This window comes from Pontibacillus salicampi (genome assembly GCF_042434395.1).
Taxonomy (GTDB): Bacteria; Bacillota; Bacilli; order Bacillales; family BH030062; genus Pontibacillus; species Pontibacillus salicampi.
Genome location: NZ_JBHLTP010000013.1, coordinates 576713 through 634383 on the forward strand (window position 1 = coordinate 576713; position 57671 = coordinate 634383).

At 39.9% G+C, this 57671-nt stretch carries 59 protein-coding genes, 1 other RNA gene, 1 pseudogene and 2 riboswitches (1 of these 63 cut by a window edge); of the genes and pseudogenes, 40 read left to right on the top strand and 21 right to left on the bottom strand.

All coding sequences use genetic code 11. The annotated features are described in order from the left end of the window. The first annotated feature begins 1217 nt into the window (after positions 1–1217). Positions 1218–2303, top strand: a complete 1086-nt coding sequence (locus tag ACFFGV_RS18280) for an AI-2E family transporter (RefSeq protein WP_377350944.1) — start codon at positions 1218–1220, stop codon at positions 2301–2303. A gap of 775 nt (positions 2304–3078) precedes the next feature. After that, positions 3079–3819 (top strand): alpha/beta hydrolase, encoded by a 741-nt coding sequence (locus ACFFGV_RS18285; protein WP_377350946.1) that lies wholly within the window; start codon positions 3079–3081, stop codon positions 3817–3819. A gap of 41 nt (positions 3820–3860) precedes the next feature. On the opposite strand, the gene ACFFGV_RS18290 is transcribed toward ACFFGV_RS18285, so the two are convergent. After that, on the bottom strand, positions 3861–4103 hold the full coding sequence (locus ACFFGV_RS18290) for a hypothetical protein (protein ID WP_377350948.1): 243 nt from the start codon (positions 4101–4103) through the stop codon (positions 3861–3863). A 423-nt stretch (positions 4104–4526) separates the two neighbouring features. Here ACFFGV_RS18290 and ACFFGV_RS18295 point away from each other — a divergent pair, with 423 nt between their 5' ends. Continuing rightward, complete coding sequence (locus tag ACFFGV_RS18295) at positions 4527–5144, top strand: NUDIX hydrolase (protein WP_377350950.1); 618 nt, start codon at positions 4527–4529, stop codon at positions 5142–5144. A gap of 207 nt (positions 5145–5351) precedes the next feature. Here ACFFGV_RS18295 and ACFFGV_RS18300 read toward each other — a convergent pair whose 3' ends face one another. After that, positions 5352–5864, bottom strand: a complete 513-nt coding sequence (locus tag ACFFGV_RS18300) for a hypothetical protein (RefSeq protein WP_377350952.1) — start codon at positions 5862–5864, stop codon at positions 5352–5354. 189 nt (positions 5865–6053) lie between these two features. Then, a riboswitch (cyclic di-GMP riboswitch) is annotated at positions 6054–6141 on the bottom strand. Between the two features lie 218 nt (positions 6142–6359). Then, a complete protein-coding gene (locus ACFFGV_RS18305; RefSeq protein ID WP_377350954.1) occupies positions 6360–7742 on the bottom strand; it encodes a YjiH family protein in 1383 nt (460 codons plus the stop codon). Between the two features lie 191 nt (positions 7743–7933). Here ACFFGV_RS18305 and ACFFGV_RS18310 point away from each other — a divergent pair, with 191 nt between their 5' ends. The 11 genes and pseudogenes from ACFFGV_RS18310 (at position 7934) to ACFFGV_RS18360 (ending at position 19345) form a co-directional block, all read left to right on the top strand. Next, on the top strand, positions 7934–8515 hold the full coding sequence (locus ACFFGV_RS18310; protein WP_377351130.1) for a YdcF family protein: 582 nt from the start codon (positions 7934–7936) through the stop codon (positions 8513–8515). Between the two features lie 401 nt (positions 8516–8916). Continuing rightward, on the top strand, positions 8917–10848 hold the full coding sequence (locus ACFFGV_RS18315) for an endonuclease MutS2 (RefSeq protein ID WP_377350956.1): 1932 nt from the start codon (positions 8917–8919) through the stop codon (positions 10846–10848). 121 nt (positions 10849–10969) lie between these two features. Further along, positions 10970–11722, top strand: a complete 753-nt coding sequence (locus ACFFGV_RS18320) for a (S)-benzoin forming benzil reductase (protein WP_377350958.1) — start codon at positions 10970–10972, stop codon at positions 11720–11722. A gap of 10 nt (positions 11723–11732) precedes the next feature. Next, positions 11733–12290 (top strand): thioredoxin family protein, encoded by a 558-nt coding sequence (locus ACFFGV_RS18325; protein WP_377350960.1) that lies wholly within the window; start codon positions 11733–11735, stop codon positions 12288–12290. Positions 12291–12640: 350 nt separating this feature from the next. Further along, the gene (locus tag ACFFGV_RS18330; protein ID WP_377350962.1) at positions 12641–13246 is read left to right on the top strand and encodes a glycerol-3-phosphate responsive antiterminator; all 606 of its coding nucleotides are present in this window, start codon (positions 12641–12643) and stop codon (positions 13244–13246) included. Then, complete coding sequence (locus ACFFGV_RS18335; protein WP_377350963.1) at positions 13243–14370, top strand: ABC transporter ATP-binding protein; 1128 nt, start codon at positions 13243–13245, stop codon at positions 14368–14370. The genes ACFFGV_RS18330 and ACFFGV_RS18335 overlap by 4 nt, the downstream gene beginning before the upstream one ends. Positions 14371–14468: 98 nt before the next feature. Further along, positions 14469–15314 (top strand): annotated as a pseudogene (locus tag ACFFGV_RS18340) (carbohydrate ABC transporter permease); the annotation flags it as partial. Next, complete coding sequence (locus ACFFGV_RS18345; protein ID WP_377350965.1) at positions 15311–16123, top strand: carbohydrate ABC transporter permease; 813 nt, start codon at positions 15311–15313, stop codon at positions 16121–16123. The pseudogene ACFFGV_RS18340 and the gene ACFFGV_RS18345, both read left to right, overlap by 4 nt. 44 nt (positions 16124–16167) lie before the next feature. Further along, complete coding sequence (locus ACFFGV_RS18350) at positions 16168–17568, top strand: ABC transporter substrate-binding protein (protein ID WP_377350967.1); 1401 nt, start codon at positions 16168–16170, stop codon at positions 17566–17568. 171 nt (positions 17569–17739) lie between these two features. Continuing rightward, complete coding sequence (locus tag ACFFGV_RS18355; RefSeq protein WP_377350969.1) at positions 17740–18474, top strand: glycerophosphodiester phosphodiesterase; 735 nt, start codon at positions 17740–17742, stop codon at positions 18472–18474. Between the two features lie 106 nt (positions 18475–18580). Next, on the top strand, positions 18581–19345 hold the full coding sequence (locus ACFFGV_RS18360) for a GNAT family N-acetyltransferase (protein ID WP_377350972.1): 765 nt from the start codon (positions 18581–18583) through the stop codon (positions 19343–19345). Between the two features lie 52 nt (positions 19346–19397). Here the strand turns inward: ACFFGV_RS18360 and glnA are convergent, their stop codons facing one another. After that, a complete protein-coding gene (gene glnA / locus ACFFGV_RS18365) occupies positions 19398–20708 on the bottom strand; it encodes a type I glutamate--ammonia ligase (RefSeq protein WP_377350974.1) in 1311 nt (436 codons plus the stop codon). Positions 20709–21018: 310 nt separating this feature from the next. On the opposite strand from glnA, the gene ACFFGV_RS18370 reads away from it, so the two are divergent. Together ACFFGV_RS18370 and ACFFGV_RS18375 are read left to right on the top strand one after the other, a co-directional pair. Continuing rightward, on the top strand, positions 21019–21156 hold the full coding sequence (locus tag ACFFGV_RS18370) for a hypothetical protein (RefSeq protein ID WP_377350976.1): 138 nt from the start codon (positions 21019–21021) through the stop codon (positions 21154–21156). A gap of 168 nt (positions 21157–21324) precedes the next feature. Continuing rightward, positions 21325–21951 carry an FMN-dependent NADH-azoreductase gene (locus ACFFGV_RS18375; protein WP_377350978.1) on the top strand — a complete coding sequence of 209 codons (627 nt, stop codon included), beginning with the start codon at positions 21325–21327 and terminating at the stop codon, positions 21949–21951. A gap of 78 nt (positions 21952–22029) precedes the next feature. Here ACFFGV_RS18375 and ACFFGV_RS18380 read toward each other — a convergent pair whose 3' ends face one another. Continuing rightward, the gene (locus ACFFGV_RS18380; RefSeq protein ID WP_377350981.1) at positions 22030–22674 is read right to left on the bottom strand and encodes a peroxiredoxin-like family protein; all 645 of its coding nucleotides are present in this window, start codon (positions 22672–22674) and stop codon (positions 22030–22032) included. 279 nt (positions 22675–22953) lie between these two features. On the opposite strand from ACFFGV_RS18380, the gene ACFFGV_RS18385 reads away from it, so the two are divergent. After that, positions 22954–24078, top strand: a complete 1125-nt coding sequence (locus ACFFGV_RS18385; RefSeq protein ID WP_377350982.1) for an endonuclease — start codon at positions 22954–22956, stop codon at positions 24076–24078. Positions 24079–24260: 182 nt separating this feature from the next. On the opposite strand, the gene ACFFGV_RS18390 is transcribed toward ACFFGV_RS18385, so the two are convergent. Continuing rightward, positions 24261–25157, bottom strand: a complete 897-nt coding sequence (locus ACFFGV_RS18390; protein WP_377350984.1) for a vanadium-dependent haloperoxidase — start codon at positions 25155–25157, stop codon at positions 24261–24263. A 185-nt stretch (positions 25158–25342) separates the two neighbouring features. On the opposite strand from ACFFGV_RS18390, the gene ACFFGV_RS18395 reads away from it, so the two are divergent. Beyond that, on the top strand, positions 25343–25993 hold the full coding sequence (locus tag ACFFGV_RS18395) for a deaminase (protein ID WP_377350986.1): 651 nt from the start codon (positions 25343–25345) through the stop codon (positions 25991–25993). Between the two features lie 248 nt (positions 25994–26241). Here the strand turns inward: ACFFGV_RS18395 and ACFFGV_RS18400 are convergent, their stop codons facing one another. The 3 genes from ACFFGV_RS18400 to ACFFGV_RS18410 are packed head-to-tail and all read right to left on the bottom strand — an operon-like array spanning position 26242 to position 27961. Further along, the gene (locus tag ACFFGV_RS18400) at positions 26242–27090 is read right to left on the bottom strand and encodes a DUF4097 family beta strand repeat-containing protein (RefSeq protein ID WP_377350988.1); all 849 of its coding nucleotides are present in this window, start codon (positions 27088–27090) and stop codon (positions 26242–26244) included. Then, positions 27087–27644, bottom strand: a complete 558-nt coding sequence (locus tag ACFFGV_RS18405) for an HAAS signaling domain-containing protein (protein WP_377350990.1) — start codon at positions 27642–27644, stop codon at positions 27087–27089. The genes ACFFGV_RS18400 and ACFFGV_RS18405 overlap by 4 nt, the downstream gene beginning before the upstream one ends. Next, the gene (locus ACFFGV_RS18410) at positions 27644–27961 is read right to left on the bottom strand and encodes a PadR family transcriptional regulator (RefSeq protein ID WP_377350992.1); all 318 of its coding nucleotides are present in this window, start codon (positions 27959–27961) and stop codon (positions 27644–27646) included. Before ACFFGV_RS18410 ends, ACFFGV_RS18405 begins: the two co-directional genes overlap by 1 nt. Before the next feature lie 220 nt (positions 27962–28181). On the opposite strand from ACFFGV_RS18410, the gene ACFFGV_RS18415 reads away from it, so the two are divergent. Continuing rightward, a complete protein-coding gene (locus ACFFGV_RS18415; RefSeq protein ID WP_377350994.1) occupies positions 28182–29336 on the top strand; it encodes an FtsW/RodA/SpoVE family cell cycle protein in 1155 nt (384 codons plus the stop codon). A gap of 94 nt (positions 29337–29430) precedes the next feature. Here ACFFGV_RS18415 and ACFFGV_RS18420 read toward each other — a convergent pair whose 3' ends face one another. Next, positions 29431–29748 carry a DUF2187 family protein gene (locus tag ACFFGV_RS18420; protein ID WP_377350996.1) on the bottom strand — a complete coding sequence of 106 codons (318 nt, stop codon included), beginning with the start codon at positions 29746–29748 and terminating at the stop codon, positions 29431–29433. 253 nt (positions 29749–30001) lie between these two features. Continuing rightward, positions 30002–30046: riboswitch (PreQ1 riboswitch) on the top strand. Between the two features lie 152 nt (positions 30047–30198). Here ACFFGV_RS18420 and queC point away from each other — a divergent pair. From queC to queE, 3 genes are read left to right on the top strand one after another with little or no spacing between them, the layout of a single operon-like run. Continuing rightward, positions 30199–30870: a 7-cyano-7-deazaguanine synthase QueC gene (gene queC / locus ACFFGV_RS18425; protein WP_377350998.1), complete on the top strand. Its 672-nt coding sequence runs from the start codon at positions 30199–30201 to the stop codon at positions 30868–30870. Further along, positions 30867–31349: a 6-carboxytetrahydropterin synthase QueD gene (gene queD / locus ACFFGV_RS18430; protein ID WP_377351000.1), complete on the top strand. Its 483-nt coding sequence runs from the start codon at positions 30867–30869 to the stop codon at positions 31347–31349. The genes queC and queD overlap by 4 nt, the downstream gene beginning before the upstream one ends. Next, on the top strand, positions 31342–32070 hold the full coding sequence (gene queE, locus ACFFGV_RS18435; RefSeq protein WP_377351002.1) for a 7-carboxy-7-deazaguanine synthase QueE: 729 nt from the start codon (positions 31342–31344) through the stop codon (positions 32068–32070). Before queD ends, queE begins: the two co-directional genes overlap by 8 nt. Before the next feature lie 79 nt (positions 32071–32149). On the opposite strand, the gene ACFFGV_RS18440 is transcribed toward queE, so the two are convergent. Then, entirely contained in the window at positions 32150–33091 is a 942-nt protein-coding gene (locus ACFFGV_RS18440) for a YndJ family protein (protein WP_377351004.1), read from the bottom strand. A 68-nt stretch (positions 33092–33159) separates the two neighbouring features. Here ACFFGV_RS18440 and ACFFGV_RS18445 point away from each other — a divergent pair, with 68 nt between their 5' ends. Both ACFFGV_RS18445 and coaA read left to right on the top strand, forming a co-directional pair. Next, positions 33160–34071, top strand: a complete 912-nt coding sequence (locus tag ACFFGV_RS18445) for a TIGR01777 family oxidoreductase (protein WP_377351006.1) — start codon at positions 33160–33162, stop codon at positions 34069–34071. Between the two features lie 234 nt (positions 34072–34305). Then, a complete protein-coding gene (gene coaA, locus ACFFGV_RS18450; RefSeq protein ID WP_377351008.1) occupies positions 34306–35244 on the top strand; it encodes a type I pantothenate kinase in 939 nt (312 codons plus the stop codon). Positions 35245–35572: 328 nt separating this feature from the next. On the opposite strand, the gene ptsP is transcribed toward coaA, so the two are convergent. The 5 genes from ptsP to ACFFGV_RS18475 are packed head-to-tail and all read right to left on the bottom strand — an operon-like array spanning position 35573 to position 41214. Further along, a complete protein-coding gene (ptsP, locus tag ACFFGV_RS18455; protein WP_377351010.1) occupies positions 35573–37291 on the bottom strand; it encodes a phosphoenolpyruvate--protein phosphotransferase in 1719 nt (572 codons plus the stop codon). A gap of 3 nt (positions 37292–37294) precedes the next feature. Next, positions 37295–37561 (bottom strand): phosphocarrier protein HPr, encoded by a 267-nt coding sequence (locus ACFFGV_RS18460; protein ID WP_377351012.1) that lies wholly within the window; start codon positions 37559–37561, stop codon positions 37295–37297. A 52-nt stretch (positions 37562–37613) separates the two neighbouring features. Next, positions 37614–39533, bottom strand: coding sequence for a PTS fructose transporter subunit IIABC (locus ACFFGV_RS18465; RefSeq protein ID WP_377351014.1), 1920 nt, complete (start codon positions 39531–39533; stop codon positions 37614–37616). A 17-nt stretch (positions 39534–39550) separates the two neighbouring features. Further along, positions 39551–40465 (bottom strand): 1-phosphofructokinase, encoded by a 915-nt coding sequence (pfkB, locus tag ACFFGV_RS18470; RefSeq protein ID WP_377351016.1) that lies wholly within the window; start codon positions 40463–40465, stop codon positions 39551–39553. After that, a complete protein-coding gene (locus tag ACFFGV_RS18475) occupies positions 40462–41214 on the bottom strand; it encodes a DeoR/GlpR family DNA-binding transcription regulator (RefSeq protein ID WP_377351018.1) in 753 nt (250 codons plus the stop codon). Before ACFFGV_RS18475 ends, pfkB begins: the two co-directional genes overlap by 4 nt. 271 nt (positions 41215–41485) lie before the next feature. Here ACFFGV_RS18475 and secG point away from each other — a divergent pair, with 271 nt between their 5' ends. The 4 genes from secG to rnr all read left to right on the top strand — a co-directional run bounded on the left by secG (position 41486) and on the right by rnr (position 45445). Then, a complete protein-coding gene (gene secG, locus ACFFGV_RS18480; RefSeq protein WP_377351020.1) occupies positions 41486–41719 on the top strand; it encodes a preprotein translocase subunit SecG in 234 nt (77 codons plus the stop codon). A gap of 440 nt (positions 41720–42159) precedes the next feature. Next, a complete protein-coding gene (locus ACFFGV_RS18485) occupies positions 42160–42300 on the top strand; it encodes a hypothetical protein (protein WP_377351022.1) in 141 nt (46 codons plus the stop codon). A 56-nt stretch (positions 42301–42356) separates the two neighbouring features. Further along, the gene (locus tag ACFFGV_RS18490; protein ID WP_377351025.1) at positions 42357–43106 is read left to right on the top strand and encodes an alpha/beta hydrolase; all 750 of its coding nucleotides are present in this window, start codon (positions 42357–42359) and stop codon (positions 43104–43106) included. Between the two features lie 41 nt (positions 43107–43147). Continuing rightward, positions 43148–45445 (top strand): ribonuclease R, encoded by a 2298-nt coding sequence (rnr, locus tag ACFFGV_RS18495; protein WP_377351027.1) that lies wholly within the window; start codon positions 43148–43150, stop codon positions 45443–45445. Positions 45446–45498: 53 nt separating this feature from the next. Here the strand turns inward: rnr and ACFFGV_RS18500 are convergent, their stop codons facing one another. After that, positions 45499–46347, bottom strand: a complete 849-nt coding sequence (locus ACFFGV_RS18500) for a GNAT family N-acetyltransferase (protein WP_377351029.1) — start codon at positions 46345–46347, stop codon at positions 45499–45501. Between the two features lie 208 nt (positions 46348–46555). On the opposite strand from ACFFGV_RS18500, the gene smpB reads away from it, so the two are divergent. The 7 genes from smpB (at position 46556) to ACFFGV_RS18535 (ending at position 50685) form a co-directional block, all read left to right on the top strand. Beyond that, positions 46556–47020 carry an SsrA-binding protein SmpB gene (gene smpB / locus ACFFGV_RS18505; protein WP_377351031.1) on the top strand — a complete coding sequence of 155 codons (465 nt, stop codon included), beginning with the start codon at positions 46556–46558 and terminating at the stop codon, positions 47018–47020. A gap of 147 nt (positions 47021–47167) precedes the next feature. Further along, positions 47168–47527, top strand: a transfer-messenger RNA (tmRNA) gene (ssrA, locus tag ACFFGV_RS18510). A gap of 482 nt (positions 47528–48009) precedes the next feature. Then, positions 48010–48360: a VOC family protein gene (locus tag ACFFGV_RS18515; RefSeq protein WP_377351034.1), complete on the top strand. Its 351-nt coding sequence runs from the start codon at positions 48010–48012 to the stop codon at positions 48358–48360. A gap of 174 nt (positions 48361–48534) precedes the next feature. Then, entirely contained in the window at positions 48535–49017 is a 483-nt protein-coding gene (locus ACFFGV_RS18520) for a VOC family protein (protein WP_377351036.1), read from the top strand. Between the two features lie 347 nt (positions 49018–49364). Continuing rightward, positions 49365–49730 carry a hypothetical protein gene (locus ACFFGV_RS18525; protein ID WP_377351039.1) on the top strand — a complete coding sequence of 122 codons (366 nt, stop codon included), beginning with the start codon at positions 49365–49367 and terminating at the stop codon, positions 49728–49730. A gap of 177 nt (positions 49731–49907) precedes the next feature. Further along, entirely contained in the window at positions 49908–50105 is a 198-nt protein-coding gene (locus ACFFGV_RS18530; RefSeq protein WP_377351041.1) for a hypothetical protein, read from the top strand. Between the two features lie 430 nt (positions 50106–50535). Continuing rightward, a complete protein-coding gene (locus tag ACFFGV_RS18535) occupies positions 50536–50685 on the top strand; it encodes a hypothetical protein (protein ID WP_377351044.1) in 150 nt (49 codons plus the stop codon). A gap of 910 nt (positions 50686–51595) precedes the next feature. On the opposite strand, the gene ACFFGV_RS18540 is transcribed toward ACFFGV_RS18535, so the two are convergent. Continuing rightward, on the bottom strand, positions 51596–51898 hold the full coding sequence (locus ACFFGV_RS18540) for an LPD1 domain-containing protein (RefSeq protein ID WP_377351133.1): 303 nt from the start codon (positions 51896–51898) through the stop codon (positions 51596–51598). Between the two features lie 129 nt (positions 51899–52027). On the opposite strand from ACFFGV_RS18540, the gene ACFFGV_RS18545 reads away from it, so the two are divergent. The 3 genes from ACFFGV_RS18545 to bshB2 all read left to right on the top strand — a co-directional run bounded on the left by ACFFGV_RS18545 (position 52028) and on the right by bshB2 (position 55272). After that, positions 52028–52567 carry a DUF5412 family protein gene (locus ACFFGV_RS18545; RefSeq protein WP_377351046.1) on the top strand — a complete coding sequence of 180 codons (540 nt, stop codon included), beginning with the start codon at positions 52028–52030 and terminating at the stop codon, positions 52565–52567. A gap of 564 nt (positions 52568–53131) precedes the next feature. Next, positions 53132–54280 carry an AI-2E family transporter gene (locus ACFFGV_RS18550; protein WP_377351049.1) on the top strand — a complete coding sequence of 383 codons (1149 nt, stop codon included), beginning with the start codon at positions 53132–53134 and terminating at the stop codon, positions 54278–54280. Between the two features lie 305 nt (positions 54281–54585). Next, the gene (gene bshB2 / locus ACFFGV_RS18555) at positions 54586–55272 is read left to right on the top strand and encodes a bacillithiol biosynthesis deacetylase BshB2 (protein WP_377351052.1); all 687 of its coding nucleotides are present in this window, start codon (positions 54586–54588) and stop codon (positions 55270–55272) included. A gap of 207 nt (positions 55273–55479) precedes the next feature. Here bshB2 and ACFFGV_RS18560 read toward each other — a convergent pair whose 3' ends face one another. The 3 genes from ACFFGV_RS18560 to ACFFGV_RS18570 all read right to left on the bottom strand — a co-directional run bounded on the left by ACFFGV_RS18560 (position 55480) and on the right by ACFFGV_RS18570 (position 56810). Continuing rightward, positions 55480–55887 (bottom strand): VOC family protein, encoded by a 408-nt coding sequence (locus tag ACFFGV_RS18560; protein WP_377351054.1) that lies wholly within the window; start codon positions 55885–55887, stop codon positions 55480–55482. Positions 55888–55912: 25 nt separating this feature from the next. Beyond that, positions 55913–56383, bottom strand: coding sequence for a DinB family protein (locus tag ACFFGV_RS18565; RefSeq protein WP_377351057.1), 471 nt, complete (start codon positions 56381–56383; stop codon positions 55913–55915). Positions 56384–56546: 163 nt separating this feature from the next. Then, entirely contained in the window at positions 56547–56810 is a 264-nt protein-coding gene (locus tag ACFFGV_RS18570) for a hypothetical protein (protein WP_377351059.1), read from the bottom strand. Positions 56811–56975: 165 nt separating this feature from the next. On the opposite strand from ACFFGV_RS18570, the gene ACFFGV_RS18575 reads away from it, so the two are divergent. Both ACFFGV_RS18575 and ACFFGV_RS18580 read left to right on the top strand, forming a co-directional pair. Then, positions 56976–57551: a TetR/AcrR family transcriptional regulator gene (locus ACFFGV_RS18575; protein WP_377351061.1), complete on the top strand. Its 576-nt coding sequence runs from the start codon at positions 56976–56978 to the stop codon at positions 57549–57551. Positions 57552–57557: 6 nt separating this feature from the next. Next, a protein-coding gene (locus ACFFGV_RS18580; protein WP_377351063.1) for an OsmC family protein crosses the window boundary here: on the top strand, positions 57558–57671 show its beginning. Its footprint extends 324 nt past the window's final position; 114 of the gene's 438 nt are visible here — the first part of the coding sequence; the start codon lies at positions 57558–57560; its stop codon lies off the right edge, out of view.

Below are 57671 nucleotides of genomic sequence, written 5' to 3' on the forward strand. Positions count from 1 at the left end.
GAATATCCTGTAGGTCTATCTCAAAGGTGTGAAGAAAATAGAAAACAAAGCTGAAACAATGACAAAGAATGGGGGCTTATGCACTTCTGACCAACTGTGAGCGTTGACTGACGGCCTTCAAAATAAAAAGCTTGTCCTGCGGAGTTAGCATGTTCCAGCTTGCTACTTTAATCTTCACGATATAACTCCCTCCCTTCCAATGGAATATGTCTGTCCCTTATAGTTGTTTATACCGTCATTTTCTCTAAATTAAACAACAAAAAAATCTACAATATTCTCACCTGGGTCGTACACATGTTGTAAGTATCTTTAGAAAGCTGCTGAAAAAGCATGGATAGAGGGGGATTTACAGTATAAAAACAGAAATTCTGTCGAGGAATGGGGGTGAGTTAAAAGGACGATGTCTAGCATAAAGTGTATATGGCATTTATACTTTGTAGGTTTTGGCAACATGATTATTAGACAAAGTGTATAAATAAACGTGTTATAAAGTGCATTAACGTGTATTATCATTCAATGTTTGGCAATTATCTTGAAACTGAGTCTTTAAGTAAAGGGCAGATTTCTGGAAGACTCCGTTTCGAGACTTTTCGGGGTTCGTTGCTGGTTTGAGAGTAAGGGGTGGTTGGGAAGCCGCTCGCTTTCCTGCGGGGATGACGGCAAGCCTCCTCGAGCTAAAGCTCTGCGGGGTCTCGCCAGCCAATCCATTCCCACGGGAGTCTCGCAGCTTCCCAACCACCCCTTCGATTATGTGAGAAACGAACCCCTATACCAGGAAGGTGTATCTTCCACCATCACTACCTATAGCAAGAAAGAGCTCTATTACGAGCGGTTATGAGCTCTATCCATACAATGGAAGCTTTGTGTTACAGTTCCTATAGGTATAGAATGCACCTTATTCTGAAAGTGATTTCGAGCTATTCCTCGCAGCCCCCATCCACTCAACAGAAGTCTCGAAACTGAGTCTTCCACAAACGGGTGCTTTACTTTAACAAACTTCGCGAACAAAAAGACCTTAAATATGCATCATTTTATACATTGATGATAATAGTTAAAGTCTTTTTATATTTAAAAAATATAATGCCATTTCATACATGGAATAAATGCCAAATACATAAAGTACGCTGAAAAATGGGATAACCTATAAAAGATGGGTTACAAATGGTTTTATAAGTGGAATGGAAAAGAGTTATAACCTAATAAAGGAGTTTAATGATATGTGGCTGAACCACCCTTTCTTCAAATATGTTACGGGTATCATTTTATTACTTATAACATTATATTTTTTGCTGGCAATGGATTTACTGCATCCAGTGTTTATTATCGTGAAAACCTTATTTTATCCCATTCTTTTAGCTGGTTTTCTATATTATGTGTTGCAGCCTATTGTTAAATGGCTGACACGTATCTCGTTTCTACCTAAATCTGTCTCTATTCTATTCGTTTTTTCATTTATCGGCGGTATACTTTACGCGCTGTACCTCCTTTTTGCTGCGAGTATCCAGAAGCAGGTGGAGGATATTTCAAGCACTCTTCCTGAGGATTTAAAAGAGATGGGAGAGAAGGCCAAACAGAAAGTGGAAGAAAATGATCTTGGAATGCTTTCTGTAGAAAGTATCCAGCAAAAGACGGCTAGCTTTTCTAGTAATTTAATGCAAATGCTAGGCGACAATATGACTGAAATCATCTCGACTGTAACAGGAGCTACTACCGTTCTTGTGGTAGTACCCTTCGTGCTTTTTTATTTTCTGAAGGATGATGCTCGCTTTGTCCCATTCCTCATGAAGGCTATCCCTCCTAAGTGGAAAGAGGAAATCTCCCTTGTCTTACATAAAATAGATGATACGTTATCATCTTATATTTATGGGCAAATCACTGTAGCTATAGTTGATGGGGTGCTGATGTATATAGCATATCTAATCATTGGGATAGATTATGCCTTAATACTTGGTATTTTTGTTACCCTGACCGCAGTGGTCCCATTTTTTGGTCCAATTATTGGTGTCATACCAGCGCTTGTCGTCTCCTTAACCCAAAGCCCTGCTCTGGCCATTTATGTACTTGTTTCCTTAGTTATTGTACAGCAGTTAGAAGGAAATTTAGTGGCGCCAGTTGTATTTGGTAAAAGGCTTAACATTCACCCATTGACGATTATTTTGTTACTAATTGTGGCAGCGGCTCTTTATGGATTTGTCGGAATGCTCATTGCTATACCATTTTATACAATCATTAAAATAGTAGTAGTACATGCTATTGATATTGTTCTTCGAAAAAAGGGAAGAACTCCTCTAAAGGAGAACTAATCAAATCCAGCTCATCCCCCTCTTTTTTCAAATTTTCTTTGAGTAAGGAAACGGCTAGTAGGAGTGTTCATTGGATGAGATATAAAGATTACCAACTGAATCAGTGCAAACTTAAAAGCTCCTAATCCTTAAGTGGAAAGGGAGCTTATTTCAAATCGTCCATCCAATAGCTTATGTTGATATTCCTGTTCTGAAAGGCGAGTTGAGTGGTCGGAAATAGCTCCGCTTTCCTGCGGCCCCACACGATGTGGGGTCGTTCACCGTTGCTACAGGATGTAGCGCTCTTAGGTAAACTTCCTTACTTGCGGCTGAGCCTCCTCGGACAGCAAAAGACGCTTTCTGCGGGGTATAGGCTCATCCATTTTCCAGTCCATACCTTTGCCGTATTGAGAGAAACGGACTTCTCAACTTTCTTGATTCCATTTCTTGCCCTTTTCATTCTGAGCCTATATGAGTGGTTCTAGAAGCTAGAGAAAAAAAGTTCCTTTTATGGGTTGATTGGGCTGGAATCACGGAGACTCCCGCGGAAAAACGAATGAGCAGAGACCCCGGAAGGCGGCGTTCTTTGCCGACTGAGGAGGCTCAGCCGTTCGTCCGTAGGAAAGCGGAGTGATTCCAGCCCAATCAACTGCTCTTTCTATACTCCTTCCAAACCATCTCGAATCCGAGTCTTCCACCATCTCCCCATTAAGCGGAATAAACGTGATGTTACATGCACTGAACTTATTCGCTATAATAATATAGAAAGAAAGTATAACACGAGGGAATGAGACGGATGAGCCAGAAAAGGCTGTGGTGGAGATGGGTTCTCCTTATTGTATCAACGCTCCTGGCTGCCTCTGGAATTGCAGGGTATATTTATTTGCAGCCATATGAAGCTTCTGATTATGCTAAGCAACAATTAACATCAACAGCATCTGTTACGGTTGCGGATCAGGATAAGTGGATTCTATTTGAGCCGAATCGTTCCACGCAGACTAGTATTATTTTTTATCCAGGAGGACTGGTAGAGCCTGAAAGCTACGCGCCATTTGCTTCAAGACTAGCAGAATCAGGATATCGTACTTATATCGTAAAGATGCCGCTCCATTTAGCTGTATTAGGAATAGATAGAGCCTTGGAAATACAAGAGCAAGACACTAACGAAACGCTTATTATGGGTGGCCATTCTTTAGGTGGTTCCATGGCGGCGCGTTATGCTGCTGAACAGGATGGAATTGACGGTTTGTTTTTGCTAGCCGCCTATGCAGAAGAAGGTGGTGATCTTTCTAAATCCTCTATGCCGGTGCTGTCTATTAGTGGAGACAAGGATGGGATTTTGAATATGAGGAATTTTCGGGAAGGAAAGGCCTTTCTTCCTGATGACGCTAGGTACGAAAAAATGCAAGGCGCAAATCATGCGCAGTTTGGTTCTTATGGTCCCCAAGACGGCGATGAACAGGCGGATATCGAGAGAACAGAACAAGTACAGAGGACGGTCACCCTGTTAAGCGAGTGGATAAATAATTTCAGATAACGGAAATGGCACAACCTATTACGTTCGGTTGTGCCATTTTACTATAGGATGAAGATAGCGATTAGGATAACGGTAATAACAAACGTGATGAGGTAAATAATAGTGAGGAGCTGAAAACTGGAATTATGCTTCGGGTTGGATTTATATGTTAATGATTTTTCCCCATGATCTTCCTCTTGTTCATATACCTTCGATGTATGGTTTACAATCTTCCCCACATATAACGTACCGACTAAGGCTAACACACTGACTAAAATGATAGCGCCATATAGAAATGGATACATGGTCAATGCCTCCCTCTTATCCTTCTGAACTCGTATTTACCTTTAGTCTAACAGAAAAGGTTTGAAAATGGATATGCTCTAACGATTATTTCCAACCACCAGTTCCTTTCGTCATAATTAATTCACATGTAGTTCTATCCAGCGGAAAGGTATTGTTATGTCTTAGTCTGAATGACTTCATTGTCCCTTTGGTTCATTAATAGCAACGACGTCTGCTTTAGAGAACGAAAAGGTGGCCTTATGGGTTCAGACCATAACGTCGGATTACAGACATGCACTATTGGTTTGCTGGCAAGTCATGATAATGTCTCGGAAATTTTCTAGACAGTAACAACTTGGGTTATGATAAATCTCCGTCATCTTTTCCAAAATGAAATATGAAAGGTACAATAGAGGTAGTTATGAACACGCTAGGGGGATTAGATGGAAATATTGAATGTTTTCAACAAAGATTATGAAAAAATAGGGACAGCCAGCAGAGAAGAAGTTCATACAAAAGGATATTGGCATGAAACCTTTCAATGCTGGATTGTAGGGATGGAGGAAAATCCATATATAGTGCTGCAGAAGAGAAGCCACACAAAAAAGGAATTTCCAGATTTACTAGATATTTCAGCTGCTGGGCATCTTACCGCTGGTGAAACGATGGAAGATGGGGTGAGGGAATTAGAAGAGGAGCTAGGGGTAACGGTACACTATTCTCAATTGTATTCTTGTGGGGTGTACAAGGATGGTATAACGATAGGAAGCATGAAGGATAACGAACTGGCAAACATCTTTTTATATAAGCTAGCAGGGAATATACAATCTTTCCAGCTCCAGCAGGAAGAAGTAGCAGCTATTGTTAAGGCGGATTTGCACGATTTTATTGCCCTGTGGAGAGGGGACAAGCAAAGGATTGTAGTGCAAGGCTATACAGAACGATTAGATAGAACCAGAGCAGCTGTCACATGGCAAGTGAGCAAATCCCATTTCGTTCCCCACGGATCTCATTATTATTTGTATGTTGCAGAACAGGCAAAAGAATACTTGCATCAGTAAATAGAGGTATTTTTGCTGCATTTGTATAGCAATGACTCTATACCAATAGGTTCGTATGAGCTGTATAGCAGCAATAGTGGGAATACCGGTAAAGTAACGAAGGGGATGGGCTCCGTAGATTTAGGAGACTCATCCTTTCGTCTATAGGAAAGTCATTCATTTCCTGCCACTATTTTACCAATTTATATTAGTTCTTCTGTATAGTAACTAGACGAGCATCTCTTCCTTTATAGACTGTTCTATGTATGTCTTTTGGATATAGCTAGTCATCATATCCGTTTCAAAAGGCTCACAAAGCCGGTGTTTTTCTTGTAAATACATGTTCTGAATATGTTTAGGGGTAAGCCCTAAGTTTAATCCCAGCATGCAATATTGGTTTATAATTGTTTCGAAGGCTTTTTGCTGTCTCTCTACGTAAGGAAAGGTGGAAACCTCTACATTCAGCTTATAAATCTCCTCGCTAATATCCTTCTCAAAGCTATTCAGAAGCGGGCTTTTAACCGTCCACGGCTGCATTTTATGTTTATAACCTAGGAATAATAAATAGGGGAGGGTCCGCAAATATAGTTCTTGCATTTTCCCCAAGTCGTTTAAGCTATACCAAATGTAATGCTCATTTACATATAAAAGCCGCTTTTGAATAAGGTTTACAAGTTCTATGCTGGTCACAGATTTTTTGGAGAATGTAGCATTTTCCTTCATTAGTTTTTCCAGATTCATTGTAATCTTCCTTTAATTATTAGTATGTCTTGCGTTTTATGTGCCCTGTCATGTTGGGAAGTTATGGGTCGGCTGCTTAAATTTACAGAATTCGGCATAAAACGACATTTAATATGAAAAGAAAAAACCCCACCTCGACACAGGTGGGGCAATGAATCATTTCTAACATAGCATAAATGTTAAATGTATAATCGCAGCTCGACTACCATAGCACTTGACATGCGTTAGGCCCGAAGCTTTGCGTCCTTACCTTTCGATAAGTTTGCCCACAAACTATATTCAATTGGAAAATAGTAAAGTTCTTCACACCTCCATAATATATCATACTTGATGGAAAAACCAAATATTATTTCCAGTTTTTTAATATGTTTGTAGTCTTATTGTAATATTACTCAGCGCTCCTAATGAGAGTCTAAATTCCTATGGTAACGCTTCAATGTCCTTTTTTGTCGTTTTATAGTGCTAAATAATTAGGTCTAAATGTTCATTAAGGTATCACAGTAGTAGGTGGGCTAAAACCGTAATAATTGGCAGTGTGATAATCGTTCTTTGTACGAAAATAACACCTAGCTCCCAGAAAGAAATCGGTATTTTGGATTTAAGCAGGAGTACTCCTATTTCAGACATGTATATCAGCTGAGTAATGGAAACCCCAGCAATAATAAATCTAGTAAGCTCACTTTCTATACTTTTGCCGATGACGGCAGGGAGGAACATATCTGCAAACCCAACAATCATAGCTGGTGCTGCTGCTTCTGCTTCCGGAATTCTCATCCATTCTAATACAGGCACGATAGGGTAAGACAGCCAGGTGAAGATGGGAGTGAATTCTGCAAGGATAAGCGCTATTGTCCCTAATGCCATAACAATGGGTAATAGACCGAACCATATGTCCAATACATTGATAAATCCTTTCTTTAATACACCTCTAAAGCTCTTCACGGATTGTGCTTTTTCTAAAGCTAGCTCTTTCCCGTGTTGAAGAACGGAGCTCCCTTCAGGCACATCTTCAGAAATTTGCTTGCCTACCGGTGCATAATACGTATTCTTCTTATTAGATAAGGGAGGTATTCTTGGCATGATAATAGCTGCAATAATGACAGCAATCGTGATAGAAAAGTAGAAAGGTACAAATAAGTGCTCTAATCCTATGAAACTGATAACAACTAAGCTAAAGGCAATAGAATTAATGGAGAAGTTGGTCGCAATAACAGATGCTTCTCGTTTATTATAATAGCCCGTTTCATATTGCTGGGTAGTAATTAAAACACCGACAGGTCCTGCTCCCATCCAGGAAGCGGTCGCATCAATGGAGGAACGACCTGGGAGAGAGAAGAGCGGCTTCATTACTTTTCTTAATAAGGTACCAATGAACTCCATTAGACCAAATTCCATTAGGAAAGGCATAAGTAGTGCTGCGAACAGGAACCAGGTTGTTAATACGGGGATGAGCGTGAAAAGTACTGTTCCGCCAGTGCTTTCAGCATATACCCAGGATGGTCCTAATTGAAAAAGTGTTGCAATCGCAAATATTGCTCCTACCAGACGAAGGCCAGTCCAGAAGGGGGTGATGCCGAATAATTGCTCAGCTATGGTGTTTTGCATCCAATGTGGATTCATTACCTGTTTCAGGATAGCGAACAAAAAGGATAGTGTAATTAGAGCTGTCATAACATAGGGTATTTGGGCGGTAAATAACCCTTGAATGTATTCTGCAAAAATCCCAACGCCAATAGTAATTTTACCTTGGAAAGGGATCGGTACAAGAAATAATAGTATTCCTAATAGAGACGGGAGGAGGAATTTCCAAATTCCTTTATTTTTCATAGATTGTGGTTGGTCTTTCGTTAAGGATGAGTAGATGGTTTCTTGCTTCATTACGAGCCCTCCTTTGAATAAATATAAAAAGTTATTGATAAATATACATTATTATTTGTATTTATTCAATACTATTCTTAATATTTTTAGATATTTCAAAATGGGCTGTCCCTCTATATATAATCCTATAGCATTCTCGTTGTACAGGGATAATGGACATGATAGAGTAGGAGGTGGAGTTGGTGTATACAATGAAGAAGATATTTATATTACTATTTTTAACCATTTTCATCTATGTAGCCTATACTGGATACTCGATGTGGAATTTTTCTAAACCTTACCCGCCAGAAAAGACAGATGCAGCAATCGTATTAGGTGCAGCAGCATACTATGATGACCCTTCTCCAGTATTCGAGGAACGTATAAAGCACGGCATAAAATTGTACGAAGACGGCTATGTGGACTCGTTAATCTTTACTGGAGGAAAGGGGGATGGGGCTGCATACGCAGAAGCAGAAGTAGCTCAAAGATACGCTATAGAAAATGGGGTACCGGCTGAAGATATTTATATAGAGACAGCTTCTAAAATAACAGAACAAAACTTAGAGAATGCCAAAGGAATTGGAACAGATGATACCTTTAATGAATACACGATTGTTAGTGATCCCTTCCATACTAAGCGTGCTGTAGCGATGGCGAGGGAATTAGAAATGGATGCGATTGCTTCTCCTACCGAGACATCAGCGTATCAAAGCCTCGAAACCAAGCTGCCGTTTTTTATACGGGAATGGGCTTTCTATGTAGGATATCAAGCTAGCGCTCTCTTTCGATAAGTTGACAGCTCTAAAGGAATTGCATATACTATTTAGTAGAAATACGACAAATGAAATTAATCGACTTTACTTATAAGGAGTATGTTTTATGAAGGTTGTTGTTCTTAACTAACCCGTAACTATATACGGTCTCAAGAAAGTGAAAAAAGCTTGCTTACATGCAAGTGTAGTTTGTTATACACTTTTTTGAGTAGTTAAGAACAATCAATCATAGCAAAACACTTCTTTCATCGTTAGATAAGAAGGCTGTGACGTAATTGTCATGGCTTTTTTTTTGTTTTCTAATCCTCTGTAGAGGAGATAGAAAGCGATGTAGCGATTAAGATTCAAATGTCGTGTTTCATGCTGTAATGACGTTGTTCATTGCAGCTTTTTTTATACAATTTTAAGGAGGATTTCCGTTGAATATACATGCATATCAAGCATTACAGTGTGAATGGATATTAAATGAGGTAGCTCGATTTGCAAAAACGAACAAAGGGATAGACACGATTCAGAATCTCCGCCCTACTGTGCATAGAAGGCAAATTGAACGGATGCTGGAAGAGGTTCAAGAAGCGGAGCGGATACTATCCATCAGCTCTAGTGTTCCTATTCATAGTCTGGACACTGTCACGGATACTTTGGAACAGGCAAAAAAAGGTATGTTCATCCGTGCGGATCAATTTGAAAAGCTGACTGCGTTTCTGGATCACTGCGGAAAGCTAAAGCGATTTATGAGAGATAAAGGATATGCGGCGCCGACTATTTCGACCTATGTGGATTCCATCGCCGATTTAAGTGACTTAGAAGCAGAAATCCAAAGCTGTTTTCGGCACGGCAGAGTAGATGATTATGCATCGAAGGAACTTCAGAGGCTGCGCAAGCAAACTCAACAATTGCTCACAAAGATGAAAGAGCGGATGAATACACTCTCCAAATCCAAGAAGCTCTCTGCATTTGTGCAAGAGAGAGTTGTGGCTGAAAAAAATGGACGCTTCGTCATTCCTGTGAAAGCTTCCTATCGAAATAAAATGAAAGGAACGGTAATTGACTCCTCCGCTTCAGGTGCTACCGTATTTATTGAACCAGAAGAGATAACAAATATGCAGGAGGAGCTGCAATTACTTCGTATAGCAGAAGAGCGGGAAGTAGAGCAAATTCTATATTATTTAACGAGCATGGTGTTAGAGAAAGAGCACGAGCTATATGTTGCTATGGAAACCATGCATCAGTACGATGTGATTTTTGCTAAAGCCCATTACAGTAAATCCATTAACGCTCATCCAGCTGAGGTAAATGACACCTATACTATCCAGCTGAAAAATGCTCGTCATCCTATGTTGGGGGAGGAAGCTGTTCCGTTAAATATTCATCTAACGCCAGACCATTATGCCCTTGTTATAACTGGTCCAAATACGGGAGGCAAAACGGTAACATTAAAAACGGTTGGGCTGCTGACATTTATGACTCAAGTGGGGCTGCCAATACCTGCGGAGGAAGGAAGCTCCTTACATCTCTTTCATGACATATTTGTGGACATAGGAGATGGGCAGAGTATTACTGAGAATTTAAGTACGTTTAGCTCTAGGCTGAAGAATATAATTTCAATCCTGCAGGAGGCAAATGATCATAGTTTAGTTTTATTAGATGAATTAGGTTCTGGAACAGACCCAACAGAAGGTATGGGTTTGGCAACTGCTATTTTAGACCAATTATATGAAAAAGGGTGTACTATTTTTGCTACTACTCACTATAATGAAATGAAAGATTTTGCAGAGCAGAAAGAAGGATTTGTGAATGGATCCATGGAGTTTGATTTAGAAACACTGCAGCCGACATATCGCCTGCTCCTGGACACAACCGGTAAAAGTCAAGCCTTCCAAATAGCTTTAAAGCTCGGCATGCACCCGGGTATTCTAGAGAAAGCTCATGAAATATCCTATAAAGAAAAGGCAAGCTATCGAAGTGGCATAGAGGCTATCAATGATAAACAGCTAGTGAAACAGGTATCTGGTAATAGGTATGCCAGACAATCTGCAAAGAAGCCTTCTGTGAAGCATGAGGAACGAATTCCTGTCTATAGTATGGGAGATAATGTAACGGTGTTAGCTACAGGGGAAACAGGTATTATATATAAAGGCCCAGATTCGAAAGGAAATTATATTGTACAAATTAAGGGAGAAAAACAAACGTTGAATCATAAACGTATCCAGCTTCATATACGTGCCGAGGATTTATATCCTGAAGATTACGATTTTGATATCATCTTTAAATCGAAAGAATATCGTAAAATCAGAAAACAAATAGATCGTAAGCATGTAGAAGGGATATCGTTAGAAGAAGAAGATTAAGCATGAAGAGTCTATGAAGAGGGTAACCTCTCTATAGGCTCTCTTTCTTATTAGTTTCGAGTGATTACTTCTTTCGATATACTGTGGTAGGAAGCAGAAAAGAATTAGTAGGAGGGATTACATGCATTATGCTGTAATAACAGGCGTTTCCAAAGGACTCGGGGCTTCTATAGCGGAGGAATTAATGCAGAAAGGGATACATATTATTGGTATCTCAAGATCTATTAATGAACGATTACAGGAAAAAGCAGACCAGCATCAGGTTTCCTATACACATTATTCTTGTGATTTGTCTTCGGTAGCGGATCTAGAGGAAGTGTTTGGGGCTGTGGCAGAGCGTTTATCACAAATAGAGGCGCAATCTGTTTATGTAGTGAATAATGCTGGAGTTGTAGAGCCGATAGATCGGGTGGGTTCCCTAGCCTCACAGCATGTAGTCCAACACGTGCATGTAAATTATATAGCGCCTATGCTTATCACCAATTTAATGTATCAGCAATTAGCGACGACACCGGTCACAGTTGTGAATATTACATCTGGAGCCGCTGAGAAGACTATTTATGGCTGGAGCGTCTATGGTAGTACGAAAGCTGCTCTGAACCACTTTACAAGAACGGTTGCGGTGGAACAAGGAGAGGGGAGCAAGCACGTGTCTATTGCCTTTAGTCCGGGAGTGATGGATACAGACATGCAGGGTGACATTCGCTCCTCTTCTAAAGAAGCATTTCAGGATGTAGAGAAATTTCAACAGATGAAGCAGCAGGGCATGCTTCGAGACACTACGGTCGTTGCCCAAGCTGTAGTACGCCTATTGTTTCAAGAGACCATATCAAATGGGCAGGTGTATCACGTTAACGACTTACTTGATGAATGAGGTGAACAGGATGAACTTAAACGATTGGTACGAAAAGGGGATAACTCCGCAGGATTATATATCCTCTATGACGAAACATCAGGAAAACCTTATGCATGTGTATCGACATTTTGAACTTCCTGAAGAAGACAAAGAACAATTTGAGATGCTCCGAAATAGAGAGCTTTGCGCAATCATTTTGACAGAGGATTGGTGCGGGGATGCTATGCTCAATCTCCCTATTTTTTTAAAAATAGCGGGGGCTGCAAGCATTGACACAAGAGTGCTGTATCGAGATGAAAATCCAGAATTAATGGACCAATATTTAACCAATGGGAGTTCCCGTTCGATTCCGATTATAATTGTGTTCAATAATAACGGAGAAGAAGTTGCTCGTTGGGGGCCGAGAGCTCCCGAGCTCCAAAGTTTGGTGGACAATGCTCAACAGAATCTGCCGGAGAAGGATAACCCTATCTTTGAAGAGAAACAAAGAGAAATGATTATGTTCTTAACGAGAGCCTATCGAGAGAATGAAGAGCTTTGGTCCAAAGTGTATATGAGTTTGAAGCAAACAATTCTAAATGTGTAATTAGAAATCCCTCGCGGTTACCGTGAGGGATTTTTTTGGGTTGCCATCAGAAATAAAAAGGAGATAAATAGTATGTTGAATGGATGCATTGAAGAAGAAATCCTAATTTACAATAAAAATACTTTATCCTAATGCTAGGTTAATATTATGACTTTAGTATAAAAATTGAAAAGTGGATAGGTTAATGAGATGAGATTGGAGAGACCATCAACAAGTATAACATTTGTCATTCTTTGTATTGACGACTGTTAGATTTGTTAGTGGTCTTTTTTATTAATCAGTATTAGTAATTTATGGAAATAGATGGTGATGAACATGATTAGTTGGAACTATATAGGGGGTTTTGGGAAATGAGTGATTCTCCTCGTTTGCGAGAATGGTTAGCAAAGGATCGTCTTATTGCATCAATTAAAGATCCAAAAGCGATGGATGCCTTTTTAAAGACGGATATTAAGATAGCCTTTTTGCTATTCGGGAATATTAGCGTAATTGGCAAATTTGTTAAACATTTAAAAGAACATGATCGAATGGTATATGTTCATTTAGATAAGATTCAAGGGATTAGTCATGATGCAGAAGGTTTAAAATTCCTGCATCGATTTGTGGCGCCGTATGGCATTATTACAACGAAAAGTCACATGGTGCAAAAGGCGAAAAAGCTAAACCTTTCTACTATTCAGCGATTATTTTTAGTAGATACAGACGCCATTAAAAATGGGTTAGCGAGTATGGAAAAGGTGCAGCCTGATGCTGTAGAGATTATGCCGGCTCTTATACCATCCATGGTTAGTGAATTAAAGCTCCAAACCGATGTCCCTCTTGTTACAGGAGGACTGTTGACGAATCCAAATCAAATGAGAGAGGCCTTAGAGTATGGTGCATCAGCTGTTTCAACAGGGAATCCTGGGCTTTGGGATATATCTTATACACAACGAGTGGGAAGTGAATGGAAATGAAACAAGTTCAGTTAAATAACATTTGTAAATCATATGACGGCAAGAAACAGGTAGTTTCAAATGTAAGCGTCACTATAGAGCCAGGGGAATTCTTTGTTTTGGTTGGTCCGTCAGGGTGCGGAAAGAGTACCATTCTTCGCATGATTGCTGGCCTGGAGGAAATCAATGGAGGGGAGCTACGGATAGGGGGTAACCGAGCAAATCATTTTTTACCTAGTGAACGAGAGCTATCAATGGTATTTCAAAACTACGCATTATATCCCCATATGTCTGTAGCCGATAATATTGTGTTCGGATTAGATGTGAAAAAGGTGCCTAAACAAGAACGAAAGAGAAGGTGCGTAGAGACAGCAGATATGCTCGGGTTAACGGATTATTTGGATAGGAAACCGCGGCACCTTTCTGGAGGGCAACGTCAACGCGTAGCGTTAGCACGGGCGATTGTAAATGAATCGCCAATTTGCTTAATGGATGAACCGTTGTCTAACCTTGATGCCAAGCTTCGTGCTCATATGAGAGCAGAAATTCGACAAATTCAGCGTCGCTTAGGTCTGACGATTATTTATGTCACACATGACCAAGTAGAGGCTATGACGATGGGGGATCGAATTATGGTTCTAAATGAGGGGGAAGTTCAGCAGGTAGGACCACCATTGGACATTTATAATTATCCCGCTAATCCGTTTGTTGCTACGTTTATTGGCTCCCCAGCTATGAACTTAGCGAATGGTAGCGTACAGCATGGAGAGATAATAATAGAAGGGATTTCCCCCATTCCCATACCAGAAGGGACGTACAACGAAGGGGAATCAATCCAAATGGGAATTAGGCCGGAGGGTATCCGGTATGTAACGGATACAGACGTTGAAAAGAATTGGACAAGCGTAGAAGTAACCAATGTAGAAGTGCTTGGCAATGAGACTGTCATAGCCTTTCACGTGAATGATAGAGAATGGTATGCGAAGTGGACGGGACAATGGCGGGTGAACATAGGGGAGAGAATCCCTATCCTAGTTGATTATGATTCTATTAGTTTATTTAACACTGAAACCAATCGCTTGATGAAAGCTCCTAGTTCTGAAGAGGAACATGTGCAGCAACGCAAGAAGGAGGCAGTGCAGTGAGAAGTGAGTCCGTTATGCAGCGAACAGAATACGAGACGGCACCAGGGCAAGGGGGAACAGGGACCAAACTATTAGGGGGCAAGCATTTTTGGCAGGCTATGCTGTATTTGCTTCCTTCTATCCTTCTATTTTCCGTGTTTGTCTTTTATCCTATGTTCCGGACAATTTATCTAAGCTTCTTTTTAACGGATTATGATGGGTTACCGTCTGTCTTTGTGGGGTTTGAGAATTACGCATACATCTTTCAGTCGGATGGATTTCGTAAAAGTATGGTAGCTACCTTGCTTTTCGTTCTGATTACCGTTCCGGTAGGTGTTATCTCTGCCTTATTTCTAGCATTGATTGCTAACGAAAAATTGAAGGGAATCGGATTTTTTAGAACTATCTTTTCTTCTAATATGGGAATGTCTGTAGCAGCTTCCTCTGTCATTTGGTTGTTCTTATTCCATCCAAGCATCGGTGCGCTCAATCAATTGCTAAGCTTTATGCATTTGCAGCAAATAGATTGGCTGCTAGATCCGAAATGGGCGATTATTTCTGTTTCGATAACGACTATTTGGATGAATACTGGCTTTGCATTTTTAATCATACTTGGGGGCCTTCAGAACATTGATGAATATTTGTATGAGAATGCCAATATCGCTGGCGCCTCCTATTGGTATCAGCTACGGAGAATAACACTGCCGATGCTATCACCAACGATGTTTTTTATTATTACCGTGTCGCTAATAAATGCATTTCAGTCATTCGGACAGGTAGATATTTTAACACAAGGCGGTCCGGCAGAATCAACCAACCTAATTGTTTATTCCATCTACAGAGAAGCGTTTATCAACTACCAATTTGGGACTGCTAGTGCTCAAGCTGTTATTTTATTTTTATGTATATTAGTCGTGACTGTACTTCAGTTTACATTTGGGGAAAAGAAGGTGCATTACCAATGAGGTTAAGGAAAAAGTGGACGTTGTACATGTTATTAATTACTTCTTCTGTTCTACTATTTTTCCCTACCTTTTACGCCTTCATGGTTAGTTTTATGGATGGGAAAGAGGTTTTACAGGGTAAGCTGTTTCCGAGTAGCTTCTCCTTAGACAATTATCAACAAGCATTTCAGAAGCTACCGTTGCTCCAATATTTATTCAATAGCTTTATCGTATCCTTTACTGTCATGCTTGGCCAGTTACTTGTAAGCAGTTTAGCTGCTTTCGCTTTTGTATTTATTCCATTTAAAGGCCGAAATGTTTTATTCTTTTTATTTATTTCAACCATGATGGTGCCATGGGAAGCTACGATGATTCCGAACTTTATTACCATCCAGAAGCTTGGGTGGATTAATACCCATTTCGGTCTGACGATACCGTTTTTTGCCTTAGCGTTTGGAACATTTTTGCTGCGTCAGCATTTTAAGACGATTCCAAAGGAGTTGGAAGAGGCATCTCAAGTGGCAGGATTAAGTCGGTTTCAATTCTTTTATAAAGTGGTGCTGCCAGTATCCAAAACGAGTCTTGTCACCCTTGGGGCCTATGGTTTTCTAACTACGTGGAACATGTATTTATGGCCCTTGCTTGTTACCAATGACGAGACCGTTCGAACCGTTCAAATTGGACTAAAGCAAATGCAGGCTGAGGAAATCTCGACAGATTGGGGGGTGGTAATGGCAGGGGTTATCGTTGTGGTGATACCGACGCTTCTCTTATTGTTCGCTGGACAGAAACAGTTGCAAAAAGGTCTAACACAAGGAGCATTAAAATAATTGGTTGTTCATGAATGATGAAAAAATAAAAGGGGTGCAGAAATATGAAATTTTCCAACAAGTGGAGTTTAAGCATGATTGCGTTATTCGTAGTCATAGTACTAGCAGCTTGTAGTAATGATAGTGGCGGTACTGCTGAAGAAAATCAATCACAATCGGAGGCGGATGCTTCCACCGAAGAGAGTGAGAATACGGAGGCTTCTAGTGGAGAGCAGACAGAAATTACTTTCTGGCACGCCATGGGCGGCGATACGCAAACCACGCTGGAAGAGATTGTAGCGAATTTTAATGAAGACAATCCGAATATAACAGTAAATCCGCAATATCAAGGTTCTTACGATGAAGCATTAACGAAATTTAGAAGCGTTGGCGGCAGCAACGATGCGCCTGCTATTATTCAAACGTACGAAATTGGGACAAGATATATGATCGACAGTGGTTTTGTTGAGCCGGTGCAAACCTTCATAGACGAAGATAACTACGATACTTCTCAGTTGGAAGAAAACATAACGAATTATTATACAGTAGACGGGAAGATGTATTCCATGCCATTCAACTCCTCTACTCCTGTGCTTATTTACAATAAGGATGCATTTAAAGAAGCGGGCCTTGACCCAGAAAACCCTCCTCGCACGTACAGTGAAATGAAGGATGCAGCACAGAAGCTAACTGTGTCAAAGGACGGTAATGTAGAACAGTATGGCTTCTCCATGTTAAACCATGGCTGGTTTTTTGAGGAGCTTGTTTATACACAAGGTGGATATTACGTAAATGAACAAAACGGCAGAGCAGGTACTCCTAAGGAAGCAACCTTTAGTGGGGAAGAAGGTCAACGAGTATTTAATTTCTTAAATGATCTGAATAAAGAGGGCGCATTTGGTAACTTTGGTTCCAAATGGGATGATATTCGTGCGGCATTCCAATCTGGCAAAACGGCTATGTATATGGACTCCTCTGCTGGTGTGAGAGGAATCATTGACAATTCTGATTTTGAAGTTGGAGTGGCCTATATCCCTCACCCTGATGATGTAGAACCAGAAGGAGTAGCTATTGGTGGTGCTTCTATCTGGATGTCTAATGGAATTGAAGAAGAAAAGCAGCAGGCAGCCTGGGAGTTTATGAAATATTTAACGACTTCTGAGGTCCAAGCGAAATGGCATGTGGAAACAGGCTATTTCTCTATTAATCCTGATGCATACGAAGAAAGTATTGTAACCGAAGAGTATGAAAAGTATCCACAGCTTCAAGTTACAGTGAATCAGCTTCAGGATACAAAATCCACCAAGGCTACGCAGGGTGCGCTCATTTCTGTTTTCCCTGAATCCAGAAAGCATGTAGTCACCGCATTAGAGAAACTTTATCAAGGAACAGAGCCAAAGGATGCTTTAGAAGAAGCAGCTAAACAGACAAATCGTGCAATAGAAGTGTCTGAGCGCTCCAACTAAGTAACTAGCAGCACCACTCTATAAGGGTGGTGCTTACTTATAATGCTTTACTCTGTATGAATGTGCTGTTATTGCTATCCTTAAACGCCCTCAAAAAGGATGAAACAGCAGTTATCCATCTTTATTTCAGAGTAGAGCCTTTTATGAATAGCTATGGGAAAAGGAGAATGCATGATGAACATTTTTGCTCACAGAGGCAGTAGTGGGTTTTATCCGGAGAATACGATGATCGCATTTGAAAAGGCCATTGATGATGGCGTGCATGGCGTGGAGCTAGACGTTCAACTGACTAAGGATGGACAAATGGTTGTAATACACGATGAAACGATCACTCGTACGACCAATGGAGCTGGGTATGTGAAAGATTTTACCTTGCATGAATTGAAGCAGTACGATGCAGGCGGGTGGTTTCCCTACCCTAGTATGCAGCGCATACCTACTTTAGACGAGGTGCTGAGATTATTACAGCCTACCTCATTACAGGTAAATATAGAGTTAAAAAATGATGTGATACCCTATGCTGGTCTAGAGGAGAAAGTAGTGTCCATTATTCAGGAATACAATATGGAGAGTCGAATTATCCTATCCTCGTTTGTACCACAAAGCATCCAGAAGGTGTCTCAATTAGCACCTTTCGTGGAGAGGGCTTTATTATGCATGGAGAATCAACAGGACCCGATAGAACAGTTACATAAATACAATGCCAATGCCCTCCACTGTCATTATCGACTAATCAGTCCTAGTCTCCTGGAAAGAGCCAAAGCATTACATATCCCTATACGTGTGTTTACAGTAAACGATAAGGATAACTGGTTACGTATGATGGAGTTAGGGGTGGATGCAATTTTTACAGATTACCCATTAGAGAAAAAAAGGGGGAAAGCTTCAGGAGATGTGGTAGGTTAGGGAGCACCCTTTGTACATAGATATTTCTTTTGACGCGCCTCGGGTTAAATTAGAAAAGGAATTTGTGAAGGAGTGCAGAATATAAGAGGGAGGATGGTGAGAGAAGATGGATGGGAAGAAATTGTTAGAGGTATTTCATAAGGAATTAAGAGCAGAAGCGGTAACACCTGGTTACATAAGGGAAGATACCGGGGAGGTAGTGAGGCATGTATCCCAGCATAAAGAGCGGGGGTTTATTCTAGATTCTCGAATAACTATGCAAAATGCAGCAGCAGTTATTCAAAAGCAAATAGATTTCTTTCAGGAGCGTGGGGAACCATTTGAATGGAAGGTATACAGCTATGATAAGCCGGACAACCTTGTAGAGTTGCTTGAAGCACATGGCTTCATTACAGAAGAGGAGGAAGCGTTAATGGTTATCGACCATACGAATAAAGATTTGTCTTCTGGCTTCCAAATCGCTGTAAAAGAACTCGTTACACAAGAGGAGATCCAATCTCTCATTGCTCTAGAGGAGGAGATATGGGGTACCTCCCATCAGGAGCTGGGACGGAGGCTGTGGAGAGATAAGCAGGAGCACCCAGACTCTTTATTTTTATATGGGGTATGGGAGGGAGGAGCTCTGGTTAGTGGTGCTTGGATGTACCTTGAACAAAATAGTTCCTTTGCTAGCTTGTGGGGAGGCTCTACGCTGCCTGAATTTCGAAAAAAGGGCTATTATACAGCATTGTTAGCTGCAAGGGCTCAGAAAGCAGCTGAACAGGGATATCCATATCTAATGGTGGATGCTAGCCCTATGAGTAGACCGATTCTAGAACGGAACGGGTTTCAATGCCTAGCTTATTCCTATGAATGCCAGTCGCCAGAGTAGGCAGAAAAAAGCCCTGCGTCCAAGTCGGATGCAGGGCTTTTGTATAGCATAATTAGTGGTTCATATAATGATCAATTTCCCATTGGCTTACTTGCAGGGAATATTCTGTCCATTCAGCTAGTTTTTCTTCGATAAAGATGCTGGAAGTGTGGTCGCCTAGTGCATTCATAAGGACTGAATCCTTGCTTAAGGCGTGAACTGCTTCCTTCAAATTGGTTGGAAGAGTTGGTACGGTTTCGTCCACTACTTCATACAGGTTACGAGTTTCTGCAGCGCCTGGGTCTAGCTCCTGACGAATACCTTCTAAACCAGCGTGAATCAATACAGCTAGTGCTAAATACGGGTTTGCTGTAGGGTCTGGGTTACGTACCTCAAAACGAGTACCCTTTCCACGAGTGGATGGAACACGAATCATACAGCTACGGTTAGAGTGAGACCATGCTACACTAACAGGAGCCTCATAACCTGGTACAAGGCGCTTGTATGAGTTTACGCTAGGGTTTGTAATTGCGGAAATACCACTAGCGTGGTGAAGAATACCGGCCATGAAATGCTTCATTGTTTGAGAAATGCCGTCCTCTGCATTTTCATCAGCAAATGCGCTCTCCCCATCCTTGAAAAGAGAAAGGTGGGCGTGCATTCCTGAGCCGTTCGCACCAGCAATTGGCTTCGGCATGAATGTAGCGTGAAAATCATGGTTAGATGCCACATCTTTTACTACATTTTTAAAAGTTTGAATGTTATCTGCTGTTGTTAGTAAATCATCAAAGCGGAAATTAATTTCGTGCTGACCTTGAGCTACCTCGTGGTGGTTCGCTTCCATTTCGAAACCGAAATCTTTTAGAACACGAACGATGTCCCGACGTACTTTATCTCCTTTATCTTTTGGAGATGCGTCGAAGTAACCGCCACGGTCGTTACGTTGACGAATTGGGTAACCATCCTCGCAAAGCTTGAAAAGGAAAAATTCAGGTTCTGGACCAACATTGACGGAATAGCCCATATCTTCTGCTTTTTGTACAGCTCTTTTCAGGATTTGACGAGGGTCACCCTCAAATGGAGTGCCATCTGGTGTATAAATATCGCAGATGAAGCGTGCGGTACGGTCTTCGTCTATTTTATTAGGTAAAATCTTGAAGGTGTTTAAATCCGGTACTAAATACATATCACTTTCCTGTATATCAGAAAAACCGGAAATGGAAGAACTGTCGAACATAGCTTCGTTGTCTAGAATGCTATCCATTTCTTCAATAGGTAGTTCAACATTTTTTGTGTACCCAAGCATGTCTGTGAATTCTAGTAGGATAAATTCAACCTTGTTATCTAGCATCTCCTGTTTAACGCCTTCTTTAGTGTAACTCATAAGGTCTCCTCTCTTTTTCCTCAATGTATTTAGTGTTTATCCCTGGGGGAAAAACATCTTTGATTCCTTATGTTAAGAATTCTAACACATGATGTTATAAAAGCGAACCCTTTCATTTAAATTAATTTTTAAATAATTTGTAAATCCGCTAAAAATACTGATGTGAAGATTTTACATCGCTATTTTTAGATGAAAAGCACTAGGGTTTTTCCGGTGCTATGGTGAATAGGTTATATAACGAAGGACATAGTAGGAAGTACATGAACAGTTTCTCCTTCATGATCAACAACTATGTATGGAGGTGAAGGATGTGGATAAACCAGTCCATTATGATGGAAGCTTGCATAATGAAGAAGTAATGATGGAAGAAGTAGAAGTAAATGTAACAGAAGAAGCACGAAGAAATATTAGCGGCAACCCTTATCTGAATCAGGAAAAGCAACAATAGAAGGAGGCCTTTAAGAGGTCTTTTTTTTTATGTAATCAAAACTCTTGCAATTTCAAAGGGCGTATTATATTATTATCTTGAATTAAAAATAAATGAATTCGAGATAGTTGTTAATTACAGTAAATCTAGAAATAATAAACTATCATATTCAAAAAAGGAGCTAACATTATGGCACACGTATTGTATATTACCGCGCACCCGCATGACGAAACTGCTTCTTATAGCATGGCTGTAGGGAAAGCATTCATGGATGCATACAAAGAAGCTAATCCAGCAGATGAGGTAACCCACATTGATTTGTATAATGAGTATATTCCACACATTGATGCGGATATCTTTAATGGATGGGGAAAATTACAATCAGGTGATCAACTATCTGCAGAAGAACAAAAGAAAATTAATCGTTTAGGTGAACTGTCCGAGCAATTTATCGCTGCAGACAAATATGTATTTGTAAATCCAATGTGGAACTTCTCCTTCCCGCCTCTTATGAAGGCTTACATTGATTCTGTAGCTGTTGCAGGGAAATCCTTTAAATATACAGAACAAGGTCCGGTGGGACTATTAACGGATAAGAAAGCATTTCATATTCAATCTAACGGTGGTATTTACTCAGAAGGTCCAGCAGCGGGAATGGAATCAGGGCATCGTTACTTAAACACTGTGATGCAATTCTTTGGAGTACCTTCCTTCGAGAAAGTTTTTGTAGAAGGACATGCTGCAATGCCAGATAAGGCTGAAGAAATTAAAGAGAATGCTATCGCTCGTGCGAAAGATGCTGCACAAACATTTTAATATGCTGGTATAAAAAGGGCTATATCACTCGAAAAAAAGTGATATAGCCCTTTTCTTCTTTATATAAAGCTGCCTAATTTAGGCTTTCTTTAATTCCTCCAGCACCTCAGATGGCTCTGCACGATCTTTATAGTCTGCTTTTGTATATTCATATGCAATAGTACCATCCTTAGAAATGACATAAGTGGCTGCTACAGGCAGAGTCCAAGAATTATCATTGTTCTTTTCTTCCAATCCGAACTCTTTTTCTTTATAAATGTCGATTAAATAATCTGGAAGGTGATAGACAAGGTTGAATTCATCTGCCACGTTGTTTCCTTCATCGCTTAAGACGTGGAATTGCAAATCATTTTTCTCTTGAGTAGATAGAGAGGCATCTGGTGTTTGTGGACTAATTGCGATAAGCTGTCCACCAGCTCCATGGATGTCTTCTAGAATATCTTGGTATGCCTTAAGTTCCATATTGCAATATGGGCACCAGCCGCCTCGATAAAATGTTACGATGACAGGGCCATCCTCCAGCACATCATATAGGTTTACCTGGGAACCTTTTGCATCAGGTAGTGTGAAATCGGGAGCCTCCTGTCCGACCTTCAATCCTTTACCTTCAGAGGAATTTTCAAGTTCTTCTATAGCTTGGCTCATTTGCTCCTGCATTTCTGCGGGAGCCTTTTGTTTAAATTTCTCAATATACTCCTTGTACTGCTGTTGCATAGTTGTCATGATATCTACCCCTTTCTGAGCATACCAATTAGTATGATGAAGATTTTACAGTTGAAGTATATCAATTATTTGATGCGTTCTCTAATCATGCGCTCGTAAAGGCGATATATGCATCCAAAGGATTAGAAGTATTTGTGATCTGGAAAACTTTTGGTGGAATGGGCTCATTTCTCATATAGAATCTTTCGACTTATATAACTGTAATCGTTCCCGGCCGATGAAGAGAGTGGCAGGGCGAAACGCTCTGTACCATATTGATAGAAGGAGTGACGTATTCAAATGAAGCAAGTGAAGCAGTTTCTGTTTGTCGTAGTAAGTATGGTTCTATTAGTGAGCCCTTTACAGCAGGCCCATGCAGCTGAGGCACTTACCGTTCAGGAAGCTATGAAGGAGTACGACGGAACTAAGGTAACAGTGGAAGGTTATATTGTTGGTGTCCCAACTTCTGTGTACCATGTAGAGCAAAGTAATTTTTCAAGTAACTACGCACTTGCTTTAGCTGATGACCCTAATGAAACACAGCAGAGTGATATGATTTATATAAAGCTTGATAGTCAATATCGCAGTGAATATGGTCTGCAGAACAACCCTGATAACATGGGAGATTTTATTGAAGTAAGCGGAGAACGTGATGACTATTTCAGTCACGATGGTGTCGAATACGTCACTTCTATTCAGACGAAACAGGACAATGGTGGTAATGGGAATGATGGTGGTGATACAAGTGGAAGCTATTATGACAGTGCTTCTGGTCTGACGGGCTCCTCGTTGAAAACAGAGTTACATACTATCATCGATGATCATACAGAATTATCATACGATGATGTATGGGGGGCATTGAGAGTAACTGATCAGGACCCTTACAATAGCTCTAATGTACTGTTGTTATACACCGGCAGGTCTCAATCCAAATATGAGAATGGTGGAAACATAGATGATTGGAACCGCGAACACGTTTGGGCAAAATCCCACGGTGATTTCGGTACAACGATGGGAGCAGGAACAGACATACACCATTTACGACCTACTGATTCCACAGTCAATTCCTCAAGAGGGAACAAAGACTTTGATAATGGCGGCTCCGCACAAGGGGAGGCTGCTGGTACTTATGCCGACGCGGATTCGTGGGAACCAAGAGATGAAGTAAAGGGCGACGTAGCCAGAATGGTGTTTTATATGGCAGTTCGTTATGAAGGGGGAAGCGGCGAACCTGATTTGGAAGTTGCGAACTATACCGGAACAAGCGGTTCTCAACTTGGCAAGTTATCAACACTGAAGCAATGGCATGAGCAAGACCCAGTCAGCACCTTTGAGGAACGCCGGAATGATATCATCTTCTCCGATTATCAAGGAAACCGTAATCCATTTATAGATCATCCAGAATACGTAGAACAAATCTGGTAATGAAAAAGGAGCAGCCGCTTGTGCTGCTCCTTTTTTTCTATAAGAATCAGTTAAAGATCACTATCGAAGTTTTGGAGGGATTTTAGTAGAGAAATTGATTGGGCTGGAATGACTCTGCTTTCCAATGGCCCTATCATTAGGTTAAGAAAGGTATTCAGCTGAAAACTACTTCAGGGCACCTTTTAAAAGAACAGCTTAGGCTTTGGTACGGTATCGGTATTAGGCTGCTGTGACGATTGTCCTTCCACTAGAGATTGACAGTCATCTGGGTAATCGAATGGGATGGCTTGTTCGTATGGGGGCGGTAATAGCTTTGCGTGTTTGTTATCCAGATATGGCTTATCAATTGGTTCATTTTCTACATTGCGTTCTTCGTGCAAGACTTCTGTTACGATGGAACCGATTTGTCTCCCAAGTCTCAATCCCTCTGTGTTATCAATTGGGAAATGAACACCGCCAAATAATCGGGAAGCGGCACATTCCTCTGCTAATTGTCTAAGTCTTTTTCCTTCTGCTGGGAAAAAATAACGGAGAATCACCTCAGCTGCTCCAGCTACTGTGGCATGACCAGAAGGATAGGTTGGATGCCTAGGGGTGCATATATACGTAACCATTTCCTGATCTAATTGATTAGGTCTGGCTACAAGCCATTTATACTTCAGATGCCATGCAACGACCATGGCATCATTGAGCCCGGCATCTAAAGCACCGAGGATTCTTGCTGCTCTTGGGGCCTCCACTCCATACGTATCTATTAAAATATCTACAATCGGTGACCATTGCTTAGTCGCTGGACCTGAACCCCAGTAAGCTGCAATTTCTCTTTCTGTATTGGTTAGTCTGCGTATAGTACGTTTTACTTTAACAAGCTGCGCTTCCCAATTAATTACGTTAGGTGGAGCTATATCTAAGTCTATAGGGCTGCCATTTAACCTGGTAAAGTGTCCGTCTTCATTACGGCGAACAAAATACGTACTCCATGATCCTGCATATGGAGTTTCTGGATTACTAGGTGGATGTGTCTCTCCTGCATAGGGAAGAGAGGTCCATAATCTATAGTCGTATCTACCTTTACTCACTTTATCACCTTCCATGCATAATACTATCTATAGTATATGGGAGGATGTCATAAAGGGTATGGACATCTAACCTTACTTCATCATTTTTGAAAAGAAAAAGGAGATTGCTACAAAGAAGTAGAACTATTTTTAGTAGAGAGAAACACAGGGGAAATAAAAAATTCACGGAAGAGAAGGTGAAATCATTGAAGTGGAGCAACGTACCTGAATTATGGCAAGAATGCTTTAGGGTAGCCTGGGATTCCTTTCAAGACAGTTCTCGACCTGTTGGAGCGGTAGTGATAAACGAGAAAGATGAAATTGTCGGACGTGGGAAAAGCGCTAGTTTTGAAATGCCTTATTACACGGTAATCAACCATAATGACTTGGCACGAGCGGAAATCAATGCCTTGTTGAAATTGGATAAGCGAATTCATACAAACTTAGAGCAATACATGATTATGTCGACCTTAGAGCCCTGTCCGTTGTCCTACGGGGCTATTTATATGAGTGGTATTCGTCATATCCATTTTGCTGCACTAAATGGTCGAAATGGAAGTATGAATGTAAATGATGCAACCCCGTTCTTGAGCCAGAAACCGGTGAACATGAGTGGGCCTAAGGAGTATTTGGAGGACTTCTCCATCGTTCTCAATGTGTATTATGACTTAACGAAATCCCAGCAAAAGCATCGACGCAATTTCATGGAAATGGAACGATATTACCCTGAAGCAGCATCTATAGCAAAAGAGTGGAAAAAAACAGACAGGCTGGATCAATCCAGTCATTTAACTGTAGGTAAGGTGTACACGTGGTTTCTGGAAGATATTGAGAAGAATTTAAAAATAAACGCATAAATGAAAAACGGGCATCAGCATGTTCGTTTCAACCTGTCGAGAATGTTCTATAATGAAAAAAGCTCCGCTTCCTACCGAAGATGCGGAGCTTTTTGAGTGGCGCGCTCATAAAATAGTGCTATTCGCCCGTAAATGTAGAAATTCGCCTATAATTTTTATAATTCGCCCATAAATAAGGAAATTCGCCCGTATTTTTAAAGATCCGCCCATAAGGGAAGGAGGGGCTTATTTTCCTCAAGGACAATCAGCTATTGTACGTGAAATGTAAAATCCCCGGAGCTTGTATCTACCACAACCTCATGGCTGCCATCTCCAATGATTGCTTGCATACTAGAGTCCTTTAACGAATTGTACTGAAGAGGGAAATTAATATCAGCTTCTCCTGAGGAGCTGTCATAGCTTAAATCCATATTTTCTGGTGTAGCTGTGGAAGTTATCGTTACATCTCCGCTCGATGTAGATAAATCCATGTCCTGCTCAATAGCTTCAACCTCTACATCAATGTTGCCGGAGCTTGTGTGTAATTTCATGTCTCCGCTTACCTCTAATGCTTGAATAGAGCCAGAGCTAGTCTGTATATTCATTTTATCGCTCTTTACCGTATTCAATTGAATTTCTCCAGAGGAGGTGTCGAGCTTCAAATCCTCTGCTGTGATATCTTGGAGGGTAATATCTCCGCTGGAAATATGGGAAGTAAGGGATTCATATTGCTGTTCAGGAAGGTGAACTTCAAGTGTATGCTCTAGGATGGAAATGCCGATAGAGAAGTTACGTTTGTCTTCAATGCGAACATCTAACGAGCCGTTTGACAGCGATGTTTCTAAATGACGAGATTGTATCGTTTTTTTATCTCCTTTGCCAAAGAAACGAATTTCTACCTTATCATTTGTGGAAGGGAGTATAGTGACATCAGACGAAGAAGCCTCGATAGACACCTCTTTAACTTCTTCTGCTTGATAGCTTTTTGTCTGTTCAAATGTTTCAGTAGCACCCAATAATGAGGTAATGCTTAATGATCCACCTTGTACAGTCGTAATCATGACGCCCCCTATCCCTACAATAAATACGATTAATCCGATTAAAAAGGCCTTTTTCATGCCGCTTTATCCCCCTTTACCATGTTGATATTCCATTTCGCATACCTAATGAATAGGTGATATAGTATGCTGCCGAGCTTTATCACTGTAACCGTTAGCATGATGGCAAGCCCTAATAGCATAAACGAGGAGAATAATTCTAGAAAGAAGGGCTCCATCCCAGAGGTATCCATTACAAAAAATATGCCAAGTGCCCCGATATACAAACTAATAGCAACTGCCCAAAGGCTAATATAAATGCTAAATACGGCAACAGCCGGACCTAATACAATGATAAGATTCAATAAACTTAAACTAGTTGTGGACAGCAGGACATGGGTTAAGCTTTTAAATGATTTGTTCGTTTCAGCAGCTTCTACATGATGCTCTACAAATACCTCCTTGGCAATATCACGAGGATGACCGAGTTCTTTGGCAATATCCTCCTCGTGTCTTCCTTCTAGCATCCCTAACTCGAAGTGTTCTCTATAATCGGAGAGAACTTCTTCTTTCTCCTCGTCAGGCAGACCATGTAAATGTCTTTCTAAATGAGCGAGATAATCTTGATGATGCACTATTCCATCGCCTCCTTAATAAGCTGGCTGACATTTGTTTGAAAGGACTGCCAATCTTCAATGAGGTTATTCATATACCTCTCACCAGCCTCTGTAACACGATAATACTTTCTTGGTGGACCTTCTGTGGATTTAGCCATGTACGTGCTTAAGTACTCTTCCTTGGTGAGTCTCCGAAGCAGTGGGTATAAACTCCCTTCCGCGATGGCAATTTTTTCGGTTAGATTCTGTGCCAATTCATACCCATACTGATCCTTCTGTTTAACGATAACGAGTACACACAGCTCAAGAATACCTTTTTTAAATTGTGGATTCATATTTTCACCAACCTTGATGTCTCTCCAGTACTGATTAATGTTCAATAGCGGTCAATAAAATATAAGCATTGTTTTACATATATATCGTATCACCCGGTAGTGAACTATGCAAGGTACTGAGAGAAAAATTTCCTAAATCTGCAACTTTTTCTAGTAGTCATTCGTCATACAGTAAAGAATTATTTATGTAATCCTATCCCATCTATAGGAGAATGACGATATGTTCAATACGGGTGTAAAGACCGATTACTGGATGCTGTTTCTATTATTTCTCTTTTCCATTGTAAGCTTCTTGTCGATTCATAGTGCGCAGGCAACGGATCAGGTGGAGACAAATTATATGGTGAAGCAGATGATCTGGTACAGCCTCGGGTTTGTCATTTTATTCATTTCAATAAAATTGGAAATAAGGGTGTTTTACCAGTTAACGTGGGTGTTATACATAGGGGGAATTCTAGTACTGGCCGCTTTACTTGTAGCTCCCGAATCTATTGCTGACCCGGTGAATAATGCAAAAAGCTGGTTCCAGGTCCCAGGTCTTGGTTCCGTTCAGCCCTCTGAATATTTTAAATTTATTTTTATCCTTTCTTTGAGTAGGGTTGTGGCCAGTCATCACAGGAATTTCCCTTCAGCTACAATTTGGTCGGACAGCTGGTTAATGGGGAAGTTTGGTGTAATGACCGTCATTCCATTGTTCTTCATTATGGAACAGCCAGATTTAGGAACCTCCCTAGTGTATATCGCCATATTACTTGGAATGCTTTTCGTGTCGGGGATAACGTATAAAATATTACTGCCGATGATTGCAGCAGGCTTTGGTATATGTGCAATGCTGCTTTACTTTATTGTAAATAAACCACAGCTGCTAATAGAAAAGCTTGGAGTAGATGAGTACCAATTAAAGCGGATTTATGCCTGGCTTCATCCAGAGAAGTATCGCCAAAGTGATTCCTTTCAGGTGTACAATTCAACACTGGCAATTGGTTCGGGGGAGCTGGAGGGAAATGGGAAGGGGATTCCAGCTGTGAACGTTCCTGAAGCACATAATGATTTCATCTTTAGTATAATCGGTGAAAATTTTGGATTCATGGGAGCCGCGGTCGTCATAACCCTTTATTTTGCGCTGCTTTATCGAATGGTGGAAACGGCTTTACATGCTAACGACGAATTTGCCTCATATATATGTGTCGGAGTTATATCGATGATAACCTTTCACGTGTTTGAGAACGTCGGGATGGCGACAGGCCTTGTACCTATGACAGGGATTCCTCTTCCACTGATAAGTTATGGCGGAAGCTCTATATTAGGCGTTATGTTTGCGATAGGACTGGTTTTAAATGTATATTCCAACACACATGAATACATGTTTGACTAAACGTTTGTGTATGCGTATGTGCATTCCTTGTTAATGGAATACACTTATATTTGAAAAAAAGCCTCCTTTTTTTTCAAAAGGGAGGCTTTGTTATTTACGGTTGATTATCTTCTGTTGTGTCTACATGGTTGCTGCCACGTTCTTTGATGGTGTATTTCCCATGACCAATTACGGTTTTTTCATAGTCCATGTTTAATTCGTTGAAGTTGTCCATAATTGTCATGTCTACTACTACAGAGTTTTCAAGTTTTGCGGATGTAACAACGCCATCAACGTTTTTTCCATCCTTTTTGAAGGAAATAACGTCCCCGACTTTTGCTTTATTTTCTTCCTTAATCTTTTCTTTTTCTTCTTCCTGTTTCTTTACGAAAGCAGCATCCATCAAACTTTCTTTCATATTATCCTCTGCCATAGTACATTCCCCTTCCAAATAGATAATGTAGAATAAGTGCATTTGCTTTATAGATAGGGCTATACCTTACTTTACCCTTCTTCTTATACATCATACATCCTAATTAAATAGATTAACATGAATGAGGTCTAGATTGAAATAAACGGCATAATGAAAGAATATTTCTAAATCCAGATGAGAAGTAAAGGTAAATATGATATTATATTAAATATAAATGAATGAAAAGTCCATGCATCTTTTATAAAAAGTTGTCGTGGGAGAGGTTCTAGCTACACCCTCTATAAAAAACTAAGGAACTCACTATGCCCTCCTTAGGTATGGTGTTTTTTATTTGTGATGATACACATGAATTAGTTTTGGGTGGATAGAATTCTCTCTTTCATTGGTGTAATGAACGAGCATATTGCTCTAGTCATTACGTAACGAACCAAACGGAAGGGGAATTTTTTTATGGAGAAAAAAAATAATAAAGCCATTGTCGTTTTTAGCGGCGGTCAGGACAGTACGACGTGTTTATTCTGGGCGTTGCAGAAATTCGAGGAAGTAGAAACGGTTAGCTTTCATTATAATCAGCGTCATGCACAAGAAGTAGAGGTTGCCAAAGGGATTGCAGATGATCTTGGTGTGAAGCATACAGAACTGGACATGTCTCTCTTAAGCCAGCTAACACCTAACGCACTAACCAGAACAGATATGGAAGTAACAGAAGGGGAGAACGGAGGATTGCCTTCCACGTTTGTACCTGGACGTAACCTGTTGTTTCTGTCTTTTGCAACGATTATGGGGTATCAGATTGATGCAAAGCACATTATTACAGGTGTTTGTGAAACAGATTTCAGCGGATATCCGGACTGTCGTGACATGTTCATCAAATCATTGAATGTCACCTTAAACCTTTCTATGGATGCTGAATTTGTTATTCACACGCCTCTTATGTGGTTAGATAAGGCGCAAACGTGGGAGCTCGCAGATCAATTGGGTGCATTCACTTATATTCGGGAGAATACATTGACCTGTTATCACGGGGAAAAAGGCGATGGCTGCGGCATATGCCCCGCCTGCATTCTGAGAAAGAAGGGGCTTGAAACGTATTTAGAGCAACAAGGGGAGATGACATCATGACATTAGACCAATATGGATTTCGTATTGTAGATCAATTACAGAAGCTGGACGAAGACATTGATCGAAAGGAACTAAAATATCACAACAAACGAGTGATGGTGTCCAAGGAATTTACATTTGATGCTGCTCATCATCTCCATTTATATGAAGGAAAATGCAAGAACCTTCATGGGCATACGTATCACGTTATTTTTGGTATTAGCGGCTATGTAGATGAAACGGGAATCATGATGGATTTCGGAGATATCAAAACTATTTGGAAGGAGCAGATAGAGGTTCATCTAGATCATCGCTATTTAAATGAAACCTTACCTGCCATGAATACTACCGCTGAAAATATGGTCGTATGGATTTATGAAAAAATGGCTCATGCTTTGAACACTGGGAAGTATGACGGTGCCAGGGTGGAATTTGTCAAGCTGTATGAAACGCCGACCAGTTACGCTGAGGTAAGACGGGAGTGGATGGAGGATGCATAAATTTCCCGTCCTTGAAATCTTTGGTCCTACTATTCAGGGTGAAGGAATGGTAGTAGGAAGAAAAACCATGTTTGTTCGTACGGCAGGCTGTGATTACAGCTGCGCTTGGTGTGATTCTGCATTTACGTGGGATGGCAGTGCAAAGGATGACATTCGAAAAATGACTGCTGAAGCTATTTATACCTCTCTGCACGAAAAAGGTGGGGATTATTTCGATCATGTTACTATTTCTGGAGGCAACCCAGCGTTGTTAAAACACCTTCATGAGCTTGTGGATCTTCTGCAGGAGAAGGGCTGCGAAATTGCACTGGAAACGCAGGGAAGCGTGTGGCAAGATTGGTTTAATGCTATAGATGATTTAACCATCTCACCTAAGCCGCCCAGCTCCCGCATGTCTACAAATTGGGATAAACTAGATGATATAGTAAATCGTTTAGAACATGCAGGTCGCTCCTCCCACACAAGCTTAAAGGTAGTCGTGTTTAATGAGGAGGATATAGACTTTGCTAAAATGGTTCATAAACGATACCCGCAGCTGGCGTTTTTTCTTCAAGTAGGGAACGAGGATCTACAGGAGACAAATGATCAGCAATTAGCTATGAAACTATTACAGCAATATGAGTGGCTCATAGACCAAGTAATGCAGTCAAGTGAACTGAACCATGTACGAGTGCTGCCACAGGTGCATGCTTTACTTTGGGGAAATAAAAGAGGTGTGTAAGAACCGTTTCGTCGCTCTAAAAGGTTATACCTATTATCACAATATTAAGTCTGACCAAAGGCAGTAGCCCATTACAGGGCTACTGCCTTTTCTCTTCTATGTAGAGACCTGCCAGCATGCAGAAGCTGAACCCGAATGCATTGACCATTCCGTGGACGAATACCATTAATGGTATCCCTAGTACAAAGGAAAGGCTGCCAATAGCTTCATAACCGTAAAGAAACGCAAAAGCCATAGAAACAAATAAAGACAGACAACCAATGATGATAAGCGGCTTGGCTATAGCGTCCTGCATCATGGGCACATAATAACGCAGCGTTAAAAGGGCTGCCGACACAATGGGAACTACAAAAAGAATTACACTTCCAAATTCAAGCCACGGAAGAGAGGGACCATAGGTAATACCGATGGCTACAAGCATTGGACCTGCTATCATAGCTCCTGCTGAGAGCTTGAATAATCGTTCTGATACAGCATGAGGGAAATATATTCTCTGCCCCAAAACACCAAATACAATTAAGGTACCAAAAGCAGCATAATGGAAATGAATAGAGGTTAACAGAACAATGAGGTCTGGAAAGTGTAGAACATGCTTCCCTGTTCTATGTAAGGTGAGCCAAAACCCCCCAATTACCACATACATCATCCCCATATGTATTACCGCCTCATATACTCTCGTCCACGCTTTATGATAAAGGAAGGACCATAAGCCATAAGAACTAATAAGGGTCGTGAAAATGAACCATAGAAGTGATAGTATAGTAGATAGAATCCCAGGTTCGATAAGAAAGCTTCCTGCAGCAAAAACCAATGCCACGGGATGCAAATACAGTAGATTTATATACCACCCTGTTCGCCTCGTATGAGCTAAATCAAGTCCGATAGGCACCAGGACACCGTAGGCAAACACTAATAGTATCTGTATGTATTCCAAGCTGCCTGCATTTTTAACCCCTATCGTAACGAATATAAATAAACTAAACATAACAAAACCAAACACGGAAAGCCGTTTTTCTAACATGATGTTCACCTCGTTATTCATCATATCCGAAAAGTGTGCTATAGAGAAAGGGGTAGAGGAGACGTTTCATGAATATTTTATTGAGTGGCGGAACAGGATTTATCGGACAAGCATTAGTACGTTATTTCGGCCAGCAAGGTCACCACATGTATGTACTGACGAGACAGAACAAAGAGAATGAGCAACACATAACCTACGTCAAATGGCTGCAGGCGAATACCGGTGAAGTAATGTTCTTTTCAGATAAAGCTATTGATGTTTGTATTAATTTAGCTGGAGAGCCGATACATAATGAACGGTGGACAGAGGAAAAGAAGGAAAAAATTCTGACTAGCCGAATTCAAGCAACAAGACAAATGATACGCATCGTACAGAACATGCAAACCAAGCCTCACACCTTTATTCAGGGATCTTCCATTGAGTATTATGGTTATGCGGACGAAGAAAGCTTCTCAGACAAGAGTCTTCCTCTATTAAACAGCTTTCCAAGCGAAGTATGTGAAATTTGGGAGAATACCTTTCTCTTGTTAAATGATCCATCAATCCGGAAGGTAACGGCAAGAATGGGAGTTGTGCTCGACCATCATCGTGGCACGCTGGAGAAGCTGGTACTTCCTTATCGGTATTTTATGGGCGGGAAGGTAGGCTCAGGAGAGCAATGGCTTTCCTGGATCCATTCCTATGACTTAGTGAGATTATATCACCACATTATTGATAATCGAAACATAACTGGACCGGTTAATGCAACATCCCCTAATCCTGTAACTATGAATGATTTTGGTGATATTGTATCCGAAAAGCTTCATCGCCCAAATTGGCTGCCTCTTCAGGAATGGCTACTTAAATTAATCTATGGGGAAATGAGTGAGTTCATCATTTATGGAAAGCATGTGCACCCTTCTAAACTGACTCAAAATGGCTTTCGATACTTATATCCTAAATTGGAAAATGCTCTTTCAGAAATTTTTATAAGCCACTAACTCAAATCTAACCTGACCTCGGTCAGGTTTTTTATAATTGCGTGTCAAGGTGAGTCGTGGGGAGATATACTTTTTGCCAATTTACGGTGAAAATTATTTGAATATTTCAGCGATGATTGGTACATTGTTTATTAGTGTTCTTCATTTTTACCTTATTGCTCTACTACAATTTGGTATTGTGTTAGGGAGCACAGGTAATAATACATTTATGATTTTAAGTAGAAGAGGTAGGCTATGCAAAATAACACGTTTTCTCCATACATGATGTTTAATAAGCAAGAATGGTCTGAATTAAGTAATAATGTTCCAATGACGTTGTCTCAGGAGCAATTGGAGTCTTTAACAGGTGTCCAGGACCACATTACACTGCAAGAAACAGCTGATATTTATTTACCCTTAAGTCGCTTGTTAAATCTTTATGCCACAGCTTATCAGCAGCTGCATACTGTTACGGATACGTTCATCGGCCAGCAGACAAAGAAGGTACCTTTTATTATTGGAGTAGCAGGTAGTGTAGCAGTAGGAAAAAGTACAACGGCACGTATCATTAAAGAGCTGCTCTCTCAATGGAAGAGCCATCCTAACGTAGATATACTTACAACAGATGGGTTTCTTTACCCTAATGCGATATTAGAGGAAAGAGGCATTCTTAACAGAAAAGGATTTCCGCAAAGCTATGACATTAAAAAACTGCTGAAGGTACTTGGCGACTTGAAGTCTGGCAAGGATATCGTTACAGCACCGTTATATTCCCATTTAACCTATGATGTACTAGAGGAAGAACAGGTAATAGAAGATCCTGATATTGTCATAGTAGAAGGCGTAAATGTTCTGCAAACGCCTAAGCAGAAAAAGAAAACACCGCAAACTTTCGTATCAGACTTCTTCGATTTCAGTATTTATATTGATGCAGAAGAGGATACACTAGAAAGCTGGTATATTAATCGATTCATGAAGCTTAGAGATACCGCGTTTCAGGACGAACGGTCTTACTTTCATAAATACTCTACTCTTAATGATGAAGAAGCACATCAGGTCGCTAAAGATATCTGGGAGCGAATTAACCTAAAAAACCTATATGAGAATATTGAACCCACTAAAACAAGAGCGGATTTAATATTGCACAAGGATTATGATCATTTATTCGATGAAATATACTTACGAAAAATTTAAACAGTCGTATGCTATGCAGATTTATCTGTATAGCTTTTTTATTTAGCCGGGCCATACTTGCCATACACTCTAGTAATCCACGTGCTTCATTAGTCTATTTAGGGGTGAATTATTCTTTGTTCTATTCCTGGTCTTTTATATTATGAGCCTATTTGATGGATTCTCGAAGTTACCGAAGAAGTCTTGTTAAGGCTGGAATCACTCGCTCTTACCCCTCCAAATCTCGGACAGGTCGTAATATTTGGAACAACAAGACATCACCATTGGTCTTTGATAGCTCCTTACCATAAAAAAATGATGCCCCTTATTCGGAGCATCATTTGTTAAATTATTGTAATGCAGCTTTTGCTTTTACAAATTCGACAACTTCTTCTGCTGTATTCATGGAAAGGATTTCACCTTTGTAAGATGCCATCTCTTCCTTAGATAGGCTGCTGATTTGTGTACGGGCTGGCAGAATAGATGTAGCACTCATACTGAATTCGTCTAATCCGAGTCCTAACAGGATTGGAATAGCGATTTCATCTCCTGCCATTTCTCCACACATACCTGTCCATTTGCCTTCTGCATGAGAAGCTTCAATAACATTATTAATTAAGTTTAGGATAGCTGGATTGTATGGCTGATACAAGTACGATACTCGCTCGTTCATACGGTCCGCTGCCATTGTATATTGAATCAAGTCATTAGTGCCAATACTGAAGAAGTCTACTTCCTTGGCAAATTGTTTTGCCATAACTGCTGTAGAAGGGATTTCTACCATAATACCGACCTCAATGGTTTCTGAAACCTCTTTACCCTCGCTTAGAAGGTTAGCTTTCTCTTCTTCTAGGATAGCCTTAGCTTGGCGGAATTCTTCTAGTGTCGCAATCATCGGGAACATAATTTTCAAATTACCGAATGTGCTCGCACGAAGTAGTGCACGAAGCTGGGTACGGAAGATATCATCACGCTCTAGGCATAGACGAATAGCACGATAGCCTAAGAATGGGTTCATCTCTTCAGGTAGATCAAGGTAATCCAGTTCCTTGTCACCGCCAATATCTAATGTACGAACGACAACAGGCTTGTCTTCCATTTTTTCAAGAACCGTTTTATAAGCTTCATACTGTTCTTCCTCTGTTGGAAGCTGGCTCTTACCCATGTATAGAAATTCAGTGCGGTATAGGCCTACACCCTCGCCGCCGTTATTTTGTACACCTGCTATGTCCTCAGGCGTACCGATGTTTGCAACAAGTTCCACATGCTCGCCATCAGCAGAAACAGAAGGTTCATTTTTCATCTTAGCCCATTCTTCTTTTTTCTCTTCGTAGCGTGCTTGCTTTTGCTGGAACTTTGCAATCTCTTCCTCTGTTGGATGGAGAATTACTTCGCCATCGATACCATCCACGATGACCATATCGTCTTTCTGAATGCTTGCGGTAACTTCTTTCGTTCCTACTACTGCAGGAATTTCAAGTGAACGAGCCATGATAGCTGAGTGAGAAGTACGACCGCCAATATCGGTCGTAAAGCCTTTAACAAACTCTTTATTTAATTGGGCTGTATCAGATGGCGTTAAATCTTCTGCCACAATAACAACTTCCTCGTCAATCAAAGCAGGATCTGGGAAAGTAACGTTTAACAGGTGAGCCATTACTCGCTTTGTTACGTCCTGAATGTCTGCAGCACGCTCGCGCATATATTCATTATCCATATTTTTAAATAGGTCAATGAACATATTAGCAGTCTCATCTAAAGCTGCTTCTGCGTTTGCGTTTTCATTTTTAATCTTATCTGTAATTGGCTGGATTAATTCAGGATCGCTTAATACAAGCAAGTGCGCCGAGAAGATATCAGCCTTTTCCTGGCCTAATGTTTTCAAAGCATGATTCTTAATTTTCTCCAGTTCCTGCTTGGAGATGTCCATTGCCTCTTCGAAGCGGGCGACCTCTTGTTCTGGATTCTCCACGTCTTTCTTATCATAAGAAAGATCTGGGGCCTCTAAGCGGTACGCCTTTGCAATAGCAATACCGTTGGAGGCTGCAATACCTTTGATGCTACTCATGATTTATTCCCCCAGGTTTTCTTTTTTCATTGTGTCAACAAGTGCTTGAACAGCTTCTTCCTCGTCAGATCCATCAGCAGTAATTTTCACATCTGCGCCGGATGGAATGCCAAGCGACATGATACCCATAATGGATTTAAGGTTAACGGTTTTACCGTTGTATTCCAAGTTAACGTCAGCCTTATAGCTGCCAGCAGTTTGCACAAGAACGGTTGCAGGGCGTGCGTGCACACCGTCTTCAGAAGTAATTTTCACGGATTGTTCTACCATAAGTTTGTACCTCCTCAAAAGTTTCTAATAAAAAGTTATACAACTATTAACTTTACCCTTTTTGGATAGGTTTTTTCAAGAACCCAGCAATAAATGCTGTAATTAGTGAGCTAATTAGGACAATTGCAACATATAGGGACCCAGAGGCTAGGAGATTCATGCCATCTGATTTAACAGCTCCAGCAAATAATACTAAGAATCCGCCGTGAGGAGCATATAAATCTAGACCAAAGAGATATACTAGTCCACCAGCAAGGGAAGAGCCAATTACAGAAGCTGGAATTACTCGTGCTGGGTCAGCTGCTGCAAACGGGATAACTCCTTCGGTAATGAAGGTTGCACCCATTGCATAAGCAGTTTTGCCTGTTTCCTTCTCTTGCTTTGTAAATTTATTTTTAAATATAGTAGTAGCTATTGCCATACCTAATGGAGGTACCATTCCGCCTGCCATTGCTGCTGCAATAGGTGCGTAGTTACCAGCATCAATCATGGCAATACCGAACGTATATGCTGCTTTGTTAACTGGTCCGCCCATATCGACTGCCATCATTCCACCAACGATTAAACCAACAATAATTCCAGCAGAACCAAGACTATTCAACCAATTCTGCAATCCTGTGTATATTGAAACGAGGAAAGGGTTTCCCCAGAGCATAATCATTCCTGTAGTAAAAATACCGAATACAGGATAGAGTAAAACGGGTTTTAACCCATCTAGAACTTGGGGTAGGATTTCTAATACTTTGATAATCAATAGCATGATATAACCAGCTAGGAAACCAGCGATCAAACCACCTAGGAATCCAGAGCCGCCATCAGCTGCTCCAGTTGTTGTAGCAATTAAACCTGCGACCATACCTGGTGCCAATCCGGGACGGCCAGCAATACTTTGGGCAATGAAGCCTGCTAATACTGGTACTAGGAGGTAAAATGCCTTGCCTCCACCAATCGTCATTAACATTTCTGCAAAGCGGTTATATTGTTCATGGTCCGGATCTGCAGCATTGATACCGAATAGGAATGAAATTGCGATAAGAATACCGCCACCTACAACAAACGGTAACATGTTAGATACACCGTTCATTAGGTGCTTATAAATCCCTGTTTTTTCGTTGCCCCCCTCTGAAGAGGAGGATTGGCCGCCACCTTCATAAATAGGAGCATTTTGATTCACTGCGTTTTCAATTAATTGCTTTGGCTCATAGATGCCTTTTGCTACTGGTACTTGAATTACATGCTTTCCTTTAAACCGATCGGTTGGCACTTCAATATCAGCAGCCACGATAACTCCTTTTGCGCGGTCAATATCTTCTTGGGTTAATGAATTTTTCACTCCACTGGAGCCATTTGTTTCTACTTTAATGGTAACGCCCATTTCCTTTGCAGTCTCTTTTAATTTGTCTGCTGCCATATAAGTATGAGCAATACCTGTTGGGCAAGCAGTGACGGCGATGATATAATCCCCTTCGTTATCTGAAGATGCTTCATCAGTGTTGTCTTCTTCCTCTTCCTGATTATCTGCTTCCTTCTGATCGATAAGGTTCAGCATTTCTTCTCTTGATTCTGCTTGTAACAACTTCTCTCGGAATGCACTGTCCATTAATAAGGAGGAAAGGCTGGATAATGTCTCTAAGTGTGCTTGATTCGCTCCTTCAGATGCAGCAATCATAAAGAATAAATGGGTAGGCTGGCCATCTAATGACTCGTAATCAGCCCCTTGCTGGGATCTGGCGAAAGCAATAGCCGGTTCTTTAACAGCAGCTGACTTCGCGTGGGGGATAGCTACTCCTTCTCCAATACCAGTAGTGCTTTGATTTTCTCTTTCTAAAATGGCTTCCTTGAATGCCTCTTTATCGTTTAAACGACCAGCTTCGTCTAGCTTGTTTACTAATTCATCGATGATTTCTGGTTTTGTCTCTGCTTCCAATTGCAAAATCATCGTGTCTTTACGAAGTAATTCCGTAATCTTCATTGATAAGTGACCTCCCTCTAATTAACTGTTTCTACGTTAACCTGTTGTCTCAACTCTTCTACAAACGCTTCTGTTGCTAGGTCATCACTAAAGGCAGTGGCGCTCCCTGCTGCAACTCCGTATGCAAAGGCTTCTTTTATGTCGTTTGTCTTTACCAATCCCGCTAAGAACCCAGATACTACTGAATCACCTGCACCTACGGAATTTTTCACCGTACCTTTTGGGACATTTGCCACGTATGCCTTGTCTTCTGTTACGAGAATGGCACCTTCTCCTCCCATAGAAACGATTACGTTCTTGGCACCTTTTTTAACAAGCTTTCTTGCGAAATAGGCTGCCTCTTCCTTAGAAGAAATTTCTGTTTCAAATAGCTGGCCCAGCTCATGATGGTTGGGCTTTAATAAGAAGGTTTTTGTGCCTATTAATGCCTCCAATGCCTTACCAGATGTGTCGGCAACGAAATGGGCTTCATTTTGTTCGCATCTTGCTGCCATCTCTTGATATAGCGTGACTGGTATAGCTTTAGGAATCGAGCCTGCTACAACTAAATAGTCATCCTTGTTTAATTGCCCTACCTGCTGGAGCAGATTTGCCTGTTTTTCTTTAGAAATATCAGGACCTGGTCCATTAATTTCCGATTCAGAGGAGGATTTTAGCTTTACATTGATTCGGGTAGTTTGTTGGGTATCAATAAACTGATGCTGAACCGTTTCTTTTTCTAGTGCATCTAGAATGAATTGCCCTGTAAACCCGCCAAGAAATCCGAGTGCTGTGTTGGGAATATCTAATCTGCTTAGCACTCTTGACACGTTTATTCCTTTTCCGCCTGGGTAGTAGGCAGCTTCATTAGCTCTGTTCAAGTCTCCTTCATAAAAGGTATCTACATGCAATATGTAGTCGATGGAAGGATTTAGAGTGACGGTGTAAATCATGATGACACAACCTTTACTTTCGTTTTTTGTTGCAATGGATAGAGTATGTCCTGATTCGTTTCATCGGTTATGATGGATGCTTCCTGTATATCGGCAAATTTCGTAAACGTGGTTTCGTTCAGCTTAGAAGCGTCAGCTAGTATATAACGCTCTTGAGAAAGCTCCAGAGCTTTTTCCTTTATAGCCGCTTCCTCTGGATCCGGTGTTGTGTATCCATGAACAGAATGAATACCATTTGTTCCAATAAAGCATTTATCAAACCGATATCCGGAAATTCCTGCAATAGCCTTACTTCCTATTAATGCTCTTGTTCTAGGTTTAGCAAAACCACCGGTCACATACGCCTCAATACCACATTCTAGTAGTGCATCGATAAGAGAGATGCCATTTGTTACTACAATCACCTGTTTATCCTTTAGGAATGGTATGAGCTGGGAGGTTGTCGTCCCAGCATCTATAAAAATACAATCTCCTGGTCGGATGAAAGAAGCCGCCAGCTCTGCAATTTGTTTTTTCTGGCTTAAATGCTGTGTGGATTTCTCGGGGACACTTAATTCTTCGCTTTTCTGATGAAGAATAGAAGCTCCGCCATGAACCCTTTTTAGCAGCGTTTCTTTTTCTAGCTGCTGCAAATCTCTTCTTATTGTAGACTCTGAAGCATTCGTTGCTTCCACTAGTTCATGAAGCTTGACGGTATGCTGATCATTAAGAAGGTCTAATATTATTTGTTGCCTTTCAGGAGTTAACATGTGTTTATCCCTCCATTACGAACCGTACTTTTATCATAAAGGAAGCCTTTTCATTAATCAATCAAAAAACACCAAATTCAATCATAAATAATCACATAAACAACATATTACCTTCACAATCATTCATTAAGATGGGTTTTTTGAGGGTAGAAGTAAATATTTCCATTGATTGAAAGCTATTTCATGCAGGACAGGGAATATCATCTTGCTGTTCTTATTATTTTGTGCTAAATTATCCTTAGGTATTTGTCCGTCTTAGGAGGTGGATTGCGTGTACACATTCACAGTAATCTTACTTGTTGTTGATGCCATTGCTTTGATTACCTTAGTGCTTTTACAGTCAGGCAAAAGTGCAGGGTTAGCTGGAGCAATTTCTGGTGGCGCAGAGCAAGTATTCGGTAAGAAAAAAGCCCGCGGTATGGATGCGGTTCTTCATAAAGCGACAGTTGTCACTGGAGTTCTGTTATTCGTGCTATCATTTTTAATTGGATATGTTTTAACGTAACAACGGGTAGAAATACTCGTTGTTTTTTTATGTATCAGCTCTGCTTTGTTTACATGTGGATAACTGTTATATCATCGCTATATGTGCTTTTTTTGCATGGATATTTGTTAAGACCAATGGAGATGTTAGGTTAATCCATTAAAGGTGGAGATAGTTTGGAGGGGGGAGTTGATTAGGCCGGCATTACTCCGCTTTTCTACGGCCTCGCATCGTTTGGGGACGTAGAAAAGCGGAGTTTATCTTCCTTCCCCTCCTAAACGGGACGGACTTCCTTCTCCTCCAAACCAAGTTTTCCTGATTATTGATACTAAAAAAATTATCTACAAGAAAGAACAAAGGCAATGGGTAATGAATCAATAGGAACGTTAACGTTAATAATGGTGGCAAAATAGTTGTTAAACCTCCATACGTTTTTAAGGTGTACATAAGGGGAATGGAAGATGTCTGGAAGCGATATTCTACTACAAGCAGTAATAACGATTAGGAAGAGCTTATTCGCCTCTTCAATAACTCCTTGTGGTACGATGAAATCATTCTCATTTATTCTAGATCTTTCCTTACTGAAAGAAACGAACCAATAATTATTGCGGTAGAGAATCAAACTAATTTACACAATCGATGAATAAGGAGTGGAACTATGAAAATTAAACTACCTGAACCATTTACGTTTGAAGCGGGTAATCGTGCGGTATTGTTATTACATGGATTTACTGGGCATTCTGCTGATGTTCGCATGTTAGGACGTTTCTTACAAAAGAAAGGATACACAAGTCATGCACCTATTTACAGTGGGCATGGAGCCGAACCCGAGGAAGTGGTGAAATATACTCCGGAGGATTGGTGGAAGGATGTACAGCATGCTCTTCAACACCTGCGCGATTTAGGCTATAGAGAAATCGCTGTAGCTGGACTTTCTCTTGGCGGTGTATTAAGTCTGAAGCTAGCCTATAGCGAACCTGTTAAAGCAGTTATTCCAATGTGCGCACCCATGTTTTTTGATAACGAAGAAGAGTTAAAGCAAGGGTTTAGAAGATATGGTACAGAATTTAAACAACTAGAGCAAAAATCAGACGAAGTGATTAAGCAGGAGCTGGATGAAATTCTGTCAACTTCTACTAGCACCTTTCAAGAATTGGGTAAGCTGATTAACGAAGTGCGTCAAAATGTCGATATGATTTATGCACCGACATTTGTTGTGCAAGCCAGAAACGATGAAATGATTAACACGGATAGTGCACAGTATATTTATGAGCATGTGGAAACAGAAAAGAAGGATATGAAATGGTACGAGGAATCATCGCACATTATCACATTGGACAAAGAAAAGGAAACCTTACATGAAGATATTTTTAACTTCTTGGAATCACTTGATTGGTCAGTGGAATAATAAACGAATAACGAACGGATTATGGAAAGTAGGTGAATGATATGAGTCAAGAGTTAAAGCAGCAAATAATGAATTTCATACATGAAAACACATCTAAGCCTCTATCAGTCCAAGAGATAGAGGAAATGACGAACTTAGAAGAAGCAGAGGATTTCACAACCTTAATGAAGACGTTAAATGAGTTAGAAGAGGAAGGAGAGCTAGTCAGGACGCGGAAAAATCGTTATGGCCTCCCAGAAAAAATGAATTTAACGCGTGGTAAAATTCAAATGCATCAAAAGGGCTTTGCCTTTCTCATTCCGGATGATGACGACAAGGATGATATTTATATACATCATTCCGATTTGCATTCGGCAATGAACAATGACAAGGTATTGGTTCGCACAGAGACGAATAATGAAAAGGACAAGCGTCCTGAAGGAACAGTTATTCGCATATTAGAACGCAATACAAACGAAATAGTTGGAACGTACGACGATAACGGTTACTTTGGATTTGTCATTGCTGATGATAAACGGATTCCTAATGACATCTTTATTCCAAAAGGTTCCACTAATGGGGCGGTAGATGGTCATAAAGTAATTGTTAAAATCACTAAATTCCCTGAGGGAAGAATGAGTGCTGAAGGGGAAGTCGTTGAGATATTAGGTCATAAAAATGATCCAGGCATTGATATTCTAGCTATCATCCACAAGCATGGTATCAAATCTGAGTTTCCAGAGGAAGTAATAGAGCAAGCGACTAATGTACCAGATGAAATTTCCGAAGAGGAATTACAGCAGCGCCGGGATTTAAGAGATCAACAAATTGTCACGATTGACGGTGCAGATGCGAAGGACTTGGATGACGCAGTTGCTGTTCGTAAATTAGATAACGGGAACTATCATCTTGGAGTACACATTGCCGACGTTACGTATTACGTACCGGAAGGGTCTCCAATTGATAAAGAAGCCAGTGAACGAGGAACGAGTTCCTATTTAGTCGATCGCGTAATTCCTATGATACCACATCGTCTATCTAATGGGATTTGCTCCTTGAACCCTAAAGTGAACCGACTAACTCTTTCTTGTGAAATGGAAATAAACACAAGCGGTGAAGTAGTTAACCATGAAATATTCCAGAGTGTTATAAAAACAAATGAACGTATGACGTATGATGCTGTGAACAAAATTCTGAAAGACGATGATGCAGAATTGAAACAGCAATATGAAGAGCTCGTCCCTATGTTCAAGAACATGGAGGATCTTGCTAGCATCCTTCGTCAGAAACGGATGGAACGTGGTGCCATTGATTTCGACTTTAAAGAAGCCCAAGTACTAGTCGATGAAGAAGGTAAGGCAAAAGACGTAGAGTTGAGAGAGCGTTCCGTCGGCGAGAAGCTCATTGAGGAATTCATGCTGGCAGCAAATGAAACGGTAGATGAGCACTTCCATTGGATGCGCGTTCCGTTCATTCACCGAGTACACGAAGAGCCAGATTCCGCAAAGCTGCAAACCTTCTTTGAATTTATTACTAATTTCGGTTATGCAGTAAAAGGCACGGCAAACGATATTCATCCAAAAGCATTACAAGAAGTGCTAGAGGCCGTAAAAGGTACACAAGAGGATATGGTCATTTCAAAATTGATGCTACGTTCCATGCAGCAAGCTAGATATGATTCATCCAATCTTGGTCACTTTGGACTTGCAACCGATTTCTATACACACTTTACCTCCCCAATCCGTCGTTATCCAGACTTGATTGTGCATCGACTTATCCGTACGTATCTTATTGAAGGAAAGGTCGATGAGCGTACACGGAATTATTGGAAGGAAGAAATCCCGGATATTGCTCGCCATTCATCAGAAAGAGAGCGTGCCGCTGTAGATGCAGAACGAGAAACCGATGACCTGAAAAAAGCGGAATACATGCAGGATAAAATCGGGGAAGAGTTTGAAGGAGTTATCAGCTCCGTTACAAATTTCGGTTTATTTGTAGAACTCCCAAATACAATTGAAGGACTCGTCCATGTTAGTTATCTAACAGACGACTATTACCATTTCGACGAGCGGTCCTATGCTATGATCGGCGAAAGAACCGGTAACGTCTTCCGTATCGGTGATGAGTTAACGGTTAAATGTATAAACGTTAATATAGAAGAGCGTGTAGTGGACTTTGAGATAGTTGGTATGGAGCCGCCAAAGAAAAAGCAGCCAAGCTCTAGACCAGCTAAGCCAAAGGTCATTAATGCTAAAAAGGATCAATCCTCCTATAAGAAGAAGAACGCTAAAGGGAATCAAAAAGGGAAGAAAGGAAGACCTTTTTATCAAAATAAAGGCGTTCCTAAAAAGAAAAAGTAAATAATGTAAAAAGAGCTAGCAGAAATTGACTGCTAGCTCTTTCCGTTATGTCTTTAATTCGTAACCCTAAACCCATGCAGCAGCCATGCATCCTGAGAAGAATTAAAAGCAGCTGGCAAATCGGCATAAACATCAGGAGAAACATCCATCCAAATCGCATCGATAGCCTCTCGCTGCTGTTTGTCGTATGCAATTGTTTTCCACAGGCCAGGTTGAGTGAACAGGTCATCCCAAAAGTACTTAACGTTAGCATACACATGCTTTTTTGTGTCCTCCTGAATAAGCACAATACGGTCACCAGCTGGATTTATATACATAGCACTTTGGCTTAAATAGTCATCTGTAATATAAATATTATCAAACGGTAAAGGGTAATAAGCCTCGTATGGAAATACTTCCAGAGTTAAGGATTCAATCCACTTCCGTTTGGCAGATACATCCTGTACCATTTCCCAAACAGGTCCGTCGGGATGAGGGATTTGCTCTGGCTGTTCAATATGAAGAGGGTGGAGAGTTGCTAGCGCAGGCATATGAATTTTCTTCAACACTTTTCGTGCAGGAAGATTATTGGACTGCGTATTAGCTCCAATCCAAACAATGGAAGGATTTTGTCTAACTCTTTCGATGATTTGGTCAAGTAAGTAGGTGGCATGTCCCTGGCCATAGAATCGTTTATCACTACGTAGACGACCGAGCATGGCATACTTATTATAAAATGTTGTGTACCCTCCAACAGCAATCATTTGATTCTCATCAAAGAGCCCAAACACCTCATTATTCTCCCTAGCAATAAGCTCAGGAAAAATCCTTACAACATAATCATCGTCTAACCCTGTGTCCATATCCTTCAAAGCACTATAATCCTCAACGTCTAGTTTTCTTACCTGCAATACCCCGTTCATTAGCTCCCAACCCCTTTATCTATCTATTGTGTCACCTTCGAAAACGTTTTTTTCTATCATATAGTCGCACAGCATTAGCTCGTTTGTCTATCGAGAAGATTTAATGTTTTTGTAAAAAAAAGATTGGGTATGCTTACGGATAGGATAATTGGAAAAGTACGCTTATTTTGATATAATATTGGTTACGCACTAGGAGGAGGAACTGGTTATGCCAAAAGGCCAAGGGAAACAAGTCGCACAAAATCGCAAAGCATCTCACGATTTTTATATAGAGGACACATTTGAAGCAGGAATTGTCTTAAAAGGAACAGAAATAAAATCTATTCGAGCAGGAAGGGTGAACATGAAGGATTCCTTCGCACGTGTTAATAAAGGGGAAGTCTTTCTTCATAACCTGCACATCTCTGCCTATGAACAAGGAAACCAATTTAATCATGAACCAACCAGAATGCGTAAGCTGCTCCTTCACCGTAAACAAATTGATCGTCTAATTGGAGAAACTCAACAAGAAGGATACTCTCTCGTACCGTTAAAGATGTATATAAAAAATGGAGTAGCCAAGGTACTAATTGGTCTCGGAAAAGGGAAAAAGAAATACGACAAACGAGAAGACTTGAAACGCAAGCAAGCCAAAAGGGACATTGATCGTGCTATAAAGAATAGCGGTTATTAGAGTTTAATTTCCACAAAATACCATTGTGTATTCTTTGAAATACCGCTAATCTGTGTTATAATATATTATGTCGTTGAAAGAGACGACTCTTACCAACTGAATAATGAGTGCAACCATAAAGCTCATTTCCGTTCAGTTCTCATGCATGGGGACGTTACGGATTCGACAGGGATAGGTCGAGCTTTAGTTGCGAGCCGAGCGGCTACTCGTAAAAAGCCACGCCAATAATAACTGGCAAAGAAAACAATTACTCTCTAGCAGCTGCATAAGCTGATCTAGAGGATCCTTCCTGCCATCGCCCGTGTGGTAGACAGAAGGGTCTCAAACTGAAGCGGGCTATGCGTTCATTCGCCGTCTTAGGATGAACGAAGAACTCAATAAGACTAGCTACAAGGACGCCTGTCAGTAGGCAGAACTGCTAGCGAATTACTAATGTACTGACTACGCTCGTAGAAGCTAAGGTAACGATATCTCTGGACGTGGGTTCGATTCCCACCGTCTCCACCAATACATATATTGGTGGTTTTTTTGTGTTTTTAAGCATAAGTTTTCCATTTGGAAAGCTTATGCTTTATTTAATTTTAGGAAACTTAATGCTTTTTTCGTACTATAAATACTTTATTGAATCATTTATCTCGAAATCAAGCATTTCAATTATCAGTGTAAATGGTTTAATCTTTGTAGGTTTTGGCAACATGTTGGTGTATAAATAAACGCGTGAACGTGTATTTTTAGTGGAAGTATGGGCTATTATCTAAAAACTGAATCTTCGAGTAAGGAAAAGGTGGTATTTTGAAAAACTGGAATTCGAGATACGAGTCAGGTGATTAATAGAGACTTCTATAATGGTTCAATGAAAATATAAGAAAAATTATCCATTTTTATAATAGCTCGCAGGTATCTGGAGTAATAATCCGGAAGTTATTTTACATAAGAGAAGCAAGGTTTGTTGAGTAAAAAAATCTTCAAAAAAGTGTGGAGGTGTATAGATGAAGGTGAAGAGAATTGTTCTAAATATCGAAACAAGAGACATTTCCAAAGCAACATACTTTTACAAGGATATACTAGGGCTTGAACAATTAATGGAACTTGAATTTATTACAACATACGGATCTAATGAGAAAATGACCACCCAACTCAGTTTTTTATCTGAGGGAGGTTCTGGCACCCCTGTACCTAATTTGTCCATTGAAGTTGATAACCTAGAAGAAGTTCTCAATCGTTTCAAAAATGCTGGAGTTCCAATTGAGTATGGGCCAACTAATGAACCGTGGGGAGTTCGTCGATTTTATGTTAGAGACCCGTTTGGGAAACTCGTCAATATTTTAACTCATCAATAATTGGATATGGAGCATTTAACATTTGACCCAATTCAGAGTTGCTGTAGGTATTTGTGTGCGTTATTTCAACCTAGAGGCAATTCCTATACAAAGGTATTTACTGTTAAGGAGAACATTACTGACGAAATGTTGAAGGTGCTGTTTGGAAGGTATTCTAACAGAAAGGGTGAAAAAATGAGTGGACTTATTCAAAAAATCACACCGCATTTGACATTTAATGATGAGGCTGAAGAGGCTGTGGATTTTTATGTATCCATTTTTAAAAATTCTAAGGTCTTGAACATTACTCGTTATGGAGAAGGAGAACCTGGAACTGCTGGGGCTGTAAGGACGGTCAGATTTCAATTGGATGGACAAGAGCTTATTGCTGTAAACGGAGGACCATCCTTCCATTTCAGTGCTGGTATATCATTGTACGTGAGATGTGAGACTCAGGAAGAAATAGACGAACTGTGGGAAAAGCTCTCAGAGAAAGGAGAGAAAGAATCATGTGGCTGGCTGAAAGATAAATATGGTGTTTATTGGCAAATAACCCCAGTGATTGCATGGGAGATGGTAAATGACCCTGACCGTGAAAAATCTCAACGAGTAGTAAAAGCAACTTATAATATGAGCAAGCTTGATACTGAAACGTTAAAGAAAGCGTACGAAGGGTAAGTAGGACACCTTTGTACATGAGTTTTGGTACATGTCATCTGAAAGGAAAAGAGCACATGACAAAGGAAAACGTAATATTGTCTTGAGATCGAGTCTTCAATAGGTACATTAATTATATACACAACAATATAAGTGATAAAGATGTTACTAATGTGATGAGGTAAACGAAAAGGTTTTTTTAGAGGGGGGGGGGAAGATCACAATAAAAATTTACAGGAATAATATTGTTTCTGATTTCTTTACATTATTACTTACCATGTTTTCTCTGAAACCCCTCATCGTTTCCATTCGTAATACTAGAATAAATGGACTTTCTTCAAGTTCTCCATTATTAGGAGGAGATTAATATGCCTATTTTCTATGTATTGCTAGGATTAATTGTTTTTGGAGTGCTCGTTTTTATTATTCGGCATACAACTGTACGCTACCGTTTTGACGAGGAAAGCGTAAAAATGAGCTATGGATTTAGTAAGAACGCTATACAAATGGATGTAAAGAATATTCGTCGTATCTATGATGTTGGATGGGATAATATTCCTAATTTTACGGCTCAATTAGGCAGTCCTGGGAGAGATTATACTGGTTTAGTTTTTGAAATGAAGGATGGAAGTAAATACTTAATTCACATAGAGAATTGTGGGAAGCTTTTACAAGGGATTGAAACCGCAAACCCAAACATTTCTTTTCATATTTCTCCAACCTTCAATCATTAGCAGCATATCATGAACGATAAACCTTGATTATTCTACTACGTTATCGATTCCTGTTTATATCTAGATCGGAATATCTTAATACCTTGGAATGTACTAAAAACGATTAATTTGGCCGTAAGCTCGAGTATACAAAGAGTTATTCGTCGTATGAAGCTGTCAGGAAGGTGGAACAAAACGATGATACTATATAATCCAAAGCTGTTCATTATACTTGCCCCGATTTATTTAATATATATGTTCCTACTAGTTCTCTTTCTCCCAATGAATCGGTTCGCGATGATAATCATAATTGCTGCTCCAGTAATTTTTTGGACTCCATTTGACTTGTATCGACTGTATGAGAAGCGGCAGGATAGTCGAGAGAACTCCCAATAATTATCATTCCATAACTGGGGTGGGACAAAAGTCTGGAACATAAGCTTGTACTCAATATGTTGAACTCTAAGTACACAAGCTCCTCTATCGAATTCAGGTAGGGGAGTTTTTTAGTGAAAAGCGGGTCACCTGTTATGTAAGAAAATCCTATTTTGACGAGGGTGTATAAGGATAAAATGGTTTGTTTATACGAAATAAACAATCTGTCTAGGAAAGCCATTTCATACAGCATATAGTTTATAAACTTTTTTATATAAATTGTAGAAAAGTAGTGTAAAGATCCTATAAATCGTGGTATATTTCAAAATAAGTCCTTAGATATTCATGAGTAACGAATAGAATGATATATAGAGAGTATGATTCTAATATCTTCGTTTTACTCTTAAATACAAAGGATATCCTATTATATAATTTTGAGGAGGCATACAAAATGAACATGTATATCAAAGCACGTGAACTTTTCGAAAAGGATTATCAGTCTAGCCAGGAGGTTAAGCACTACAACGCTTCTATGCAAGGTGGAAAAGGAAAAGCTAGTAAATCTCAGCCAAAGCTAAGAATTAATCCATTCAAAAAATAAAAGGAGCACGAGTTTATTCCTATGACATGAAATTGGAAAGTACCTGATTTGCATAATGTATTACGATTTTCTTATTAGTTTCATTACAGATCACATAGGTGCTTTCCATAATTTTGTTTAATCCTCTATACTCCCCCCCCCCGGTGAAATCTTCTATTAATCGCTTCTGTACAAACAACAGTACACCACACCACTAAGGCTATAAAACTTCCCCCAATGCCAACAGTCAAGTCCTTATCTTTGACTGATTGAATGGCACCTTCTAACTCTTCATTCATAATTTTATTTACTTCTTGTTCTAACTCATTGATTTCGCTCTCTGAAAGTTGATTAAATAGATTGAGAGCTAATAAACAACCCTATCACCATAAACACCATTACCTTTCCAATGAACTTGAAACTTTCCTTGGAAACCTCCTCTTGTTTTTTAAAAAGATTCTGTCTATTATAAGAGCATACGAGTTTCAGTAATATAACAATAGTTATCAGGAAAAATGTAAATAATTGGTTTTTGGTATTAATGGGAGTAAGAGGTAAAAGTAGAATATAGGAATTTTATACGAGGAGGTCTATTATCAATAAAATTGACATGAAATCTATCACTTGGAGTTTGCTCATTTGTATTTTGCTTACTCTATTTATACCGAGTGATTATTTGAATGAAGGCAAAGGTAAGTACACTTATGGCTTACCATTACATTATATATTTATATATCAAGATGAACCGAATAGCCAATGGTTTTTCAATAATCTTTTTTATGGGAACGCTGGTATGTCAATAAATCCTGGTACTTTTGCTTTAAATTTATTGATAATTTACTTAATAATCAGACTTATCGCTAATAAACTATATAAGAAAAGAGGAGTAGTACACTAAGGCATATATGATTTGGAGAAGGTTTATTACTGACTAGCATAAAAAATCAGGCTGGCGAGATCTCCTCGACAACCTGTTCTTCATATTAAAAAAATGTTTTCTATAATAAGTTCCCTCCAATAAGTGAATCTTTCTTACTACACTCATTAACTTATCAAATGATTCATTCATTCTCTTTCGTTCCTTTCTCATTGGCAACAGGAACCCACTTACGACATAATAATTTTTCCACCCTTTTCCTGCTAATTCATATGAAAAATAGGATTCAAATCCACTTAAAGCAAGTTCTACAGGACTACTCCAGTACTTTCCTGGTATAAGGAGAGCCTTTTTTATTTGTCTTAATTATATAGTAGAGCAGTTTGTTAACTGGATATTTGTGTTAAAATTTGAATTGGATTGTGAAGAAAAGATCTTCAACTAATGGAGCAGGTTAGTACAAGAAGGGTATAGTAAGGAGGAAGTATGGGGAAAAAATACAACTTATGGTCTTTTTATTTAATACTTGTTTGCTTAGGATTAGCAGCCTACTCATTGTATTCTAAAATTAACTATACTTGGATAATTGCACCGCCAAATTATATTTTACTGATAATTAGTTTGACAGCCTTTACGTTAGGAATTATTGGTTTTAAATATAAAAGAAACTGGTGGGCAAAAACAAGAAGTTGGTTAACGGTTATTTTGTCTACATTAACATCTATCGGACTTATTTTGGTAGTATCATTTACACTATTCTTTTCATCAATGGGAGCTAATGAACATATAAAGACGGCAACTTCTCTTGATGGTAATTATACAATTGACTTTTATCGTTACGATGCAGGAGCAGCAGGTTCATTTGGAGTAAGGGGAGAAATAAACGGACCACTTTGGTTTAAAAAACGTATTTATTATCAAGACAGAGTAAACCAAGTTATAGTGGAATGGGAAAGTGATGACAGCGTATCTATAAATAATCATATTCTAAAATTAGATGAAGGGGATACTTATGGGTATCAATGATAAAGTCTATGAACAAACATACTTAAAGTAAAGGGTGCAATAGCTGAACAAGGAACTGTCAGATGTGGCAGTTAATATGGACAGATGCAAGAAGAAATTATGTTTACGACTAATTGGACAAAGGTTTAACATATGGATGAGCATATTTTTCCAAAAAAAAGACGTCCTATGAAGGACGTCTTTGCGTATTGCGGCGAGAGACAGCACTCCACATTTGTGCCTTGCCGTAAAGGCGCGTCAATCTCGTCTTATGCAATTCAGCTCATCGCTAGATCAGTATAGCATAATACAGCTATTATATCTAATAGAAAATTTTCCTTATCGTATTAACGGATGCATTTGTTGAAGAGTAAGTTAATTATCTCGAATTCAATCCCTCCGTATTTGTGCGCTTATCTGGCACAAGGATCAGACCCCAATTTTAAAGAACCGGGCATAGTATTTAACAATTTTGGGGCAATGTGATGCCTAACACTTCTCGTTCTTTGGCAATTTCGACATATTTCTGATGGCAAAGGCGCCTTTGTTTTTGGTATATTACTTTTAAAGGAGCTGTAATTAAGGATGGAGGAAAATAGATTTTTGAAATTAATTGGCGGTAAAACATTCTTTTACCTATTAGCTTTCTTTCTTCTTGTTGGAATTACCATTTATATATACACTAAAATTTCATTTATCTTTTATCCACTAGAGGTCATTTTATCAACTATAGTACCTCCAATGATCCTGGCATTCATAGCCTACTATTTATTTAATCCAATTGTAGACTTGCTCGAGAGATTTCGGATTAAAAGAATTTGGGGAGTCATCATTCTGATTCTAGGCTTTAGTGGTGGTTTAACTGGAATAATCTTGTTAACTGCTCCATCTATCGAAGCGCAGATCAAAGATTTAGTTCAAACCTTCCCTGATTATCTAAAACAGCTAGGAGATACGATGACTCGATGGGTACAACGTTCATTCTTAGGTCCATATTATGATGATGGTTATAACTGGGTAATGGAAAGGTTAAGTGAATTGCCACAATTAATTGGAACTTATATATCTAATGGTTTTCAGGGAGTACAGAATGTCGCTAGTACGATTACAAGTACGATTGTGTCCATTGTAACCTTTCCATTTATCTTATTTTTCTTATTAAAGGATGGTAAAAGGTTTCGACGTTTTATCATTAAATTATTTCCACCGAAATTTAGAGATGATACGAAACAGATCTTAACTAATATTGATATTCAAGTTGGGTCATATATCCAAGGGCAGATTATTGTCGCTACTGTTATTGGCATTCTATTATTCATTGGTTACCTTATCATAGGTCTTGATTATGCATTCACATTAGCAATTATCGCCGCAGTAACAAGTGTTGTACCTTATTTAGGGCCAACAATTGCAATTATTCCAGCTGCTATCATTGCAATAGTTAACTCCCCATTTATGTTTTTAAAGCTAGTAATTGTATGGATCGCAGTCCAATTTTTAGAAGGGAATTTCGTTTCTCCGAATATCATGGGTAGAACTATGAAAATTCATCCATTAACGATTATCCTTGTTTTAATGATTGCGGGTAATTTATTTGGTGTTGTCGGTGTGATTCTTGGTATTCCGGGCTATGCAATCGTAAAGGTAATTGGTTCTTATCTTTTCTATAAGTTTAAGGAACGATATAACCAGTATTACGGGGAAGACCGTGGATATTATGAAATGGAAGAGTAAATGTGGTTTTTAAGTTAATTAATAAATCCAGCGGTTCAGATATATATACGAGGGAGCAAATCTTTAACAAGATTTTGCGTCTTTTTTACTGTAGCAGACGTTACAGCAGATGTTACTCTCATTAGTATATGGTTAAAACAAACCATATATTTTTGTGTCTGTTTTAACATGCAAAAAAATACTGCCATTTCATACATAAATCAAATGCCAAATGCAAGGGAGTAAGTTCATAAACAAATGACTTTTCATTTAATAGTATATAAGCAATAATGAAAACGAATGATCCTCTTGAAGGAGTGTAAATAATGATAGAAAAAGAACAGCATGTACTCGTCATTTTCCCCCACCCAGACGATGAAGCATTTGGAGTATCGGGGACGATTACATCCTATATAAAACAAGGAACGCCTCTCACTTATGCGTGTCTTACGTTGGGAGAAATGGGAAGAAATCTTGGAAAGCCGGTCTTTGCTACAAGAGAATCGCTACCTGATATTCGTCGCCAGGAGCTCCTAAAAGCAGCAGATGCTATGGGGATAACAGACTTGAGAATGATGGGATTACGAGATAAAACGATAGAATTTGAAGACGATACGGAAATGAAGAATATGGTTCTCGATTTAATACAAGAGGTGAAGCCTTCCTTGGTAATCAGCTTCTATCCAGGATATGCGGTACACCCGGACCATGAAGCGACAGCTCGTGCCGTTGTTCGGGCGCTTAGAGAAATAGAGGAAAGTAAACGCCCGGCGTTCCATGCAGTTGCATTTGCGAATGACACTGTGGAGAATTTAGGACAGCCGGATATTATCCATTCTATTGAGGATGTTCAAACAGAAAAGCTAAATGCAATGCGTGCTCACATTTCTCAGACAGCCCATATGCTTGAATTTTTGGAAGAGGGAATAAAGGCCAAGGATCCAGAAGCAATGAAGTGGGTAACAACGGAACAATTTTATTCTTATGATTGGAAGAAGGATTCAGTAACATAGAGGTCGGCTCTCAAAGAGTCAGACCTTTTTTTGTGAGATTGTTGCAAGTCTAGTTTCTTTTTATAGAGGTGGTTTCCTAATATTAAGCTTTGTATCGGAGGAAAGTTGGTCGCTAACGGTAAAAGTAATGTGTGAGTCTATGCATGTAATATAAGGTAAAAAAAATAAAACAGGCTCCATTTCAGAGCCTGTTAGAAGGTGTCATTGTTATTTTTGATAGTTTAAATCCCATATAACCCCGTATTTATCTTGTACTTTTGCAAAGGTAGCACCCCAGAATGTATCCTGAAGCTCCATAAGTGTTTCGCCGTTTTCCCGTAACCGCGTATAGAGTGTATCAATTTCTTCTGGTGTTTCCAGCTCCAGCGCGAGGGAAATATTGTTGCCTACTGTTACAGTATGGTCTAAAAATGAATCGGAGAACATGATGAGCAGGTCTTCCTTTTGGAAACGGCCGTGCATAATGTGGTTTTCTAACTCTGGTGGAGTTGGGAAGTCTGCTTCACCAAATGTTTGAACATCCAGAATTTCACCTTCAAATACTTCTTTATAAAATTCCATAGCTTCTCGTGCATTTCCGTTAAATGTGAAATAAGGGGTAGCCTGGTGTTTCATATAATCGCTCCTTTTTTAAATGGGTTTAAGAATGCAGCTCTTCTTTCATTACCTTCATAATTCCGCGGTGCTCACTTTCGTGAAACAGTACAAATAGTAATAATTCCCCGATAGTGTGTAATTCTAAAGCACCTGCTTGGAAAGGTTTTTCGATTTCTTCGTCTAATCGGCCTTCAAAGGTAGAACGAATTCTAGTCATTTGCTCTTTAAGCTGTCTATGTAGCTGTTCTACAGAAGGAGCATCTTTGTTCCAATCTGCCGGTCGGGTACCGGAAGCAAATAGTTCGTTATACCCTTCCTCCACCTCCATGCTTTCTCCTGAAAAATAAAACAATAATTGTTCGGTAGATAACAGGACGTGTCCCATTTGCCATCTAAGGGAATTGGACAAGCCGGTTGGAACAATGTCAGCAATCTCCTCTGTAACCTCTGCTGCCTCTTTTAAAATGGCATTACGCCCAAATTCAAATTGTGCCAGTACTACTTCGTCCTTCATACAATGACCTCCTTTACCTTAAATAATCTTTCATATTCTACTATAATAGATACTATTAGAAATGCAATAACAATGCTGTAAAGGTTTTCTAAATGAATACGGGCCTGTTCATATTTGTAAATGAAAAAGAAGCCCTCCAGCTCGGAAAGCTTCCATATTTGTACTAATGTAACCGCAACGATTGACTGCTTTTCTCTAACTCTTGATGTAATTGCTGTAAAATCTGCAAGGTCTGCAGGTCTTCTCCGCTTTGTTCCAGTCTACTTTGACAGGAACGGGCTGCTTTGGAAGCCTCTGATAATTCTTGCTCATAAGCCTGCGCTCGTTCGGTGTCTCCGTCATTTCTAGCGTCGTGGAGATCATGATTTAATTGTTGAAGTTTTTGACAAGCTTGTTGACCTTCTCTTAACGCAGTGGGTTGTTCCATACCATCACCTCTTTTTATCGTTACGGTTAGTATTTGAAGTAGTGAAGAAAATATGTAGAACAGCTTTGCATTACTTATGAGCATTTACATTGCCACATCCTCTGGGGGTATTATATAGTAGGACATACCAACTGGTTGGTTCCTATGTAGGAAAGGAAGATTCAGATGACCACAGAATCTTTACCGAAAGATGACATTATTGATGTAGCAGCGGAAGTAATCCGTTCCAAAGGATATCAGTCTACATCCGTTAACGACATTTTAGCAGCTGCAAATATTGGGAAAGGGAAGTTCTTCCATTACTTTAAAACGAAGCATGAACTAGGAATTGCTGTCGTGGACAGGTATATTGAAACATGGAGTCTTACTCTTATTGAAAATATACTGCGAAGCTCACAAGAAGCAGAGGATAGACTACAGGCAATGTTGAACCAAACATTGGAGTTCTATCAGGATACCAATGTGAAAAAAGGCTGTCCATTCGGGAATTTGGCTGTAGAAATGAGTGAGCATGACAGTGCATTTCGTTCTAAAATAGATACGTTTTTTGATGATTGGACAGTAGCGTTAGGTGACACGCTTTCTGAGATAGAAAGCATTAAATCCCCCTACAGCTATGCTCAATATATGATTAGTACCATTGAAGGCTCTATACTACTAGCGAAAGTGAAACAAAGTAATGAGCCGCTCAACAATAGTATCACTATACTAAAAAACGCAACATTACCACACAAGGAGTGACACATTATGTCAAACGTAACAATGAAAGTAACAGCAAAAGCAAACGGATCTCATGTAGAAGCAAAAGCAAAGAAACACACTATTACAATTGATGAACCAGTACAACAAGGTGGAACAGAT

Coding starts and splice junctions, on each gene's coding strand:
- ACFFGV_RS18335 (WP_377350963.1), top strand. CDS start 13,243: ATGAAACAAGTTCAGTTAAATAACATTTGTAAATCATATGACGGCAAG.
- ACFFGV_RS18410 (WP_377350992.1), bottom strand. CDS start 27,961: ATGAATCCACAATTTAAAAAAGGTATTCTTGAGCTGTGTGTACTCGTT.
- ACFFGV_RS18360 (WP_377350972.1), top strand. CDS start 18,581: ATGGATGGGAAGAAATTGTTAGAGGTATTTCATAAGGAATTAAGAGCA.
- ACFFGV_RS18400 (WP_377350988.1), bottom strand. CDS start 27,090: ATGAAAAAGGCCTTTTTAATCGGATTAATCGTATTTATTGTAGGGATA.
- ACFFGV_RS18280 (WP_377350944.1), top strand. CDS start 1,218: ATGTGGCTGAACCACCCTTTCTTCAAATATGTTACGGGTATCATTTTA.
- queE (WP_377351002.1), top strand. CDS start 31,342: ATGCATAAATTTCCCGTCCTTGAAATCTTTGGTCCTACTATTCAGGGT.
- ACFFGV_RS18570 (WP_377351059.1), bottom strand. CDS start 56,810: ATGGAACAACCCACTGCGTTAAGAGAAGGTCAACAAGCTTGTCAAAAA.
- ACFFGV_RS18300 (WP_377350952.1), bottom strand. CDS start 5,864: ATGAATCTGGAAAAACTAATGAAGGAAAATGCTACATTCTCCAAAAAA.
- ACFFGV_RS18330 (WP_377350962.1), top strand. CDS start 12,641: ATGAGTGATTCTCCTCGTTTGCGAGAATGGTTAGCAAAGGATCGTCTT.
- ACFFGV_RS18545 (WP_377351046.1), top strand. CDS start 52,028: ATGGGGAAAAAATACAACTTATGGTCTTTTTATTTAATACTTGTTTGC.
- queD (WP_377351000.1), top strand. CDS start 30,867: ATGACATTAGACCAATATGGATTTCGTATTGTAGATCAATTACAGAAG.
- ACFFGV_RS18290 (WP_377350948.1), bottom strand. CDS start 4,103: ATGTATCCATTTCTATATGGCGCTATCATTTTAGTCAGTGTGTTAGCC.
- ACFFGV_RS18460 (WP_377351012.1), bottom strand. CDS start 37,561: ATGGTAGAACAATCCGTGAAAATTACTTCTGAAGACGGTGTGCACGCA.
- ACFFGV_RS18465 (WP_377351014.1), bottom strand. CDS start 39,533: ATGAAGATTACGGAATTACTTCGTAAAGACACGATGATTTTGCAATTG.
- ACFFGV_RS18380 (WP_377350981.1), bottom strand. CDS start 22,674: ATGACAACTATGCAACAGCAGTACAAGGAGTATATTGAGAAATTTAAA.
- ptsP (WP_377351010.1), bottom strand. CDS start 37,291: ATGAGTAGCATCAAAGGTATTGCAGCCTCCAACGGTATTGCTATTGCA.
- ACFFGV_RS18305 (WP_377350954.1), bottom strand. CDS start 7,742: ATGAAGCAAGAAACCATCTACTCATCCTTAACGAAAGACCAACCACAA.
- ACFFGV_RS18350 (WP_377350967.1), top strand. CDS start 16,168: ATGAAATTTTCCAACAAGTGGAGTTTAAGCATGATTGCGTTATTCGTA.
- glnA (WP_377350974.1), bottom strand. CDS start 20,708: ATGAGTTACACTAAAGAAGGCGTTAAACAGGAGATGCTAGATAACAAG.
- ACFFGV_RS18500 (WP_377351029.1), bottom strand. CDS start 46,347: ATGAACGGGGTATTGCAGGTAAGAAAACTAGACGTTGAGGATTATAGT.
- ACFFGV_RS18295 (WP_377350950.1), top strand. CDS start 4,527: ATGGAAATATTGAATGTTTTCAACAAAGATTATGAAAAAATAGGGACA.
- ACFFGV_RS18525 (WP_377351039.1), top strand. CDS start 49,365: ATGCCTATTTTCTATGTATTGCTAGGATTAATTGTTTTTGGAGTGCTC.
- ACFFGV_RS18285 (WP_377350946.1), top strand. CDS start 3,079: ATGAGCCAGAAAAGGCTGTGGTGGAGATGGGTTCTCCTTATTGTATCA.
- ACFFGV_RS18475 (WP_377351018.1), bottom strand. CDS start 41,214: ATGTTAACTCCTGAAAGGCAACAAATAATATTAGACCTTCTTAATGAT.
- queC (WP_377350998.1), top strand. CDS start 30,199: ATGGAGAAAAAAAATAATAAAGCCATTGTCGTTTTTAGCGGCGGTCAG.
- ACFFGV_RS18445 (WP_377351006.1), top strand. CDS start 33,160: ATGAATATTTTATTGAGTGGCGGAACAGGATTTATCGGACAAGCATTA.
- ACFFGV_RS18440 (WP_377351004.1), bottom strand. CDS start 33,091: ATGTTAGAAAAACGGCTTTCCGTGTTTGGTTTTGTTATGTTTAGTTTA.
- ACFFGV_RS18325 (WP_377350960.1), top strand. CDS start 11,733: ATGAACTTAAACGATTGGTACGAAAAGGGGATAACTCCGCAGGATTAT.
- ACFFGV_RS18535 (WP_377351044.1), top strand. CDS start 50,536: ATGAACATGTATATCAAAGCACGTGAACTTTTCGAAAAGGATTATCAG.
- rnr (WP_377351027.1), top strand. CDS start 43,148: ATGAGTCAAGAGTTAAAGCAGCAAATAATGAATTTCATACATGAAAAC.
- ACFFGV_RS18385 (WP_377350982.1), top strand. CDS start 22,954: ATGAAGCAAGTGAAGCAGTTTCTGTTTGTCGTAGTAAGTATGGTTCTA.
- ACFFGV_RS18320 (WP_377350958.1), top strand. CDS start 10,970: ATGCATTATGCTGTAATAACAGGCGTTTCCAAAGGACTCGGGGCTTCT.
- ACFFGV_RS18485 (WP_377351022.1), top strand. CDS start 42,160: ATGTCTGGAAGCGATATTCTACTACAAGCAGTAATAACGATTAGGAAG.
- ACFFGV_RS18560 (WP_377351054.1), bottom strand. CDS start 55,887: ATGAAACACCAGGCTACCCCTTATTTCACATTTAACGGAAATGCACGA.
- ACFFGV_RS18575 (WP_377351061.1), top strand. CDS start 56,976: ATGACCACAGAATCTTTACCGAAAGATGACATTATTGATGTAGCAGCG.
- ACFFGV_RS18375 (WP_377350978.1), top strand. CDS start 21,325: ATGGCACACGTATTGTATATTACCGCGCACCCGCATGACGAAACTGCT.
- pfkB (WP_377351016.1), bottom strand. CDS start 40,465: ATGATTTACACCGTCACTCTAAATCCTTCCATCGACTACATATTGCAT.
- coaA (WP_377351008.1), top strand. CDS start 34,306: ATGCAAAATAACACGTTTTCTCCATACATGATGTTTAATAAGCAAGAA.
- bshB2 (WP_377351052.1), top strand. CDS start 54,586: ATGATAGAAAAAGAACAGCATGTACTCGTCATTTTCCCCCACCCAGAC.
- ACFFGV_RS18415 (WP_377350994.1), top strand. CDS start 28,182: ATGTTCAATACGGGTGTAAAGACCGATTACTGGATGCTGTTTCTATTA.
- ACFFGV_RS18310 (WP_377351130.1), top strand. CDS start 7,934: ATGAAGAAGATATTTATATTACTATTTTTAACCATTTTCATCTATGTA.
- smpB (WP_377351031.1), top strand. CDS start 46,556: ATGCCAAAAGGCCAAGGGAAACAAGTCGCACAAAATCGCAAAGCATCT.
- ACFFGV_RS18515 (WP_377351034.1), top strand. CDS start 48,010: ATGAAGGTGAAGAGAATTGTTCTAAATATCGAAACAAGAGACATTTCC.
- ACFFGV_RS18550 (WP_377351049.1), top strand. CDS start 53,132: ATGGAGGAAAATAGATTTTTGAAATTAATTGGCGGTAAAACATTCTTT.
- ACFFGV_RS18530 (WP_377351041.1), top strand. CDS start 49,908: ATGATACTATATAATCCAAAGCTGTTCATTATACTTGCCCCGATTTAT.
- ACFFGV_RS18355 (WP_377350969.1), top strand. CDS start 17,740: ATGATGAACATTTTTGCTCACAGAGGCAGTAGTGGGTTTTATCCGGAG.
- ACFFGV_RS18520 (WP_377351036.1), top strand. CDS start 48,535: ATGAGTGGACTTATTCAAAAAATCACACCGCATTTGACATTTAATGAT.
- ACFFGV_RS18420 (WP_377350996.1), bottom strand. CDS start 29,748: ATGGCAGAGGATAATATGAAAGAAAGTTTGATGGATGCTGCTTTCGTA.
- ACFFGV_RS18490 (WP_377351025.1), top strand. CDS start 42,357: ATGAAAATTAAACTACCTGAACCATTTACGTTTGAAGCGGGTAATCGT.
- ACFFGV_RS18345 (WP_377350965.1), top strand. CDS start 15,311: ATGAGGTTAAGGAAAAAGTGGACGTTGTACATGTTATTAATTACTTCT.
- ACFFGV_RS18565 (WP_377351057.1), bottom strand. CDS start 56,383: ATGAAGGACGAAGTAGTACTGGCACAATTTGAATTTGGGCGTAATGCC.